Consider the following 57,671-nt stretch of genomic DNA (forward strand, 5'->3'; position numbering starts at 1 on the left):
CCGTGTGGTCCGCTGCGGTGAGAGGCCCTCTAAGTGCCACCCGTGATTCGGTCAAACACTAATTTCAAAAAAACGACATACTCGCCAAAAACCACGGCCCGCCGCCGCTTTCCAATAGCCGCCGCCTTCCTGCTGCCTGAAGAGGTGCAGCCGGAGGCGAATCCTGGACCGGGGTGCCCAAGCTATATCCAACCCTTGCCGAAAGGCCTTAGAACGGCCCCTCAGGAAGGAGGTCTGCGGAAGTGGCTATCGACGATGAGGACATCAGCGGCGAGGACATCGTGCCGCTGCTCCATAGGCCAAACAGCCAGGCCCTGATCGAGGCACTGCTCCATGGCACTTTCTACCTGGACGACCCGGATGACACGGCCACGATCCTCCGCGTGGATCCCCATACACGCGCGGTGCAGCTTCGCCTTGCCTCGGGCCGAACACGCAGCGTGCCCCTCGCCTCCGGATATGTGCTGATCACGCCCGCGCTGGCCGCTACGATCGCGGAGCTGCGCACGCCCGCCGACGCGGCGCGCGACAAGGCCGAGCGCGCGCTCATCGCATTCGGCTTTCGCGCCCGTGTCGAGGAAGACGATCGCCTGCCCCTGCTGGCGGCGGTAGAGGCCGCGCAGGCCTACCGCTTGCCCTGGCGAGAGGACCGCTTCGAAGGCCTTCGCCTGGCGCGCAAGTACGGTACCCCGCGTGAGGAGGCCAGACTTGCCGCCGCTTGGCTGGAAGGGGCGGGCGATCCACCTCCCGGCGACCTGGTTATCGCGCTGGTATCGGCCTTGCGGGAGTCGGGCCGGTCGGTGGAGGCTATCCCCCATACCGAGTTGGTGACGCGCAAGGCGAGCGGCCTCGACAAGGACGAGATGCGCATCCTCCTGATCCAGCGCGGCAACCTCTGGCTCGACCGCTACGAACTGGGCCGCGACGCGGAACTGCTCGAACGCGCCCGGCAATGCGCGAGGCGAAGCTGGGCCATCGAGCCGAGCGAACAGGGCAGCGCGCTTTACAACCGCATTCGCAAGCTGGAGGACTGACACGCCCCAGCGCTCCCGGAACCGGCCGCCTTCAGATCGGCAGTTCCGTCGTGGCCTTGATCTCCGAGAGCGCGACGATCGAGTTGAGTTCCTGCACCCCCGGCAACTGGGAGAGCTTCTCGAAAAAGAACTTCTCGTAAGCCTCGATGTCGGCAGCGACGACGCGGATCAGGAAGTCGATCGAGCCCATCAGCACATAACAGTCCAGCACCTCGGGAAATTCGCGAATCTTGGCCGAGAATTCGTCCAGGTTCGCGCGGCCATGGGCATTGAGCTTCACTTGCGCAAAGACATGCGCGTCCAGCCCCACTTTCTTGCGATCTACCAGGGCGACCCGGCGCTTGATGAAGCCTTCGCGTTCCAGCCGGTCGATGCGGCGCCAGCACGGAGAGGATGACAGACCCACCCGTTCCGCGATCTGGGCCGTGGTCTGACTCGCGTCGCGCTGGAGTTCGCGGAGAATCTTCCGCTCGTAGGGATCAAGATCGGTCATTTCTTCCCCATATCAGCATTTATGAGGTCAGTCTTGCTCTCAATCAGCCCGATCGGCCCGGAATGAGGAGAGAATGCCCTCGGCGGAACTGTCATAAGGCAGGCGGCAATCACGCCATCCTGACTGGAGTTCGAAAATGGTCGCCCGCGCCAGCCGCATGACGCCGCCGATGGAATATGTCCGTCTCTACGACGAAGCAGCCGGTCTCGACGGGGTGATCGCCATTCACTCGACCGCACGCGGCCCGGCCGCCGGCGGATGCCGCTTCTGGACTTACCCCGACGAAAGCGCCGCCATGGCCGATGCCGTGCGTCTGGCCGAAGGGATGAGCTACAAGAACGCCATGGCCGAACTGCCCTTCGGCGGCGGCAAGGCGGTATTGCGCCGCCCGGCCGGCGATTTCGATCGCGCCGCTCTGTTCGAGGCTTTCGGCCAGGCCGTCGCGCGGCTTGAAGGTCGTTACGTGACGGCCGAGGACGTGGGCACTTCCGTGGCCGACATGGAAGCGGTCGCCCGTTATACCGACCATGTCGCGGGCCGCACCGCCCTGCCCGGCCGCGCCGGCGGCGATCCCTCGCCCTGGACGGCGCTGGGCGTGTTCGAAGCGATGCGGGCGGCCGTCGCGCTTCGGTCCGGCAGCGGGCTTTCGAGCATGACCGTCTCGGTGCTGGGCGTCGGCAATGTCGGCGCGCACTTGTGCGATCTGCTGGCCGAGGCCGGTGCCGAACTGATCGTGGCCGACATCGACCCCGCGCGCTGCGCACGCATGGCGGAACGCCATGGCGCCCGCGTGGTCCCCCTCCACGAGATCGCCGGGGTTGCGGCCGACGTTTTCGCCCCTTGCGCGCTCGGCGGCGCGCTCGATGAGGCCACGGTGGACGCGCTCAAGGCCCAGCTGGTCTGCGGCGCGGCCAACAACCAACTCGCCAGCGAGGACATGGCCGCGCGCCTGCTCGAACGCGGCGTGACTTACGTGCCCGACTATGTCGCCAATGCCGGCGGGATCATCAACGTGGCGGCCGAATACTTGCGCGAGAGCGCGGACGAAGTGCGCGAGCGCGTCCTCCAGATCGGCCCGCGCGTCGCCGCCGTTTTGGACGATGCCGCAAGGCAGGGCCTCGCCCCTTCGACCGTGGCCGATCGCACGGCGGAACGCCTGATGCAGGAACGCGTCGCCGAACCGGCCTGACAGCTTCCGGAAAATCCGTCGTCCCGGGTCTGACCCGGGACGACGTTCTCCCTATACGCTGTCGTCCGGGCCGATTTCAGCCAAACCCCCTTTAGCCCAGGCCCCCTTCAGCCCAAACAGGGCACTTCGAATTCGGTGGCGACGATCCGGTCCCGCCCGCTCACTTTGCTGAGGTAGAGCTGCTTGTCGGCCTCGGCGATCCAGCGTTCAGGTGAAGTGTCGCCCGTGCAGCGCGCGCTGGCGACGCCGACGCTGACCGTGACGCAAGGGCTGACGTTCGACGTTTCATGCGGGATCTGCAGGGCATTGATCTGCCGCCGGATCTCCTCCGCCACCTGCATCGCCGTAACCGGATCGGCGCCCGGCAGGATGCAGACGAATTCTTCACCGCCATAGCGCGCCGTCACCGCCGTCATCCGCCGCAGGGCGCGGTTGAGCGAAGCGGCAATCATGACGATGCAGCGATCCCCCGCGACATGGCCATATGTGTCGTTGAACTGCTTGAAGAAATCGATGTCCAGCATGATGACCGAGAGCCAGTCCCCGGTCCGGCACAACCGCACCCACTCGCCTTCCAGCGTCCGTTCCAGCTGGCGGCGGTTGCTGAGGCCGGTGAGCGCGTCGGTTACCGCCAGTTCGGCCAGCTTGTCGCGCAGGCGCTTCAGCTCGACATGGTTGCTTACCCGTGCGCGCAGGACGGCGGGCTGGATCGGCTTGGCCACATAGTCGATCGCGCCCAGCGACAGCCCGCGCATCTCGTCCTCGGCATCGCCGAGGCCGGTCATGAAGATCACCGGCACGTCCGCCATGACGGGATCCGTCTTGAGCTGGCGGCAGACCTCGAAACCGTCGAGGCCCGGCAGCATCACGTCGAGCAGGATCAGGTCGGGATCGACCGACCGCGCCGTCTCGATCGCTTCTTCGCCGGTGGTGGCGAAGCAGACGTCGTAGTCGTCTTCGAGCACGGCGTTCATGATCTCGATATTCGCCACATCGTCATCGACGACGAGAATGGTCGCTTTGGTCACGAAGGGATTCCTTGAGAGACGGGGCCTTCAGGGGCCGGGTTACCTTGCGGAGCGCCCGGCAATTCGTCCAGCAGAGCCAGGGCAGTGGCATAGTCCAGCCGCTGCAAAGCCTCGTGCAGAGGGTGAGCGGCGCGTTCGGCTTCAGTGAGGCCCATATCGCGCGCCAGCCGGTCGAAGGCGCCGCGTGCGCTCAGGCTGCGGCGCCGCAGCAGGGCGCGCAGATCCTCGCGCCCGTCGGCCAGGTTGCCGGTGCGCGCGGCACCGGGATCGACATCGGCGGTCGGTACGACGGGATTGATCGCGGGCGTTTCTGCCAGCGAGCGCGCCGCGGCGACGGCCCTGGCCAGTTCCGGTTCGAGCGCCGCCAGCGCGGCAGTGGCCGGTGCCAGATCGTGGCGCGCCAGCCAGTGTTCGACATCGGCGGCACAGGCCTGGAGCTCGCGCAGTTCCAGCGATCCCGCCACGCCCTTGAGGCTATGGGCCACGCGCCGGGCATCGGCAACTTGCCCCGCCGCGATCCGTTGCCGGATGTCCTGCGCGGCATGGGCGTAAGTTCCCGCGAAACTGACGATCAGCTTGCGGAGCAGAGACGCCTTGCCGTTCACGCGCTTCAGCGCCTCGGCAATGCCGAAGGGGCCGAGCCGGTCGGGCAGGTCGGTCATGGCCGCGCACGCTTTCGCGGTTTCTGCCGCGTCCGTTCCCACCGGCTTCTCCGCCACCACGCTCGCCGCAGGCGCGATGCCTTCGCGCGCGGGCTTCAGCCAGCGATTGAGCGTGCGGATCAGCTGAGCCGGATCGACCGGTTTTGCGACATGGTCGTTCATGCCCACGTCCAGGCAGCGTTGCCGCTCGGCATCGAAAGCATGGGCAGTGATGGCGATGACCGGCAGTTCCTCTGCGGGCCAGGTGCGGCGGATGACCGCCGTGGCCTCGATCCCGTCCATTTCCGGCATCTGCACGTCCATGAGCACGCCGGCATAGGCCCTGCCGTTCTGGGCCACCTTGTCGCAGGCAACCCGCCCGTTCTCGGCGCAATCCACGACAAGACCGGCATGAGTCAGCAGTTCGGTCGCGATTTCGCGGTTGATCTCGTTATCCTCGACCAGCAGCACCCGCAGGCCGCGCAGGCGGGGATCGACTTTGCCTTCCACTTCGGCGCCCACCGTCTCGACCGGGGGCGGCGCCAGGCTGGGACTGCCGCGGCGCCGATGCGGCGCGGTGCGGCCCGGGCCATGCTCGATGGCGGCTTCGGCATGGCCCGGGCCATGCTCGATGGCGGCTTCGGCAAAGAGCGAGGTGATGGTCTCCAGCAGGGCATGGGGCTCGATCGGCTTGGTCAGGAAGGCGGAGACTCCCGCCTCGCCCGCTTCGGCGGCCATTTCGTCCACGGAATACGCCGTGACGATCAGCGTCACCGGAGACGGCGCGCCGTGCTGCATGCGGCGAAGCTCGCGCACGGCCTCCATGCCGTCCATGCCGGGCATCTTCCAGTCGAGCAGGACGAGGTCGTAGGCCTGATCGCGCCCGGCTGCACTGCCGAAGGCGGAAACGGCTTCCTCGCCCGAAGCGACAAGGTCCACGCCCATGTCCCAGCCTTCGAAGATCTCCTCCACCAGATGCCGCGCCGCCGCGTTGTCATCGGCTGCGAGCACCCGCAGCCCGCGGATATGCGGCGCGGGAACGGCACCCTCCCCCAGCGCCTTGCGCGCGGCGAAGCGCATGCGGCAGGTGAAAGTGCTGCCCTGCCCGGGAGCGCTGTCCACGCGGATGTCGCCGCCCATCTGCTCCACGATCTGGCGGCAGATGGCCAGGCCCAGCCCGGTGCCGCCGAAGCGGCGGGTGGTGGAGTTGTCCCCTTGCGAGAAGGAGCGGAACAGGCTGGCCTGCTGCTCCGCGCTCATGCCGATGCCGTGGTCGCGCACCGAAAGCGTCACTTCCAGCGCCTGGTCCCCGGCTGAGAGCAAGTCGAGGCCGATGGTCACCGCGCCCCGGTCGGAGAACTTGACCGCATTGCTCAGCAGGTTGAGCACGACTTGCGAAAAGCGAAGTTCGTCTCCCACCACGCTGACAGGCAGGCGGTGATCGATCTGCGGCACGATCTGCACGCCCTTCGCCGCCGCCTCCACCGAGAGCAGCTGCACTTGCCCGGCAATCGCGGCGCGAAGGTCGAAAGGCCGTGCTTCCAGAGTGAGCTTGCCGGCCTCGTTCTTCGAATAGTCCAGAATGTCGTTGATCAGGCGCAGCAGGGATGCACCGGCACTGCTGATCCGCTCGACATAACCGCGCTGGCGCTCGTCCAGTTCGGTGCGCGATACCAGATGGCAGAAGCCCAGGATCGCGTTCATCGGCGTGCGGATCTCGTGGCTCATATTGGCCAGGAACATCGACTTGGCGCGGGTCGCCTCTTCGGCCTCGCGCGTGCGTTCCTCCAGCGCGGCGTTCTTGGCGACGATTTCCTCGCTCATGCGCGCGCTGCGATCGAAACTGGCGTGGAGCATGTTGTTCAGCCAGACCAGCACGCCGGTCTGGAAAGCGACGATCGTGGCATGGAGCGCCACCCGCTCAAGGTTGCCCGCGCCCGGGAACACCGCATAGGGCAGGAGATAGAGCAATACGACGTGATGCGCGGCGATGGCGGCCGCGGCCACCAGGATCGCTTCCCGGTCCAGCCAGGCGATCGTCAGCGCCAGCATCGCGAAGAAGTACATGTGCATGTCCATCTGCCACGGGTGCCCGCGCAGCAGGAACAACAGCATGGCCGGCTCCGCCATGAGCGCCACGGCCGAGAGATAGCGCGTGGCCGGCGCCGTGCCGAACCGCCGCCAGGTGACATGATAGGCGGCGGCGACGATCGCTGCCGCGATCCCGGCCCGCAGCGCCGACCAGCTCCCCGAAGTGCTCAGCGTCTGGGCGACAGCAGCCTGGATGAGGACATGACCCCAGAGCAGCGGGACCAGGATATGGCCGAACTGGTTGCGCAGCCGGTCTACGGCGGCGTTCACAGCACGGGCTCCAGGCTGGAATCGGTGCATCCGGCCGCGAGCGGCGCAGGCGCCACCAGCCAGGCGCCGGCCGCGCGGGCCCTGGCGGCAAAGGCAGGATCGGCCGAAGCGGCGAAGACCACGTTGGCGAAGTTTCCGGTGCGGACCAGCGTGCCGTCCATGCCGCGAACCAGTGCCACGGTCCGTCCCTGCGACCAGCCGGGCGGCGTTATCACCACGAACTTGTCGTCAGTGGCGTCGCTCCAGATCGAGGCCACGAGCAAGGCCAGCAGCCCCGCGCCCAGCAGAGAGAGGGCGGGCAACAGATCGCGGACTCGAAAAGCCTCGCCTTCCAACTTGAACGGCCGCGCCGTGTCATGGACATCCTGACTTCGCACTTCAACGTAGCTCGATCGCAAGTTTGTCCCCCCCGGGTCAAAGCGATAGCTTAAGCGCATCAGGTATTGTTTTCGTAAATGTTTCTCAAGTCGCCTTTGCCTATTCGCGATCAACCGAATGCTGCATTCGATTGTCGCACTCAAAGGAAACGATACTTTACCGTGTAGGAACGATTTCTCGGGGCCGGGGCGCGTCGACCGGAAGCGTCACAAGGGGGATGGCACTGCGAAAGGCGCGGTCGCGCGGCGCCGGGGGCGCAACCGATTCGGCGCCGACCTCGCGGTGGCTGGGCCGGTTTCGGCCCTGACGTTTGGCATCGTAGAGCGCGCGGTCCGCCACCCCGAACAGCGTCTCAAGGTCGATCGCGCCGGCCGACTGGGTCGCGCAGCCGATGCTGAGCGTACCGCCGTTCCCGCGTCCACCGCCGACGCTGGCAAAGCCGCGGCAGAGCGCCTTGGCCAAGCTCTGCGCCGCAAAGGAATCGGTGCGGGGCAGCAGGATGGCGAATTCATCGCCGCCCAGTCGCGCCCAGATCGCGTGCCCCGGCAAGGTGGAATTGAGGAAAACGCCCAAGGCCACCAGCAAGCGGTCGCCTTCGGGGTGGCCGTAACCATCGTTGATCGACTTGAAGTGATCGATATCCAGCAGGAGCAGCGCTGCCGGAGCGCCCTCCTCCTCCAGTGCCGCGCGGGCGCGCACGTCGAACCCGCGGCGGTTTAGCAGGCCGGTCAGCGGGTCGTGCTCGGCCAGGCGGACGATGCTGCGCTCGCGCCGACGCCGCAGCGCGCCGACGATCGACAGCGCCAGCGCCACTTCCATCATGATCCCCTCGAACAGCGAGACCGAGATCATCAGGCCGGTGTAGTGGAAGAGGTTGACGAAAGCGCCGGGGACGAAGGCCGTCAGCGTCTTGAACAAGTAGAACCCGCCGTGGGCCAGGAACGCGAACGCCAGAAGCGCGGAATCGGGATTGCGGTGCTGGCGCAGGCCGCCCAGCATGTGCCCCGATTTCAGCGAAAGCACGGCCACCAGCAAGGCGTTCATCATCGACAGCACTTGGGTGCGCGAGGCATCGTCGGGGATTGCCAGCATCAGCCCCCAGACCGGCAGCGTCAGGCACCAGCCCGGCGACACCCGGCGGCCGAGAAACGCGGCCGTGCCGTAGAGAAACGCCAGATGCGCCGTCACCAGCAGGCCGTTGGCCAGCCAGACCCCGGCGATGAAGAAGCCCGCTTCGCGCAGGGGGGTGATCGCGCAGCCCAGGACGATCGCGGCGAATCCGGCACTCCAGTAAGCCAGCGACCGTTCGCGCAGCAGGTGCCATTCGAACAGCAGGAACGCCGAAGCCACGAAGGCCACGGCATTCGTCATGAACAGCATTGTGCGCGGATCTATGGTCATGGGAACTTCGCGTCGGGAAGGATGGCGCTTGGTTAACGGTTGTTCGTAAACAAACCGTTCCACCGGCCGCATGAATCGTTTGCGGTGGTCGCTCCCTGGGCTCCGGCTCCGAAGATCTGCTTTTTCTCGACTTGCGCGGAGCGGCCGTGCGCAGCCGCTCCCTTCAACCTCGCATGCGGGCGCTTCGATCCTCAGGCCGTCACTTCACGCCCGATTTTGCGCGCTGGCGCAATTGCTCGGTCAGGTACTCCAGCAAGGGGCCTTCGAACTTCGGGTTGATGATCAGGAAGTGCCGGCGCCGGTCGTGTTCGTCGGGCAGGCGGCAAAGCACGCTTTCGCCGACCAGCCGGCGCACCAGCCGCAGCGCCGTGCTCATCGGCGCGCCGGAGGCGATGCAGGCGCTGGAAACGGAAACGCGCCGCCCCTCGATCTTGGCGAGCAGCAGGTCGAGCAGCATTTCCCAGGCCGGATCGCCGAACAATTCTCCGCCGCCGATCTCGCGGCGTTTCATTTCCTTGCGCAGGAGTTCGCGGATGAAGTCGGTAAGCTGTCCGGCCTCGGGGATTGCCGGGATTTCGGAAAGCGGAACCCTGACGACAGGCTCCGGCTCGCGCACCAGGTCTCCCGCACGGATCTGCGGCTGCGCGCCGGGATCGTCCATCAGCATCGCCAGCCGCTGCAGTTCCGTGCTGAGGCTGGACATCTTGCCGAGCAGCGATTCGCGCGCGTCGGGCGTCTGGCGCAGGCCCTTGATGCGCTGCAGGGCCTGGCGCAAGTCCGACTGGTTGATCGGCTTTTCCAGGAAATCCACCGCCGATGCCCGCATGGCGTCGATGGCGACATCCTTGCTGGCATAGCCCGTGGCCATAATGAACTGAAGGCGCAGGCCCCGCGCCTCGGCATTCTGGCCCAGGGCGTGAATCAGCGCGATGCCGTCCTGCCCGGGCATGTTGTAGTCGACGATGGCGATCGAGATCTCGTTGCTCTCGAACAGGGCCATGGCCTCTTCCGCGCTCGTGGCGACGATCGGGTCATAGCCCATGAGCCGCAGGCTGAAGGCGCATTCGCTGCCGAAATCCTCATCGTCGTCGACGATGAGAACCGGCTCGGGCCGCATCGTTTCATCGCCGACGGCATCCTCGTCCGCCGCCCCGTGGGGCTGGGCCGGGTTGAGCATGGCTCCTAGGCGGGACCGCCAGCTGGGATTCATTACGTTCATCGGCACATCCAACCTCGCCTGAGCGACGGTTGCCCCTTTCAGATTGACGGCAGAACCTGCTGAAGGCCCACGCAGAAGATGGCGACAGCCACGATCGCCCCCGAGTCGGGACGGCGCGCGGCGGTGCGGAATTGCTGTGCGCTTGCCAGTACGAGCAGCGTCATGGCTGTGATCGCGATCATGGTCAGTGCGCCGACCAGACCGAGCCAGGTAGCCCCGGCGGCAAGAAGCTTGATCTGGCTGCCCGTGAGCACCCTCAGCCCCATGCCCGCGCGCAGGGCGGCGACACTGCCGGCTACCAGTATCAGACACCCGGCGCCCGCCGCCATCGCCCAGGCAAGCGCGGGCGCGCCGCCTTTCAGCGCAGCGAAGCTGAGGCCGCCGATAGCGATAACAACATAGAGAAGATCAGGTGGCCTTCGCCCCTCCCAAGGCAAAATCACCGCCGGGAGAAGCAAGATTATCAGCAAGGCCAGATTGAAATAACTCAGACCAGCCATTCAATATCCCCCATTTGTCACGACGACGCTTGCTTCTACGTTCGACGATGGCAAGGGAACGAAGTTCCCGTATTTCATTATTGGACTGCCGCTCATGTCATAGCTGACTTTGACCTTGAACGCACCCACTCCATCCGATGAAGCGGTTATTACAGCGGACGTGCCGCTGCCGAGAATGCGGCCATAGCCATCGACAACCTGCTTCGCCCGCTTCTGCGCCAGATCGACGCGCTCGCTGGTGGAAAGCCCGGCAACGGCAGCCCGCGCCCCTTCGGCCGCAGCCTGCCGCACGCCGATCAGCGCACTGAAGTAGATCGAGTAGATGATGATCCCGAAGACCAGGGCCAGCAGCGCCGGAGCGAGAAAGACAAACTCCAGCGCCGCCATTCCGCGGTTGCATTTCAACAGATACAAAGCTGATCTGCGGAACTTCATCCGGCAACCTCAGAAGTTATTGATCATGTCCTGAAACGCGCCTGTAAGTCCGCTGCCAAATGCCGTGCCGATGCTGCTTATAGCGCCCACAACAATCGCTCCCAATACTGCATATTCTACGGCCGTCAGACCACGTTCGTCAGTCATCAGACGCGCGAAAAGCTTACGAATGGTATTCATGGCTCAATACTCCCCAATTCCTCCGATTAAATTTCCGCAACCGGTTGGAGGACTCCGGTGGCAGTCTTCATGAAAACTAAATCAAAACAGGCACTCCGCACCGCGCACCGGTCACCCAGACGGTCGCGTGTCCGAGCTGGATGCCCAGCACCGAAAGCAGGTTGTTCAGCAGGGGATCGACCACACCGCTGACAAGCCCGGCAACGGGCTGGACCACCCCATTGACCAGCGAGAGGCGAAGCTGCGTGTTGCAAGTGCCGAGGCACGTTCCCAGGGGCTTCACTTCCAGCCCCCCCTGATCGAGAAGACTGGTGGTCAGCGAGGTGACCGTGGCGCCCAGCGAGACATCGTTGCCGATCGTCACCGCCTTGCCCTGGAGCGATGGGCTGCCGACCGTGCCGGTCCCTCCCGGCCCGAATACGAGCGACGAGCTGGCGCCGGTCACCGGCTGCACCGCGGCGCGCGCCGTCACCTCCAGCAGGGGGATGAACAGTAGCTTCGAACTGATGATCGTCGCCGGGGTGATGTCACTGGCGGTCAGCGGCGGCATGACCTTTGTGAGTGCATTGGCCGGGGCGCTGCCGAGATAGACGTTCACCAGCCCGCTGTTGGCCTGGACGGTCACCTGGGTGTCGCGGCCCTGTTCGGTGCTGCCGGTACAGTCGATGGCCGAGACCTTGGCGCTGCTGGCGGCGACATCGACGATCAGGGGGACGTTGGCCTTGGCCAGGTCTCCGAGAACGGGGATCGGAATGTCGATGATCTTCAGGTTCACGCCCAGCCGGATCAGCGAAGTGCCCACGCTGGTCTCTCCGGCGGGGCCAAACGAAAAGCGCGGCATGGCATCGAAGCCGGAGACGCCCAGTTTGATGCTCGCCACGCTGTCCGGCAGTACCAGTCCGGTCAGGGTGGAAAGGTCGATCACGGCAGGGTTCGCCTGCGACGCGAAGGAGACGAGCTGGTAGGCGTTCATGCCGGCCCGCAGCGCGGGCTGCGCATCGGCCCCGCCCACCGGCATGTTCTTCCACACGCCCACCGAAAAGAGGCCGGAGAGCGGCACCCGGTAGCTGTTGGTCACCTGCCCGGCAAAGGCGGTCAGGCCGGCTCTGGTCTTCGCATCGGTGGTGGCGGCGGCCGCGGCGGTAGCGATGTCGCGAAGGCCGTAGCTGCCCTTTATCAGGTCTCCATAAGTCCCGGTGAAGCCCGTCCTGCCGGCCAACGCGTCGAAGAACAGGCCGGCATCGACATTGCCGTTCATCAAACCTTCGATGTCGGTGCTTGTCAGGCGCAACTGGATCCCCAGCAGCGCGCCGAGCAGGTTGTTGACGAGGGTGACGAGCGGGTTCGAGATCGTCAGCAGCCCCGAAGTCACACTCACCCCCGCCTCATCGATGCGGGCGGCGGAGGCGGTGGCGGTGAGGTCGGGGATCGGGCCGGCTTCGCCCAGGACGCCGGTGAGGAAACGGCGGCTTGCCTTGCTCGTGACCACCCGGACCGCATTGGCGAGGCCGTTGCCGGGGCAGCGCGCCATCGTCGGGTCGAAGCGCTGGTCGGTGGCCTGGCCGATGTCGGCGCAGTAGCGGCCGATCTGGACCGACTTGAGCACGGCGGGATCGTAGCCGTTGCGGGTCAGGTAGTCGCGCGCGCGGGCTTCGGCGCGGTAGGGGTCCATGGCGGCCGCCAGAGCCGCCGCCTCGGTGGCCGCGCGCAAGTCGCGGTTGCCCTGGTAGTAGAGCCCGACATCCAGAGCGAGCCCCGCCGCGCCCAGCAGCGAGACGCCCAGCACCGCCACCATCGGCCCGATCACGCCGCCCTCGTCGCCTTTCAGTTCGCGCAGGGGCCGCAGTCTGGGGAAGGGGCGGAGGCGGGCCACGGTCAGTTCTCCCGCGCCGCGATAGTGGGCGCTGCGACCGGGGCCGCCGGGATTGCGGAGGGTGAAGCCGAGGTGAGCAGAAGCGCGGCCTGTTCCGCGATCTGCGCGCGCAGCGTGGACCGGGCGGCGGCATCGCGGACGGTGGCGAGCAGCGCCTCGGCCTCGGCCCGGCGCCCGGCGACGGTCAGCGCCAGCGCGAGATTGTTGCGCACCACTTCGTTGCCCGGCGCCAGGTCCCGTGCGGCCTTGAGCGCTTCCACCGCCTGCCCCGCCTCTCCGCCGCGCAGAAGCGCGTAGCCGAGGGCATTGCTCGCCAGCGGATCGGCCGGGCTGACGCGCAGCGCGGTGCGATATTGCTCCGCCGCCGCCGGCCAGCGTCCTTGCGCGGCCAGGACATGGCCGCGCACGGCCTCGGCCTCGGCGCTGTGGTCCGAAGCGGCGATCTGCGCCAGGGCGGCCTGCGCCTGGTCGTTCTGGCCGAGGTCCAGCAGGCAATTGATCCGCAGGATGCGCGATTCCCGGTCACCGGGATATTGCCGGTCGAAATCATCGAGGAACGCGAGCGCGGCCCGCTGGCGGCCGTCCTTGCGGGCCTGCTGGATCAGCACGAGGTAGAGCTGGCGGGTCGAGCCGGACGCTTCCGCGCCAAGGGCTTCGGCGGCAAAGGCGCGGCCCGCCAGCGGGCGGGAAAGCAGGGCGGGAACGGGCGACAGGACCGCAGCGGCGAGCGCAAGCCCTGCCGGGGCCACGGGAAAGAGGCGGCGACGGATCATCACTTGACGCTCCCCAAAGTGTCGAGAATGGCGGCTACCGGCGGGCCTGCGAGAACGATGAACAGCGCCGGCATGAAGAACACGAGCATCAGGATCACCATACGCACGGTGATCGTGCCGATCGCCTCGCGGGCGCGGGCGACGCGGCGCTGGGAGAACTCGCGGATGAATTCGCGCAGCGCCGGGACCAGCTCCATGCCCTGGAACAGGGACTGCCGGAACACCGTGGCCAGTTCGCGCGCGCCGGTCACGGCCACGCGGGCGGCCCAGCGGTCGAACGCGAGCTGGTAGTCCTGCCCCCGGTCCAGATCCTCGACCAGCATGGCCACCAGCCGCGCGTGATGCGGCACGGCGACGCGCTCTTCGCGGGCGATGGCGCGGAAGCACTGGTCCAGCGAGACGCCGCTCTCCAGCATCATCAGCATGAGATCGAGCAGGAAGGGAAACTCGGCGGTGAGAATACGCTCGCGCGAGGCGGCCCGCATGCGCAGGGCGTACTTGGCGCCGATGTAGGTCAGGCCGGACAAGGCCAGCGTGGGGAACAGGGGGCGCAGCGGATTGCCGCTGGTGGCCAGGCAGGCGAGCATCGAGGCGAGCGCCACGGCGGCCGTCGCGGCCAGGCGGAGCCAGGCGAAGGCCTCCAGCGCGCCGGGCTCGAAATAGCCGGCCTTGCGCAGCTTCTGCTCCACTTCCTCGCGGTCCCGCCCGCGCACCACGAACACGCGGGGCAGCGGGAAGCGGGCAGCAGTGGAGGCGCCGCCGGCGCGGCCGGACTGCCCGTCTATGCGCTGGCGCAGGCGGGCGTCGGCATCGAGCATCCGCACGCCGAAAACCACCAGCACGAGGCTGCCCGCCGCCAGGGCGAAGAGGAGCATGGGGCCGAGCGCCGGCATCAGAACTCAAGCCTCAGCATGCGGCGGATGATGAGGATGCCCGCCACTTCGAGACCGATCGCCAGGAAGGAAAGCGACCGTCCGCGCGAATCCGAGATGAAGAAGTCGAGATAGGCCGGGTTCATCAGCACGAGGCCGATCATGGCCAGGAGCGGCATGGCGATCAGCACGCGCGAGCTGACTTTGGCCTCCGACGTGGCGGCGACAAGTTCGCGGCGGATGCGCAGGCGCTCGCGCAGGATGTGCGCCAGGTTGGTGAAGACCGCGCCGATCGAGCCGCCGTAGCGCAAGTTGGTGCGAATGGCAGCGGCGATCATCGACACTTCGGGAACCTGTATGCGGTCAGCCAGTTGCTGCATCGTCTCGGCCACGGGCGCGCCCATTTCCAGTCGCCGCGCGGCCGTGTCGAAGAAAGAGCGCACCACCGGAGAGGCATCCGCCAGCGCGCGGGCCAGGGCCTGCGAGAGCGAGTTGCCCACGGCCTGGAGCTGGCGCACGCCGTCGAGATAGAGCGGCAGGGCCTCGGTCAGGGCGTCCACCCGCTTGCGGGCGCGGCCGCGCAGCCAGGACAGCGCCGCCATCGGCAGCCCGAGCAGCACCCCCAGCGCGAAAGCCGGGCCGGCAAGCACCAGCACCAGGAAGACCAGGCCCAGGCCGACCAGCGCCAGCAGCCGCACGGTCTGCACCGTGATCTCCAGCTGGGCCTGCGCCAGCAGCGGCGCGATGCGTTCCGGCACCGAAATCGCCACCGAGGAGCGCACCGGCGCGGAGCCGGGCGTGGTCAGCCCGGCCAGGCGCCGGTCGATGGCCGCCAGGCTGCGCGCCCGCTCGCCCAGGAGGGCGAAGAGCACCCCGCCCAGGATCAGCAGGGCCAGGATCAGATAGGCGGCGCCCTTCACCATGCGGTCGAAGCTCCCCGGCCGCTGGCAAGGCCCGAACCCGTGGAGCCTTGCGCCAGCCCGGGCATCGGATAGTCCTTGAGGCGCGCCGCATGATAAGGCCGCGGCGAGAGCGTCTGGAACGTGCCCTCCCCCGACATCGGCGGCTGCTCCTCGAAGCGGAAAAGCTCGTTCAGGGTGAAGGCGTCGCCTTCGGTGCCGGTCACTTCGCTGATCGAGGTGACGCGGCGCATGCCGCTGGCCAGGCGCTGGATGTTGACGATCACATGGATGCTGTTGGCCACGAAGCGCCGCACCGCGCGCACGTCGTTCTGCTGCCCCGCGAAGCCGAGCAGCATTTCCAGCCTAGACAGCGCATCGCGCGGGGAATTGCCGTGAAGCGTCGCCATCGACCCGTCGTGGCCGGTGGACATGGCCTGGAGCATCTCCACCGCCTCCACGCCGCGCACTTCGCCCAGGATGATCCGGTCCGGCCGCATGCGCAGGGCGTTGCGCACGAGGTCTCGCGCGCTCACCTCACGGCTGCCGTCCACGCTGGGCGGGCGGGTTTCCAGCCGCACGACGTGGTCCTGGCAGAGTTGCAGCTCGGCCGCGTCCTCGATGGTGACGAGGCGTTCGTGGTTGCTGATGCAGCCCGACAGCACGTTGAGCAGGGTGGACTTGCCCGCCCCGGTCCCGCCGCAGATCAGGACGTTGAGCCGCGAGCGCACGGCAGCGGCGAGATAAGTCGCCATCGGGCCGCTCATCACGCCGCCAGCGACGCAGTCGTCCAGCGTCAGGGCCTGAAGGCGGAACTTGCGGATCGAGACCAGCGGGCCGTCGAGCGCGATCGGCGGGATGACGATGTTGACGCGCGATCCGTCCGCCAGGCGGGCGTCGCAGAAGGGCGTCGCCTCGTCCACGCGGCGGCCGATGGGGCCGACGATGCGCTGGATGATGTTCATGAGATGGGCATCGTCACGGAAGCGCGTTTCCACGCGCTGCAGCAGGCCGCCGCGCTCGGCGTAGATGGCGTGAGCGCCGTTGACGATGATGTCGTCTATCGAACCGTCGCGCAGCAGCGGCGCCAGTGGGCCGAGGCCGACCACTTCGTCCTCCACGTCCTCGATCAGCAGGAGGCGCTCGGCACTGTTGAGGGCAAGCTGGCCGCGGCGGCTGCGGCTGTTGATGACTTGTTCGATCTCGTGGCGGAGCGTGCGCTGGTCCAGCGATTCCGCGGTTATCCCCTGGGTCTCCAGCTGTTCTATGACCTGCTGGCAGGTGATCGCCTTGACCGCCTGGTAGCTGTCGCTCATGCGCTGGGCCGAAGGCTGCGCCACCGCGGACTTGCGGCGACCCGCGGCCAGGCCCTCCTGCAGTTCCTCGGTGGTCAGGAGGCTCATGCGCTGCGCTCCACGGAGCGCAGGATGGCCCGGCGCATGCGATCGATGCTGCCGCCGGACTTGGTCGGAGCGGCGATGTTGCAGGCGCGGCGCACGGCCTGGCCATAAGCGCCGCTCTCCCGGTCGTAGATCAGCGGGCGGCCGGCATTGAGGGCATTGGCGGTGCGCACGCGGTCCGTCGGCACGCCCATCACGGCCTCCACGCCCAGCACGTCGGCCATGCGCCGGCCGTCGAGCAGGATGCGCGGATCGTAGTCCCAGACCAGCAGGCGCATGCGATTGCCGCTGGCAGTGTCGAGCGCGATCTTGTCGAGCAGGCGGCGGCAGGCTTCGAGTTCGCGGATCGACTGGCTGCAGACGATCTCGATGGCCTGCGCCTGGGAGGCCAGTTCGCGCAGCAGGCCGCCATGGCGCAGGCTGCCTGCCGAAACCACCACTTGCGCGAAGTTGGCGCGCAGCAGCTGGATCAGGCCGACCACGTCGTTGGGGCCGACACCGGCCGGCTCCGCGCCGGTGCCGCCGTCGAACGTCAGCAGGGACAGGCCGCTGGCCTCGTGCCGCGCCAGGGCGTCCGAAAGCAGGCTGGTGTCCATGCGGTCGAGATCGGCGACGGCAGAGGCCACGCCGTAGTCCACCTTGAGGTCGAGATAGGCCTCGGCCGTGCTGGTGGGCAAAGTGAAGTCCACCAGCAGCGTCGGCATCTGGGCCAGGCTGCAGGCCAGCGCCATGTCGGTCGCCAGCATCGGCAGCGCCTCGCGGTCGTTGCCGAGCACGATGGTCAGGCGGCCCAGCCGGCCCTGCGTGGTGAGCGCGGTGTTCATCACCCGCGTCAGGATTTCGGATATTTCGGCGCCCGCCGCCGCGCGCGGCAGCACGTCCGCCGCGCCGGCGCGGATCGCCTGCAGCACTTGCCCGGCGTACATGTCCTCGGTGGCGACCACCACCGCCCGGCCCGGCGCCATCTGCGCCACTTCGCCGATCGAGGACGAGAGCGAGCGCTCCGCCGGAACCGAGGCATGGTCGATCACGACGATGCCGGGGCCATCGAGATCGCTGTGCTCCAGCGATTGCACCATTTCGACGGCGACATGCTCGCCCATGGCGTCCGTCAGGCGTTGGGCCAGCGTGCGGTCTACGGAGAGGAGGTGGATCTTGGGCATGTCAGGGCCTCACGACGCCGAAGGTTTTCACGGACTGCTCGACGCCGTCGTTGCCGACGATCATCTGGCCGAGGCTGGGATCGGGATTGCCGGGCGCCGAGGGCAGCGCCACCGGCGCAGTGCCGGGCTCGACCAGTCGCGGCGTCGCCACGATGATCAGCTCCTGCCGTTCCTTCTGGGTCTGCTGGCGCTTGAAGAAGGCGCCCAGCACCGGCAGGTCGCCCAGGAACGGCACTTTGTCCTTGGTGATCGCGCTGTTGGTATAGTTGAGCCCGGCGATCACGAAGCTCTGGCCGCTGCCCAGTTCTACGGTGGTTTCCGCGGAGCGGCGGCGGATGCCGGGCACCACGTAGCCCTGAAGCTGCACGCCGTTGCTGTAGTCCAGTTCGCTCACTTCGGGCGCCAGTTTCAGCACGATGTGGTCGGAGGAGAGCACATAAGGCGTCACCGTCAGGCGCACGCCGAATTCCTTGTACTCGATCGACAGGGTATTGCCGTTGCCGCCGCTGTTCTGCGGCACCGGCACCGGGAATTCGCCGCCGGCCAGGAAGCTGGCCTGCTCGCCGGAACGCACCAGCAGGGTGGGCTGCGCCAGGAGCTGGGACAGTCCGTTGGACGAGAGCGCGCTCAGCACGGCGCCGATCCCGTGGTTGCGGGCCGAGAGGAACAGGTTGAAGGCGCTCTGGATCGGCACCGAAGCGTCGATCGACAGGCCGGTCCGGTCGTTGCTGTAGCTGTTGACCCCGCTGGGCGAGATCACGGCGCCCTGAAGGTCTCCGGCCAGCTTGGCGAAGCTGAAGCCCAGCGCCTTGAGCGTGGAACTGGAGACGGCCGCGAACTGCACGTCCACCGCCACGACTTTCTCACCGGGGCGGTAGCCCGCGGCCTGGCCGGTAAAGCCCGCGCCGCCGATGCGGACGTTGCGTTCGCCCATGACGGTGCCGTCCTGCGCGAAGACGGTCAGCACGGCATCGCCCACCGCCAGCGCCTTGATGCGGATCGACTGCGCGGTCGGGGCCGAGACGCCGATCACGTTCTCGCGGCTCACTTCCACCCGGCCGATCGCCTTGGGGAAGGACAGGGTGCGCTGGTCGTCCACTTGCAGGAGTTCCTGCTGCTCCTCGCCCCGCGCCTGGGCATGGGCGGGAGCGGCCAGGGAGGCGCCGGCAAGGCCGGCTCCGGCCAGGACGCAGGAGGCGATCAGGGCTTTCACTGCGATGCACTCCCGGAATAGATGACCTGGCGATTGCCGCCGACGACGAGTTCGATGGCCTGCGCGCCGCCGGACTGGCTACCCGGCCTTGGCGCAGGGCGCGCTGCGGGCGTGGGGCGGGGCGCTGGGGCGGGGCGGGGGGCCGCATAAGCGGGCGCCGGCACCGGATAGGGCATGGCCGGGCGCGGCAGCGGCGCGGAGGCCACTTGCGAAACCGCCACTTCGACGCTGTCGCCCGGGTTGCGCAGCGAAAGCGTGAGCGCGCCCGTGCTCTTGGCCAGCGAGAGCTGCGAAACCTGCTCGGGCGAAAGGGCCAGCGTCACCGTGCGGGCGGGCGGCGGCTCGGCCGCGACCGTGCCCGTCACGCCAGTTGCAGGCTGGGTGCCGACCACCGCCTCGCCCACGGCCAGAACCGGAACCATCTGCAGCAGCGTGCGCGCGCGGCTGACGCCGCTGGCCCGCGCGCCGCTGAGGGCGTCTTCGCCGGGATAGACGACTTGCACGTCCACCCGGTCTCCCGGCCGGACGAGACCGGCCACGGCGATTTCCGCCGTCGTGTCGATGCTGATCGCGCGCATGCCCATCGGCACGCGGATCGCCAGCTTCGTTTCCTGTCCCACCGCCGTGCGGGGGATCAGCGCGTTGGCGCGAATGTCCTGCGTGGCCACTTTGCCGACGATCTCTGCCGGGGTCACGGCGGTGGGGAAGCGTGCGGGATCGGACTGGGCATTGCGGATCATGTCGGCGGTGATGGTTTCGCCCACCTTGATGTCGCGCGTGGTGGCGGCAAGCACGGTGTAGGAAGGCTCCGACTTGCCCAGCGGGATGCGGGCGGCGGCATCGGCCACCGGCCTGGCAGCCCGTCCCAGTTCGCGAACCCCCAGAAAGGCAAAGCAGCAGGCCGCAACCAGCCCGACGCCGATTGTCAGCTTCGCCTTCGAACCGAGCCGCATGCCCATTCCCCCTGGTCCCTTGCGTCTACGCAAATCGGATCGACTGCCCCGAAGATCCGAATTGGAGATTTTCAATCATTCGACGGCTGAAATCGCCGTCTTGCGTATGAATGATAGCGGCTCTCGGATATGATCCGAGATGGAGAAATAGCCGATACGACCGCAATCAGCGGGAGTCTTTCTCAAGCGTTAAAGCCCCGGAAAGTATACCTTTGCTCATTTCGTCCAAATCAGGCGTCAATCCTGATCTTTGGCCATTTAGGGGTATGCCAAGACTATCGCCAAACATGTTCGGATCGGTTCTTTCCGATCCACGCAAAAGCCGGTTATGCGTTAGCAGGGAAAGCATAAGGCAAGAGCAGAACAGAATGGATCGCCTGCTTTGCGCATTCTCGTCTGACGCTTCTCTTCGGCTTCCGCCGACATTTGCGAAGATTATCGCCGGATTAACATTCTGAAAGCGGCTTGCGGATCCAGCTGAACGGCGCTTTGTTAGTCTATTTACTTACGACCGCATAAAACCTTCTATCAGGTTTATTTCGCGGTTGCGAAAACCCGTCGGGCTGGCAATCATCGATCCGTCCGGACTCGCAGACGCAGGGCGTCCGATCCGGGCTCGGGGGCAAGACTGCAATGATAGTGCCGAACAACAACGTCGTGGAATTTCCGCCGGCTGCTCCGGCGGGGACCAACTCTTCCGGGGCCGGGTCGTCGGGAGCACCGGGGGCCAACGACGACGGCCTGCCGGGGGGCAAGAGCGCCTCCCGCGGCGCAGGCTTCGCACCGCAACTGGCCATGCGGCTGCGCGCCTGGGAAGACGGCACGCGTTTCTATCCCGGCGCCATCGCGCTCTGCGCGCTTTGCCTCGGCCTCGTTTCCAGCCATGCCCCCGCCGCCGGTGTGATCGGTTCGGCCGCAGCGGGCGCTCTCTTCGTCCTGCACAAGACGATCAAGGCCGCGCTGGTCACCGCCGCCCTCAGCGCGGGCTTCTACCTCATTCCCGAGGCCCGGATCGCGCCCGCCTACTGGACCACCCTGGGCATGGTCGCCGCGGCCGGGTTCTTCCCGCGCAGCCTCGTCACCGTGCTGCTGCGCGCGCCGCGCTGGACCTGGGTGCTGGCACTGCTGGTCGCCATGGCCAGTTTCTGCGCCACGCTGATCGCCCCCGGCCTGCCGGCGACCGTTGCGGTCTTCACCGGATCGCTGAGCGCCGCGTTCCTGGGTGCCGGCCTCGCGCGGCACCTGGCCATGGTCGACGCCCGGCTGCTGGCCTGGGGCGAGGACGGCCTGGTGCCCGTCACCCGCGACCTGCTGCTCGGGCGCGTAACCGCGGGCATGCTGCACGACCTGGCGCAGCCGCTGAACGTGATCTCCATGGCCAACGGCAACATGCGCTATATCGTCGAGCAGCTCGACATCGGCGAAGAGAGCCGCAAGCAATTGCTGGACCGGGTCGCGCGCATTTCCACGCATACCGAGGCCGCGGCCTTCATCCTCAGCCTGTTCCGGTGGTTCGGCCGCGATGGCGACAAGGAGCGCAGCGCGCTCAGCGTGCGTAGCGCGCTGGAGCGGGCCGTGGCCGCCACCAAGTCCAACGTGCGGCACCACGGCGTCTCGGTGGAACTGGACGGCAATGCCCTGGACCATCTCCTGCCCGAACATCACGGCGCGCTGGAGATGATGGCGGTGGCCGCGCTGCTCAGTGCCTTCGGCAGCTTCATCGGGCCGGGCAGCGAGAAGCGAAAGGGCAAAGTCCTGCTGCGCGCCGCCATGACGCCGGTTCACGTCGTGGTGACGGTGCAGTGCATCGACGAGAACGAGGCGCCTGCCCCCGGCTGCAAGCTGGACCATGCCACGCTCTGGCTGGTCGAACAGGTCGCGATCGAGGCGGGCGGGGACTTCCGCTCCATGCTGCGATCCAGTCAGCCCACGCGTTTCGTGATCCGCCTAGGCCGCGACGACATCTGAGGTTGCCGGCCTGCCCGACGCGGAAGGCAGGCAGATTTCCACCCGGGCGCCCACGCCCTGATTGGACACCAGCCGGATGCCGCCCTTGGCCTTTTCCATGATTTGACGGCAGATGTGCAGGCCCAGGCCGGTGCCGTCCTGCGCTTTGGTGGTGAAGAACGGTTCGAAGGCCAGCCGTTCGAGATCGGCGGAAAGGCCCGCGCCATTGTCGGTCACCACGCAGCGCATCTGGCCGGGCTTGCCTTCCAGGGCGATGGCGATCCGCCCCTCCCCGTCCCAGCCTGCCGCGCGGCGCGACTGGATGCTGTCGGCGGCGTTGCGCAGGACGTTGACGAAGACCTGCTCCAGCTCCACCCGCCCCAACGCGACACAGGCGGAAAGGCCCGTGGGTTCCAGCTCGACGGCGATCTCCGCCCGCTCGAACAGCGCTTCCAGGAACTCCACCGCGCTGGCGGCCGCTTCCATCACGTCGGTATGGCGGGCGACGATCTTTTCGTCCGCGGCCTGACCCAGCGTGCGCTTGATGATGACCTGGGCGCGCAGGACCTGCTCGGCAATGCGCGAGGCGCTGGTCTGAAGGCGCGAGCGCGTGGTGTCGGGCCGGTCCAGCATGAGGCGCAGGCTCTCGTTCGCCATCGAGATCGTGAAGAGGGGCTGGCGCAGTTCATGGGCCAGGGTCAGCGCCCTTTCGCCCAGATCCGCCATGCGGGCGCGCTCGGCCATGGCCTCGTGCCCCATTTCCTCGTGGGACACGCGCGGCTCGGGCGCGTTCAAGAACACCGCGCTGGCCCAATGCATGCCGCCCAGGTTGCCGCGCAGGATCACGGTCAAAGTGCTGCGCGGGCCGGTGCGAAGATCGGTCGTCACGTCCGAGCGGCCGCTCAGTGCGGCAAGGCGCAGGACATCCTCGGAATGGATCGCCAGGGCCTCGGGCTGCTCGCCCTCCCCGGCATTCTCGCGGCGGAACAGGATCGTCTTCGCGGCCGCATCCAGGCGCAGGTCGCTGACGACCCGCAGGCCGACATGCTCGCGCAAAGCCTCTATCAGGCCGCTCGCGGCGGCCGCATCATCGCCGATCCCCGTCACGCACCGACACCGTTGGCCAGCATCTTGCGGATCGTGCCGATCAGCGCCTGCGGCTGCACCGGCTTGGTCAGGAACGTGTAATGCGACGTGCCGGCCACCAGATCCTCGCGCATCTGGTCTCCGGTGATGAAGACATATTCGAATTCCCGCGCGCCCAGCTTCGGGTGCTTGCGGACGCGGGATACGATGTCGAGCCCCGATTCGCGGTCCAGCCGCAAGTCGCAGGCGACCACGCTGACGGCGGGATGGCGCTCCAGCATGTCCACGGCTTCGGTGAGATTGGCGGCACCGACGCCGGGAATGCCGTGAAGCGACATCAGGGTCAGCAACTCTTCGACGATGGCCGAAAAATCATCGAGAACAAGTACCCTGGCCTGGTCGTCCCGCATCCGATCCCGTTCCTCCGTGTGACGTCCGCCACCAGCAGCCACTGGTGGATCGCCACTGGACATCGTTACTCCTATAAGCGCGGGACATTATCAATAAATGAAAGCGGGATGCACGAACTTTCACGTCAAGCCGTTCGAACGGCTTAAAAAAATGCCTGCAATCGAATTCAGAACTCGATTACGATTTTCACTTTCGCCGGTGCGACATTGAAGTGGGTCGCGATCTGATCGCGATATTGGGCCATGAGAAAGGCCAGGTTATCGGTGCGCGGCAGGCCGTCCAGTTCGTCGACCGTGGTGCCCAGCGCTTCGGCTATTCCCTTCAGGCGGGCATCCTGCGGACGGGCGCGACCGTGCTCCCAGGCCCAGACCGTCGGCTTGCTGACGCCGATCCGCTCAGCCAGTTCGCCCTGGCTGAAGCCGTTCTGCTTGCGCAGCCGCCGCAGGCGCCGGGCCAGCGATTCCTGCGCATCGTCATCGGTATCGGACGCGGCATCGGCAGCGTCCTCCTCTTCCGCTTCCTCGGCCGCGAGCGGCGCCGCGCGCAGCCGGGCCGCGCCCAGCACCGCCGCGGAGATCGGCGTCTCGAAACGGCAGCCGTAGAAGCTCTCGCTGTGCCACATCACCCGGGCGCGCACGCGTTCGTGCTCCGACAGGTCGATCTCGATCACATCGTCGACCGTCAGCTCGACGTCGCTTTCGACCAGCAGGCCGCCCTGCGAGAGGTTGTGCACCACCACGTCCGCCTCCTGCCCGTCGGCCCGTACCTGCGCATCGAGCAGGAGGCTGAAGCGCGGCAGGTTCGACCGCGCATCGCGCTCGAAACGGGCGGGCAGGCTCTGGTTGCCCCAGTTCATCGGGCCTCCTTCATCGGCATGCTCTCCTTGATCGGAATAGAGGGGCCGGGTCATGCGCAGCTGCGGATGCTGGAGTAGGCGGGACGGCCGCGCTGGATCGCCAGGGCCATGGCCTCGATCGGCGGGGCGCCGGCCGGCAGATCATCCAGCGACTCCGCATGCGACCCGCCCAGCGCATCGAGCGCGCCGGCCACGAGAGCACCGCTCACGCGCGCTTCGCATTCGTCGAGCATGTCCAGCGCGATGCGCAGGAGTTCGCGGGCGTGCTGGACTTTGTCGTTCGTCATCTCGGCTTCCTTTCCAGTCTTTTCGTTTGATTATGGGTGATCAGAAAACGGGGCTCTGTGCCGCGAGCGGCCAGGACAGCGGCCTGAAACGGGCAGGTTCGGGCGCGGCGGTTTCGAGGGCGGAAGGGGCGCTGGCCGTTCGCGCGCGCGGGATCCGGTCCTGAGCCGCCCGATCCGGCGCCGACCACACCCGCCGTGTGCCGACGCGGCCGAGCCGCGCACCGGCAATCCATTCCGCGCCCTCCTCCGCTGCCAGCCGGATCTGCGCCGGGGTTTCGGCCCCGGTGAGGATCACGGTGCGGCACAGCGTGCGCGCTTCCAGCGCCAGCCGGCCGACGCGCGCGCGGTTGCGCTCCGAAAGGAAGGCGGTGCGCAGAAAGGCGCTGTCCAGCTTGACCTGGTCGGGCCGCAGCACGGCAAGTTGCCGCACCGAAGCATGGCCCGAACCGAACCCGTATAGCCCCAGGCCCACCCCCAGTTCGCGCAGGGTGTTGAGAAAAGTCAGCGTCCCCGGCCAGAACCGGCAGGCAGCGGACTCGTGGAATTCGAGCACGAGCCGCTCCGCCAGCTCGGGCCGGCGCTCCAGCCGCGCCAGAACGTCGGTCCAGGCCGCATCCGCGCCGCCAAGGTCGAAGGAGAGGCTCTGCGGCGAGATCGCGATGGACAAATGCGCGTGCGGATCGGCTTCGAGGGCGTCCAGCACCCGGAGCACCAGACTGCGATCCAGCAGGTGAGCCATGCCCAGCCGCTCCAGCGCCGCATAGGCAGCGGTGCAGTCGAACTGCTCGCCCCGCTCCCCGGCATAGCGCAGCAGCGCCTCGTGCTGGAACAGGCGGTCCGGATGGCGCGGATCGAAGATCGGCCGCCACGCGAAGAAAGTTTCGCCCCGCGCGATCTGGCCGAGCAGCCGCTCCGCCCGCGCCATGTCGTCACGGTAGCGGGCGAGCATCTGGGCACTGGCCTCGTTCGCCAGGTGAAGGCTGGCCGTATGGCCGGGCGCGGCCAGTCGCTCCAACCGGGCGCAGGCCGCGGCGAGCGCTGCCGAGAGGTCTTCGCCCAGCACGCCGGGCACGGGGTCGCTATGGCCGATCGAGACCGAGAGCAGGATGCGGCCCGCGCCATGGACCAGGGGGTCCAGGCAAAGCTGCATGCCAAGCGCCTCGATCTGGGCGCAGACGAAGTCCGGTTCGAGCATCGCCGCATGGGCCAGCAGGGTCATCCGGTCCCGCTCGGCCTTCTGGAAGCGGACCGGGTTGAGGTTCCGCTCGATCGCGCCGGCCAGGTGCGCCATCGCGGCGCGGAGTCCGTCCTCGCCGTGGATCGCGGCAATGGCCTCGGCATTGTCGAGACGTGCGACAAGCAGGGTGTTGCAGCAGCGGTTGGGCGGGCTGATCCTGGCGAGGTCGATCATCGGTCGGGTCCAAGAGCTTCGAGAGGGAAAGGCGGCCGGGGGAAAAGGACCGCCGGGGAGGGGGAAAGCGGTTGGGCCCAGCCGGCGCGGGCGGGGGAGATCCCGCGCCGGGGGCCGGATCGGGTCAGCTACCCGACGCGCCGCCAAGCAGGCCGCCGAGCAGCGCGCCGCCTGCCGATGCCCCACCGGAAGCGCTGCCCGAGGCGCCCCCCGTGAGGCCGCCACCAAGGCCGCCGGTCAGCCCGCCGACCAGCGAGGACACCGCGCCCGTCACCGGCGCCAGCACCGAACCTGCCGCGCCGCTGCCCGTCGATCCCGGCGCCAGGCCGCCGACGATGCCTTCGACAAGACCGGTCACCGGCGCCAGCGGCGAACCGCTTCCGCCTGCTCCGGCATTGCCGAGACTGCCGACCACGCCTTCGACAAGACCCGTGACCGGCGCCAGCACCGATCCGGCGCCCGTGCCGGCGCCAAGGCCGCCCGTCACTTGCCCCAGCGTACCGCCCAGCGCGCCGTTCACCGTATCGAGGACCGGCGCGGTCACCGTGGCGACCGTGGCCGTAACCGGCGCGACGACCGGCGAGACACCGCCCGTCACCTGGTCCACCAGTCCGCCGACCTGCTCGCCCAGCAGGGCGCCGGCCAGGTTGCCGACCGGCGCCAGCCCGGCGGCCACGCCCTCGGTCGTCGTCGGCAGCGCCACGTCGACCACCTTGCCGTCGGAGAGCACATTGGCCGTCACCAGCTGGCCGGTGGTCAGGCCGGGATTTTCGGCCAGGACGTTCAGGCCCACCAGGGTATCGCCGTTGCTCGGCCCGGTGACGGGATTGTTGCCGAGGTCGACGCCGAGCAGCGGGCCGTCGAATGTCCGTGCCGGGCCGGAGCCATCGGCCCCCCCTGCACCGGCCAGGCTGCCGGTGACGCCGTCGACCAGCCCGCCGAGCTGCCCGGTGACGGGCGCCAGCACGCCGTTCTCACCGGTGATCGGCGCGAGCACGCCATTGACCGTGTCGAGTAGCGGCGAAGTGACGCTGCTCACCGCCGAAGTGACCGTGGCCACCGTTGGCGCGAGACCGTCGGTCACTTGCGTCACCGTGCCGCCCACCTGGTCGCCCAGCAAGGCGCCGGCCAGCGTGCCCACCGGGGCGAGCGCCTGCTTGGTATCGTCCGCGGTGGTGGGAAGCGTGACCTGCACCACTTTGCCGTCGCCGGTGAGGACATCGACGGTCACGCCGCTCGTGTCGGTGGTCGCCTTGTCCGGGTTCACGTTCACATTGACCAGCGTGCCCGATCCGCTCTGGCCGAGCAGATCGGTGCCGCCCACCGACACACCGGCGGCCGGGCCGGTGAAGCTGGTGGTAGAGCCGCTGGGATCGGTCGGACCCGTGGGGCCGGTCGGGCCGGTGGGAACGCTGGGGTCGGTCGGACCCGTCGGGCCCGTCGGGCCGGAGGGGGTGCTCGGGCCGGAAGGCGTGCTGGGACCGCTGGGCGTGCTGGGGCTGGTCGGCCCGGAAGGGGTGCCGGCCTGGAAGTCCATTCCGCTCGTGCAGGCCGCTACCAGCAGCAGCGGGATCGTGGCCGTGCCCAGGAGGGCGTGTCGCTTGAACGAGGGGTAATGACGGGTCGGCATGGGTCTTCTCCAACGTGATCTCAGCCGCGATCGGCCTGTTGAAGAGATGATAGGTCGGCCCCGCCGAAGCACCGCGCCCAGAAGCAGCCGCCTCGGACCTGACCGCATCCGGGCGGGCCGGCAGAACGGAAAGTCGTTCGGGAATAAGCCGGAAAATTCGCGGAAGAGGCCTGCGCAAACACGCAAAGCACCGGAAATCCGCGCAAAACGAAGGAAAATCGGCGGCTTTGGAAGGGAGAGGCAGGAAACCGGGCCGCGGAAGTTGCCCTATGGTTAAGCACTCAGTCCGGTTCATTTTCGTTACGTTTCGATAGCCCCCGATAGGCCTGATCACGGTTTGCAGCGGCGGCCGTAGCGGGGATCGAGCGGCGGCTTGGGCGGCGGCTTGGGCGGCGGCTTGGGCGGCGGCTTGGGCGGCGGCTTGGGCGGCGGCTTGGGCGGCGGCTTGGGCGGCGGCTTGGGCGGCGGCTTGGGCGGCGGCTTGGGCGGCGGCTTGGGCGGCGGCTTGGGCGGCGGCTTGGGCGGCGGCTTGGGCGGCGGCTTGGGCGGCGGCTTGGGCGGCGGCTTGGGCGGCCAGAATCGAAGAGGCAGCCCCGTCGCCGGGACTGCCTCTTCTCCCCCACCCCCCTTCGGTCAGAAGGCAGGGGTCGTTCGCGTGCCCGGCCATGGGGTTGTGGGGCGCCGGGCACGCATGACGATCAGTTCGTGCGGCCGCCAAGCCCCCCGAGCAGCGAGCCTACGAGACCGGTGACCGGTGCGAGTGCGGAGCCCAGACCATTGGACGCCCCGGTCCCGGCTCCGGTACCGGCACCCGTTGCCGCACCGGTGACACCGCCCACCAGCGCGTTGACCGCGCCTGTCACCGGAGCGAGCGGCGCCGTGCTTTCGGCCGCGCCGCCGGTCAGGCCGCCGACCACGCCTTGCACCACGCCGGTGACGGCGCCTGTTACCGGGGCCAGGGCGCCGCCCTGATTCGTGCCGCTCAGCAACGTGTCGACCGCGCCTGTCACGGGCGCGAGGGCGGCGCCTGCCCCCGTTCCGCTGCCCGTCAAGCCGCCGACAACGCCGCCAAGTGCGCTGTTGACGGTGCCGAGCAGAGGCGATGTCACACTGTCCACGACGGCCGTCACCGGCGCCACCACTGGCGCAAGGCCGCTGGTCAACTGGTCGACCGCGCCGCCGGCCTGCTCGCCCAGCAGGGCCCCGGCCAGGTTGCCGACAGGTGCAAGTCCGGCAGCCACGCCTTCGGCCGTAGTCGGCAGGCCCAGTTCCGCGATGTTGCCATTGGACAACACACTGGCCGTCACGAGCTGCCCCGTGGTCTGGCCCGCCCCTTCGGCGAGGACATTGAGGCCCACCAGAGTGTCGCCGGTGCTCGCCCCGGTCAGGGCCGTGTTGCCCAGGTCGACACCCAGCAGCGGACCGTCATATGTCCGTGCCGGGCCGCCCGCACCGCCCAGCGAGCCGGTCAGTCCCTCGACGAGACCGCCGACCTGGCCAGTGACAGGGGCCAGCAATCCGGTCTCACCCAGCACGGGCGAGAGCACGCCGTTCACGGTATCGAGCAGCGGCGAGGCGACGCCGTCCACCGTGGAGGTCAGCGTGGCCACCGTCGGCGCCAGTCCGTTGGTGAGCTGCGTCACCGTGGTTCCGGCCTGATCGCCGAGCAGGGCCCCGGCCAACGCACCGACCGGCGCGAGCGCCTGCTGGGTCTGCGCCGCGGTGGTCGGCAGCGTTACCTGCACGGCCTTGCCGTCTCCAGTGAGCAAGTCGACGGCCAGACCGGTGCTGCTGGTGGCGGCGGTATCCGGCGCGACATTGACGTCGATCAGCGTGCTCGAACCGCTCTGGCCGAGCAGGCTGCCACCGCCAACGTTCACGCCCGCAATCGGTCCGGTGAAGCTGGTGCTGCCGCTGGGATCCGTGGGCCCGGTCGGGCTCGTGGGTCCGGTGGGACCAGTCGGGCCGGTCGGTCCCGTCGGGCCTGCGGGGCCGGTAGGACCAGTTGGACCGGTCGGACCTGCCGGGCCGGTGGGGCCTGCTGGACCAGTCGGGCTGGTGGGGCCGGTGGGGCCGGTTGGTCCAGTCGGACCGCTAGGGCCGTCGGGACCGGTGGGGCCAGCGGGACCGGTGGGGCCGCTGGGGTCGGTTGGCCCGGTGGGTCCTGTGGGACCGGTCGGACCGGTCGGACCGGCCGGACCCGTCGGGCCGCTCGGATCCGTCGGACCGGTAGGGCCGCTCGGATTGGTAGGGCCTGTGGGGCCACTGGGATCGGAAGGGCCGCTGGGGCCGGATGGGCCAGTCGGGCCTGTGGGGCTGGTCGGGCCTGTGGGGCTGGTCGGGCCTGTGGGTCCGGTTGGACCGCTTGGGCCCGAGGGCGAGCCACCGCCACCCGCGCCGACGCGGAAGCCGACGCCATCGGCACAGGCGCCCAGGAGAAGAAGCGGGATAGCCGTCGCACAAAGCAGAAGGTGCCTGGCGGATCGGCGCGATTGTTGACGCGGCATCGTGTTAACCTCCATGAAAATGCCCACTGCGTCGGAGCCTAGGCACAGTTCGGGGGCGCTTCGCGGCCAGATGGAACCGGCCTGAAACTGCCGATCCCGGACTTGCGACAGTCCCGCATCGGGAATGAGCAAAGGTGCTGTCGCGCACGGAAAATCGGGCCATTGCGGGGCTGGCGCCACGCAAAGGCCATGCTCATCGTCGGATCGGAGGGGAAGGAAGCACGCAAGGCGCGCAAGTCGGCCAAACCGCTTGCCGAGCGGTTAGAACCGAACAGACTATTGTTTGGAACAGTCTGCCGAAGACGGCGCCCGTCATGGCTGGAGAAAATCTGTCAGCCACGAATTCAACCGCTGCCACCTTCGCAGACCCGCCGGTCAGCCGGCGAATCGGCCCAGCCAGAGGCTGAAAGATTGGGGAGAAATCCCGCACCGCCTGAGGGGTGACGAGATACCTGATCTCCCCCCGTCAGCGCCAACGAGTTGCCCTTCACCGCCGCGAACGGCCAGGGAAGCCTCTATGGCCGGCTCGGTCAGGCGGCCGGCTCTGGCTCTACCGAGAGAAGGCGGCGGCTGTCGATCAGGGCGTCCCGCAAGGTAACGAGCAAGGCGTCGATGTCGGTTTCTTCGGAAACGAGCAGGTCCACGGCCAGCCCTTCCCTTCCGGCCCGGATGCGGCCCACGCGAGCATCGCCGAGAACCAGGGGCCGATCATTGCCGCGCCGGATGTCGCCTTCCTTGGCGGCGTCCTTCAGACGGGCAAGAACGGTGGCGGCCGGGATCATTCGCTCTCCCCCGGCGGCGAGGCGTTGCTGCTCTTCCCCGATCAGGCGTGCGCTGACCAGCAGGCGTTCCCGCTGTTCGGCACGGCGCAGGAGCGGCGTCAGCACTTCGGAATGGCGCACCCGCAGTTCGTCACGCGTGGCGAAGGCATTGACGACTTCGTCCGGCATCTGCGCGAGGGACAGCAGGCGGCTCAACTGGCTGTTCGACAGGTTCAGCGCTTCGGCCATGCGCGATTGCACCCCGCCGTAGAACCTGTCGACCGCATTCTGATAGCTGCGGGCGCGGTCAAGCTCGGTGATGTCTTCCCGCTCGCGATTTTCGATATCCGCGAGGCGAAACGCTTCTTCATCAGTGAGATCGACGATGAGCGCTGTCAGCCGAATCTCCGGCCGGCCATTGTGATTCAGCCAGTCCACCGAGAAGCGACGGCGGCTGCCGACCAGCAATTGATAGGGATGATCGGCGCCGGGTGCATTGTGGCGAACGAGCACGGGAATGCGATTTCCGTCTTCCTGCGCGATCGATTCGATCAGCGAGCGGCAGCTTTCCGCCGAGAGGCCGGGCACATCGCGCGGGTTGCCATCCCAGACGCTGCAATCGGAAGGGCGGATGGAAATCGCCGTGCGGGCCCTGCCGCTGCCCTGCGCAAATCCGGCAAGGCGCTGATCGAGCCGCGACAGCGCTTCACCGTCCACGCCCGCCGCTTCGGCCGGATGAGGTTCGTAGGACAAGGTCGTCAAAATGTCCCGTACAAACCCGCCCATGTCACTCTCCACAACCTCTGACCAAGCCCTTTTCATATCCGCGCTTTTCGCAAAGCGGGTGTTAAACAATGTTCGTATCGGCGGAGTTATGGCACCACTTCGGTGCGGTTACGGTCCCCTGCGCGGCTGCAGGCACTCTCGACGCCCGCCCCGCTGCCTTCGCCGCCCCGGATCAACGCCAGTTGGGGCCTTCGACCCAGGTAACAAGGCTGCGCCGCGTCCCTTCGATGACGGGCAATACGCGGTGCTGAAGGAAGGACGGAAAGATCAGCAGACTGCCACGCGGCGCGAATTGCTCGGCCGGGTTGGCGATCCCGAAGAACTCGAACGCACCGCCGTTGTAGTCGCTGGCGTTGGATAGCTGGACGACGACTGACAGCTTGCGCGCAAAGGGCCGGGTGGATTCGAGCCACACGTCCTGATGCCAATCGTAATGCCCTTTGTTCGTCGCGCGGTATTCCGTGAACTGAAGTTCGTAAGGCGCTTCGATCTCCACGCCGAAGTTCGTGCGGTTGGAGGGGCGGACGAAATCCATGACGCGCGAAACGATGTCCTTCTCGCGCCCGGCGTCCAACCAGCGGACTGTCGAAGTGCGATGCCCAAGATCGCTGCGCAAGTTGCCGGAGAACCCGATCGTTGCGTCCTGTTCCGAATATCCCTCGGCTCGCTTGATGATGGCGTCGCACTCGGCATCGGTGAACGCACTGGTCCAGACTTCCCAAACATTCTTCATCGTCCGTCCCATTCCTTCGACGCGTGAATTTCATGATCCAGTGAAAAGGCTCGTACGGAGAGCGCCGGGCGTTTTGCGTACACGCAAAAGCGCAAATCAGACCGTCCGATTGACGCTGAAGAAGAACCGCGCCTTTTTACTGTAGAACTCTGATGGAGACTTGACAGGTACTGCAATTTGTGCAGTCGCAGTCCAACCCTTGACCGGCGTTACCCGTACCCCGGCACCTGCGGTCGCCAGCGAAAAGTCCTGAGCCGCCAGTCGGTAGGCTGGTCGCTCGTAGCTGTGCGCCAGCGCTCCATCGGTATAGGCAAAGACGGTCAGGCCGCGCGTGGCACCCGCTGGCTTGCCCGCGACGCGCCAGGACAGTTCCAGACTGCCCGCGGCTGCCTTGTCCGAGGTGATGATGCCGATGCGGTAAGCCATGCCCGCGCCCTCGCCGCCCAAGGGGAAGCGCTCGGTGGTCGGCAACCGGTCACCGCTATATTGTCCGCGCAGCGTGGCCTTGACGGAGACGGCCTTGGTCAATTCCTTGATCGCCGTGAGCTGCACGTTGGCCTTGCGGAACGAGGCATCGGAATAGCCCTCGATCGGCCGCGCGCCCAAGGCGTCCAGGCCCTGGCTCAGACTGGTGGAGATGGCATAGCCGCCGGTCTTGTCGATCGACGACCATACCGTGCCGAGCCGCAAAGCCCGCGTCTTGAAACCACCGAACGCCGTATCGAGGAAGTAATTGGTGCTGTTCGTCCCGTCGAGCGAAAGGCTCAGGGAGAGATTGCGGCGATAGGAGCGGATCAGCGGATGCGAGATGGCGATGCCGCCCTGCTTCGCTTCGCCGATGATGTTCAGGTCGCGCGTCTTGGTGCGGACATAGGCGCCGCTGACGCCCAGCGTGGTGCCGTTGGAGCCGATCGGCGTGGCGTGGCTCAGCGAATAGAACTGGTAGCGATCCGGGTTGAACGGCAGGTTCCCCGAGAAGCGCGTGGTATCGCCTTCGCGCAGCACGCCGTTCACCGCGACCGAAAGCTGGGTCTGCACGCCCGTGGTGACATTGACGATGCCGTTGTTGTTGACGTTCAGCGTGACGTCCACTTGCTTGCGGTCCACCTTGAGGTCGAGCGCCAGCTCGCCGGGGGTCGGCGTCTGCTTCAGGCTGGCCTGCACGGTCTGGCCGGGAATGTCGCGCAGCAGGGAAATGGTGCGCTCGATGGTGGACTTGTGAGTCGGCGTCTCGCGCAGGAGGCGCTTCACTTGCGCGTCGATCAGGCGCGTCGGCGTGCTGCGCGTCTTGCCGTCCAGCGTGTAGCGGGTGATGCGCCCCTCCAGCACGCGGACCGTGAGCACGCCGCCGGTGGGCACTTGCTGCGGGATCGACACCGCGAAGAAGGCGATGTCGCTCTGCCCATAAGTAGTGCTGATGGCGTTGGCGATCTTCTGCAGGTTGTCCCGGTTCAACGGGGCGCCGATGAAAGCGGCGACGGCCTTGTCGAGCAGCGGCTTGGGCAGGGTGGAGCCTTCGTATCGCAGGCCGGTCAGCGCGACGCCGGCTCCGCCCGAAGGTGCCGCCGGCGTGGCGACCACCGGGGTTTGCGCCTGGGGCACTTGCGCCGGCGCCGGCGCCCGCGGCACGTCGGGATCCTGGCGGTCGACACGGTCGCGGTCGATGATCGGGGCCTGCGGAGACGGCGCGGCGATCTGCGCCTGCGCGGCCTGGAACGGCATCGACGGAAGCAAGAGGCCCGCCATCAGCAGGCCCAGCTTTCGCGCCAGCCTCCGGGACCGGCTTGGGGGTGAGGGAATTGCCGAAGCCGTCATGGTTCGTGATCGCCTGATGGTGTTTGCGGGGGTGAAGTGTCGGAAGAGCTTTCCCCGCAAGATGAAGAACCTAGACTCGCCCGGCATCCCGAACTGGAGCCGGAGCGGCTGCTTCGAGGCGGTTATGCGGGTTTGCCGGCTGACGGCCGGGGCAGCCCCGTCGCCGGCGCTACGCAAAGCCGGCTTCAGGGCGCGAAAAACGGCGGGGCCGGCAGGAAATCGGTAACCATATCCGGGTTTTCGCCAGGATTGGTCGCGACGATGGCGATCATCGGGATGGATTCATTAACTTTCTGATTTATAGCTATTATCTAAGATTATGAGGGCCGAAGGGACCCCCAAAGACGACCTTGGACAAGTTACGCAAATCGCCGCCAAGTCGGCTCCAACCGGCTGTCCGGCGGGGAAAGGCCCGCAAGGCGCCGGAAAGCGGATATAGGTCGTTTCGGCTACAAATTAGCCCTTGGACGCAGGCGTTGCCCTGCCCGTTCGGCGCCGATCACCGCTCCGGCGGACATGCAAAGTCCATCGCCCGCCCCGGAAATGATAAGCGATCCGTTCATCCCGCGGCGCTATAAGTATAGCAGCCAGTCGCCTCGCCGTCGGCGCTCCCCGGGCAACTACCGAGGGGCTCGACGATTTCAACGAGGTGAAGAGAGAATATCCGCAAAGCGGAATTGGGAGAGAGCCATGACCCCGTCACCGGGCGAAACGTCATCCGCGGAGACGGTGCCTGTCGAAAGCCTGGCGGAGCGGGCCTATGTCGAACTCGTGCGCAGTCTCTACGAGACGATCGCGCAGGCGCTCTACATGCTGGTGATCTTTCTCGTCTGTTTCGTTCTCGTCTACCATTCCAGCGAGGACCGCACGGTTCTGCTGGTCGGCTCGGCCGCGCTGCTCACCTGGATCGCCCGCATCGAGGTGGCCCGGCGCTTCCGGCAACGCGCCTTGACCGGGGTGATCGCCAAGGCCGAGGCGCGGCGGCTCGAAGTGGCTTTTGCCGTTCCCTATGTCGGCTTCGCGATCCTGCTGGGGACTTTCGGCGCGCGGGTCTTCGTCCTGCCGGACCCGCAGGCACACATGCTGGTGATCTGCACCGTCATGGGTTTCTGCGCGGGCGTGGTCACGGGCGTCGGGCGAAGGCCGGCCATCGCCAATCTCTCGATGCTGGCAGCGGCGGGACCGATCGTCGTCACGGCGGCCCTGCACGGCACACCTTTATATATAGGGACGGCCCTGATCACCGCGGCCTATCTGGTCGGCGGGATGCAGGCGCTGAAAATGCGCTTCGAGATCGTCAAGGCGGAGATCGGCAAGCGCCTGCTCTCGGTCTCGCTGGCCCGCAGCGACAGCCTGACCGCCCTGCCCAATCGCCTCGCCTTGCGTGAATACTTCGACGAGAACACGCGCCTCATCTCGTCTTCCGGGCTGATCGCGGTGCATTATCTGGACCTCAACGGCTTCAAGCCGGTGAACGACGATTACGGCCACAGCATAGGCGACATGTTGCTCGCCCTCGTGGCGGACCGGCTGCGCGGGGCGATCCGCAGCGGAGATATCGTCGCCCGCCTCGGCGGAGACGAATTCGCCGTGCTCCAATATGGCCTTCATCGCGGCGAGGAAGCCGAGTTCCTGGCGCAAAGGCTGGTGGCGGCGATCGCCCAGCCCTTCCTGGTGGGCGATCTGACGCTGGCGATCACCGCTTCCATCGGCACCGTCGTGACCAGCAACGGCAGGGAGGATCTGACCGTCTTGCTCGACGAGGCGGACGCCCGGCTCTACCTCGCCAAGCGGGGGCGATTGGAAAGAGTCGCAGGCAAGACCATCAACGGCGCGGACTGGTAGCGGCGTGCGAATCACCTTGTGACATCGCGCGGTAGGTCACTGCGGGCGGCAATTGAATCCTTCCGCCGCTTCGCGGTTTATTGTCGAGACCTTTGCCGCATGGCCGCACTGATCGGACGCAACGCCCCAGAAACCCACAGATAGTCATGCTTTCCCGGATTTTTGCGCTCGACTGAACATCGCCTCAGGCATATACCTGCAAACTCGTTCAAAAGTATTTTGCAGGCGGGACATGCATTCACAAGTCGACCGTATCTCGGAAATGGCGCAAGCCGGAGAGAAGATGATCGAACGGCTGCGGCGCAAGGCCTTCTTGCCCGAAAGCCGCAAGGGCCTCAATGTTCGTTTCGGCATTGCCGAAGCCGCGACACTGCTCGGCTGCTCCACCAACCGAATTCGCATGGCCGAGGACGACGGGCGCCTGCCGCCGCCGCCCGCCGCCGGCAATGGTCGCCGCCTGGGCTATACGGTGGAGGAAATGCTCCACATGCGCGAAGTTCTGGGCGCCTCCCCTGCCCGCGCGCCGCTCGATGTTCCGGCGATGATCGCCGTGCAGAACTTCAAGGGCGGCGTCGGCAAGTCGACGGTCACAACGCACCTCGCGCACTATTTCGCGGTGCAGGGCTACCGCGTGCTCGTCGTCGATTGCGACAGCCAGGCCACCACGACCACGCTGTTCGGCTTCAACCCGCACTTCAACATCACGCGGGAAGAGACGCTCTACCCCTACCTCTCGATCGACCCCACCCAGGCCGACCTGCTCTACGCGGTCAAGCGGACGCCTTGGCCCAATGTCGACCTGATCCCTTCGAACCTCGAACTCTTCGACGTCGAATACGAACTCGCCGCGGCGGGTGCGGATGGTCAGTCGGTGTTGGCTGCACGCTTCCGCAAGCTGAAGCAGGGCCTGATGGATCTGGCGCGCGAATATGACGTGGTGATCCTCGATCCGCCGCCGGCGCTGGGCACGATCTCGCTCGCAGTGATGCAGGCGGCCAATGCGCTGCTCGTGCCGCTGGCCGCCACCACGCCCGACTTCTGTTCGACGGTGCAGTTCCTCTCGATGATGGACCAGGTGCTCGAACAGCTGGTGGGCGCGGGCATCTCGGTGGACTATTCCTTCGTGCGCCTGATCTGCTCGAAGTTCGACGGCAACGATCCCAGCCACGAGATGGTCCGCTCCATCATGGAGCAGACGTTCGGCCCGGCCCTGCTGCCGGTGCCGATCCTGGAAAGTGCCGAGATCAGCCATGCCGCCTTGCGCATGATGACCGTCTACGAGCTGGAAAAGGCCATCGGCACACCGCGGACGCACAAGCGCTGCAAGGCCAATCTCGACGAGGCCCTGGGCCAGATCGAACAACTGGTACGCACCGGATGGGGCCGCTCGCAGCGGGTGGACGAGGACTTGCTGGTCAATGGCTAAGCTCCTCGCAACGGACGAAAAAACGTTTTCCTACAAGGAATTTGTTCGTCATATGTTCCGGCGCGATTCTCGCCCTTCTTCTCGCCAGCTATCTTTGAGGTAAGCCATGGCCCGCAAGCAATCCGACTATCTCGCCGCCCTGCTTTCCGACGACGACCTGAACCTGGATGACGACATGGCGCCCGCCGCCAATGTCGCGGCCGAGGACGGCTCGTCCCCTGCGCAATCGGCCCTGTCCGCATCCGGGCAGGTATCCGGGCACACAGGTGGCCTGGAAGGCAGGCCCCGCACCGAAAGGACGCGCGGCACCACGCTGCTGGGGCGCGAGAGTGCCCTCGCCCGTGTCGCCACCGGCGAAGTGCGGCAGGTCACTCAGCTCCTGCTCGATCCGGCACGCGTGCGGATCTGGCCGGGCAATGCCCGTTCCTATGCCCACCTCTCGGAAGAGTCCTGCCAGGAACTGATCGATTCGATCATCGCCGAAGGGGGACAGAAAGTCCCTGCCGTCGTGCGCCGGGTCGAAGGCGATGCCGATCACGACTACGAAGTGATCGCCGGCACCCGCCGCCACTGGTCGATCTCCTGGCTGCGCGGCCATTCCTATCCGGACATGCAGTTCGTGGCGCAAGTCGCCCAACTGGATGACGAAGCCGCGTTCCGTCTGGCCGACCTCGAAAACCGCGCACGCAAGGACGTCTCCGACCTCGAACGGGCCCGCAATTACGCCCAGGCCTTGCGCGACCACTACGGCAACCACATGACCCGCATGGCCGAACGGCTGAAGCTCTCCAAGGGCTGGCTGTCGAAGATGCTCAAGGTCGCCGCCATTCCCGACGCGGTGCTCTCGGCTTTCGCTTCGCCGGCCGACGTGCAGCTCAAGCCCGCCTATCCGCTGGCCCAGTTGCTCGACGATAAGGACAAGGCCGCCGCCGTGCGCAAGGAAGCGGCGCGCCTCGCGCGTGACCAAGCCGGTCGCCGCGCCGATGGACGCCCTACCCTTCCCGCCGCGGACGTCCTCAAAGCCCTGCTCTCGGCGCCCGACGCCGAGCGGGTGAAGCCGGATCCGATGGTCGTCGTATCGCGCCACGGCCGTACGATGGCCTCGGTCCAGACCAGCAACCGCCAGGGCGTGACGCTCCGCCTCCACGCGGGTTCGGGCGCAAGCCGCGACGAAGTGGTCAATGCCGTGCGCAACCTGCTCATCCAGCTCGATGGCGAGGGACGCGGGCTGCAGACATGACACCGGGAGGGAAGACGGCGGCCTGGCTTTTCGAGAACGTCGAAACGGCCCCCCTCTTCCCTCCATTGCCGGAAGACGGATCGAAAAGCAGGGGCGCCACCCCTGCTTTTTTCATGTCCGCACCCGCTGCGCTTTCGGTGTTTCCCCGGGGAAACACCCCCTGCCCTCGCCGCCGGTTCGGAGCCGAGGAGCCATTGCGGGTCCGGACTCGCTCACAGGCCGCCGCACAAGCGCCCGAAACCACGCACAAGTTCTGCACAAGCAAGCGTTCCGGCCATTTGCCCAGCCCCGCGCGCGCCGCCATTATGCCGGGAATCACCCGAATCCGCCGATTCTTGTTTCCCCGGGGAAACAGGGAAACGCCGTGTCCGGGTCAACCTGTGTCCACCGTCCTGACTTCGGAATGAGATAATGAGTCGCCCACGCAAAGAGACGGCCTCTGAACAGTTCGACCTGTTCCTTCCGTATATCGCGGACCTGCCGATGCGCGACCAGCGCGAGATGATGGAGCGTCCCTTCTTCAGCCTCGCCAAGTCCAAGCGCGTCAAGCCGATCGATTACACCAGCCCCGACAGCAAGCTCTGGGTCCACGTCTCGGCCAACCCGGACTACGGCATGGCCACGATCTGGGATGCCGACATCCTGATCTACTGCGCCAGCATGCTCGCCGACATGGCGCGCCGCGGCGTCAACGATGTGCCGCGCAAGCTGCACCTCATGCCTTATGACCTGCTGCGCGCCATTGGCCGGCCGACCACGGGCCGCGCCTACGAATTGCTCAGCCAGGCGCTCGATCGGCTCGTGGCCACGACGATCAAGACCAACATCCGTGCCGAGAACCGCCGCGAAGCGACCTTCTCCTGGCTCGATGGCTGGACCCAGCTGGTGGACGAGCGCACCGAACGCTCGCGCGGCATGACCATCGAACTGTCGAACTGGTTCTGGGAAGGCGTGATGATGAAGGGCGGCGTGCTCTCCATCGATCGGGCTTATTTCGACATCACCGGCGGCCGCGAACGCTGGCTCTACAAAGTCGCACGCAAGCACGCCGGCGGCGCGGGCGAGGGCGGCTTTGCGATTTCCATGCCGGTGCTCTTCGAGAAATCCGGCGCGGAAGGACAATACCGCCGCTTCAAGTTCGAGATGCTGAAACTGGTCGAGAAGGACGACCTTCCCGGCTACGCGCTGTCGCTGGAAACCGCGCGCGACGGTGAGCCGATGATCCGCATGCGCCGCGTCGACGGCAAGGGCGGCGCGGAAAAAGGACTGCCTGCCAGTCCCGCTGCGAACGAAGACGAGATGGAACAGGCCATCGATCGCGCCTTCGCCACCCCTCGCGCGCCCCTGCCAACCGAGGCGGCGACGCCTCCCAAGGCCCCTGCCCGTCCCCGCAAGGTCACCACGACAGCCGCCGCCCGCACCGCCGTTTCCCCGGGGAAACCGGCCGCATCCCAAGCTGTCTCGGCAACGTCTCCGGCCGCCCGCCCGGGCGCGCCGAATGAACCCGTCGTCGACGCCAGCCAGCTCATCCGCCGCACCGTCATCGGCCTGTCCGAAGCCGCAACGCGCGGTTTCATGACCGACGAGACCATCGACCACTTGCGCCGCACGTGCCCGGGCTGGGACCTCCACGCCCTGCATGCGGAGTTCGAACGCTGGATCGCCGCCTCTCCCGACCGCACCCCCGCCGACTGGCAGCGCGCCTTCGTGGGCTGGGTCAAGCGCCACCACGAAAAGCACGGTCGCAACTTGCGGGGCTGACCGCTCCCCGATCCTGCCGAAGACCTCAGACCGAAGGCCCCGAAGCGACAACCGCTTCGGGGCCTTTCTCTTTGCCCATTCCGGCACCAGCTCTGGCCCAGCATCGCTGCGCGCTCCCCGTCTCTGCGTCCTGGACACGCCCTATTCGGCAAAGCGCGGATGTGGCGGCAGGCGCCCCTCCTTCATTTCAACGCCAACCGCGATTGCACCCAAGTAGAGGGAGGGCGATGAAGCGGCCCGAGGACCTCTCTCGGTGGAGAAAGGAAACTCGCAATTCCCAGTCGCCATAGGCCCGTTTGCGCAGGTCATCCTGGCGCCCGCAAGCGCCCGTTCTCAACGCGTCCCCTCTTCTCGCGTCTGTCTCTGGTCGTTCGCCGATCGGGCCGTTCCCGAAGTGTCGCGTCTGGAGGTGAAGCGAAGCGGCAACGCGACGAAGGCTGGTGCGAGAGCGGCGCGATTGAACCTTTCCACACCGACCCCTTTGGAAAGTGATTCAAATATCCGGCGGAAATTCAGGCCTTCGACACACCGGGAACGCCCAAACCGCATGTTTCGACCCTTCGGGAACAGCACGTCGACCTTTCAGGAACACGCGTTCGACCTTTCGGGAACAGGTCCTACGACACTTCAGGAACGAAGCAACGACACTTCGGGAATGGCCCGAAAATGCGAATCGCGGGACTCGCGGCGCTACAGCGCAGATCCCGGCGGTCTAACTTCTTCTAACAGAATCCCTCTAAACACCTTTCTAACCGCTCCGCACGAAGTTTGCCTTTGGAGGGAAATGGGGGAGGGGGCTGCGCCGGGTTGAAAAGGGGTGCCAAGAGTGCGGGCCTTTTCCGCCGCCGCCTCGCGTCCAGAGCCACTTCGCATGAAACCGCGAGGCAGCCGCATTTGCCGGCCGCGGAAACCCGAGTTGAATCAATTTCCGGACCTTGAGGCGGATATTGATTCAAACCGCAGCGCCCGAGGTCCCGTTACGCGTCTGGCATGTCAAATTTTTGCCCTGAGAAGCCCGTAGAGCGCTTTCAGGTCCTTGGTGGACCCTTACCCTACCCCGGGCCTGTTTCAGCGCTCTACGAAGGCCGCTCTCAGGGCGCTGGAAAACCGCGATTTTCCGCGAAAATTCGTGCGAAGGCCGCTGAAATCGGTCCGGAGGGCTGTTTTTCGCCCCGGTCCTCCAGAATTCGGCCGAGGTCAGGTGAACCTGCAACCCCGCCGACAAATTCGTCACCGTCGCGCGGAGAGGCGAGGAGACGAACAACCCGGGTCATCTCTTCTGGGCGGTGACCGTTTGCCTTGCGCCGCGTCTGGATCGACAGAGGCCGTTAAGCCGGGCGCCCTCCAGGCCATAGGTGGCGATTGCAATGAGCGCCGCAGTCGACCGAGGGCATGATCACTCGTCGGCGTCAGTCGTTAGCATCTCTGGAGGCGGTGCGGTTCAGCAGGTCCTCGATGGCGCGCATGGAGGCTTCGTAGTCGTCGATGGCCTCGCGCGAGGGGGTGAACTTCTCCTGCGCCGGTGGCGGTGCGGGCGCTTCGGGTTCCCAAGGCAGGTAGGTGTGGACGCGCGCGGCGTTGCGCGAAACATGGGTCTCGATGAGGCCGGCTTCGCTCAAGGTGGTGGTGAGGACGCGGACGCCGGGGCGCGAGACGCCGATCAGGGCTTCGATCTGCACGCCGCGCAGCGGGCCGAACCCGGCGAGATAGCCGGCCAGTTCCCGCGCGCGGCCGGAACTGCGACGGTCGTGCAAGCCTGCCGAGATGCGCGCGCCGTCGCGTTCGGCTTCGGTCAGCCAGCGATCGATCCGCGAGAAGGCGCCGTGCAGGGCGGCAATTGCCTCCTGGGCAACGTCAGGGTCATCGCTATCGGGAAGTCCCGCGGGCAGCACCACGAGGCCCGGTAGAGGCAGCGCGGCAGGTAGCCCGTGCCGCGGCGAGAGGTAGCGCCCGGCGAGGATGTCTAACGCCCAGCCTGCATGGCCGGTAGGGCGCTGTTCCATGGCCATGCCGCGAACCAGAGCGAGGCTTGGTATCTGGCGGGCGAAGTGCGGCGAGCGGGCCGCAGCGGCGAACAGGCGGGCGGCGGCGTGAAAGGGGAGGGCGTCCTCCGGGCTGTCGATGGCGGCGATCAGCGCGTGTGCCGCCTGGACCGCGGTATGGGCGTCCTCGTGCTCGGTTCCGAGGTGGACGTCGCTGGGGGCGAGGAAGCCCCGCAGAAGGGCTTCGGCGGCCAGGGCGAGGGGAGGCCAGGGATTGTGCCGGAATTCGGTTAGAATGGCTTGGCAGAGGGCCTTGGGAGGGCGTAAACTGGCGGGCGAGCCCTCCGAAAGCGTGTCCAGCCCGGCAAACCAGGTGAAGAAACGGCTTTCGGTGAATTCGTGGCCTTCCTGTCGAAGCGCGGTCAGGAGGCTTTCGCGGATCGACCGGGCGGCCAGAACCGGCAGGGCGGCGTCACTGGCCCGCGAAATGCCGATCTGGATGCGGCCCAGAAGCAGGGCGCAGAGCGTGATCGGGGCGGGTTCTAGGGGGTCTGATGGATCCGGCTGCATAAAACGCCCTTGAAACAACGGACTGCACCAAGTGAAACTTAAATCAAGTTAGCTTTTCACCTGCAGGTGTCAACAATCGCCTCACTATCGATAATCGAAATGTGTGGTACAGTCGAGGCGCGTAAGGCAGGCGCGATCCTCGGGCGCGCAGCGGTCGGACGCGCCGTTAACTGCGGTAAGGAAGCGGCGCTCGATGCCGCTCGCCACCTTGCCGACAGGGTCGCTGGCGGCGGAATTCCGCCCTTTTTTGGGGGGACGCATAGAAGGAGTGTGGGTGCCATTACAGCGCACGGGCGAGGTGAGCAGGTTGTAGCGATGGAAGAGGGCGGGCTGAATTCGGGCGCTCGGCCGCCGGAGAAGCATGACTTGCATCAGGCCGGCAAAGGCGATCGCGCCGCCATTCGTGCCGCCGGAATGTCGGCGGCGGGCAGCGGGGAGGACGATGCGATCGTCACCGTCCATGCGGCCGGAAGGCAGTCTCTACCCCAGCGCCGGGCTGGTGGCGCCATCGATCGCAATGCTCAGCTCCTGGCGCTTGTCGGCAGTCTGTTGGCATCGGACCACGCCCTGGATGCTGCGGCCTTCCGCGCTGCCATCGCTCACCGGGCCGCGGCGAGCGTGAAGGCGCTGGCGAGCGATCTTGACGATTACGCCACCTTTTGCCGGGAACGGCGCCTGACCGGGCTTCCGGCCGGTGAGGTGCGTCTGGTGCGCTATATCGAGGACTGCGAAGCACGGGGGCTCAAGCCCGCCACGGCAGCGCGGCGGTTGGCCTCGCTGGGGGCGGTTCACGAGATGCTGGGATGCGCCAATCCCGCGCTGGCCGACAGGGTGCGGGGTACCTTGCTGGCGATGAAAGGGCGCGCCAAGGCCGGGCAGCGGCAGCTGGCGGCGCTCCGTTCCGGCGACGGGGGTGAGGGGGCGGGGCAGGGCAGGGCGATCACGCTGGCGGTGCTCTTGGCGGCCTGCGAGGCCGATCCGCCGGGCCTGAGGGATGCAGCGCTGTTGTCTCTGGGCAGCGATTGCGGACTGCGGGTTTGCCAACTCGTCGCCTTGACGCTGAGCGATCTTGCGCTGGAGGCGGAGGAATTGCGCATTCCCCCTCGGAAAGGCGGCGAGACGGTGCGCGTGGTTCCCCTGTCGGCCGATACCTTGCGGCGGCTCCGTGCCTGGATCGCGGCAGCGGATCTGCGCGATGGCCCGCTGTTTCGCCGGGTGGCGGTGCGGCGGGTCAAGGCGCGCAGCGGCGCCGATGCCGTGCCGCTGCGCAAGCTGGCGTGGAACCACCGGCAGGGCGAGGGCCGTCTTGGCGCCCGCACGGCGCGGCCCGCGCGCGTCGATTATGCCATCGGCGAGCAGGCGCTGACGGCAGCGGCGGTGCGCGCGATCGTCAAGGGCAGGGCCCGCCGCGCGGCGGAGCGGGGGCTGGTGGCATTGGACGGTGCAGCACTGGAAGCGGCGATAGCGGGCCTGAGCGGCGGATCGATGCGGCTCGGCTTTCGCGAGGACCGCTCGGCCGAAGAGGAGCCGACGCGATGAGCGATCCTGCGTCCTGAAGCTTGAGCTCTCCGTGACTCCGCCGCGTGTTGGAAGGCTCCAACCGGGCTGGCGATGATCCCGAGGATACCGGGCTGGCGAAACTCGGACGCCGGCATGGGCGCGATCCGCGAATTCGCGTCATCCACTCCGCTGTTCCGCGGCCCGTCACCCCCGCCAAGAGGCGGCGCGGCGCGCGGAAGAGGCCAATTCCAGCGGTTACAGGCACGGTGAATTGATCCGCTTCTCCGACATTTACCCCAACCAATAGGGGGAATCCCCGATGTCCTGCGGGGCGGGCGGATCGTACCAAGCGAGTCGGGTGGGCAGCGAGGTTTTATGCACCGATCTGCACGCATTCGTTCGAACATGCTCCGGACCACGTCGCTGGGGCGGCTCCCCGCGGCAGGGCTTCGGCCGGTCCTGGGGCCGGTCCTGGGGCCCGTCCTGCGGCCCATGCTCCTGCCGCTGCTGGCTCCGGCGCTGCTGCTCTCCGCACCGGCCCTGGCCGAGGCGCCGGGGCTGCCGACGGGCGGGGTGTTCACGGGCGGATCGGGCACGATCTCCGTCGCCGGCACGACGATGACGATCACTCAGGGCTCCAACCGGGCGGTGATCGACTGGGGCGACTTTTCCATCGGCACCGACCGCAAGGTCCGCATCGACAATGCCGCGGGCGCCACGCTCAACCGGGTGATGGGCGGGCAACTCTCGCGCATAGACGGCACACTTTCGGCCAGCGGCTCGGTCTACCTGATGAACCCGGCCGGGATGATCGTGGGACCGGGCGGCAAAGTGCTGACGGGCGGCAGTTTCGTCGGCTCCACGCGGGCGATCGATCCGGCGGCCTTCATGGCGGGCGGAGCGCTGCGCGCGCGCGGGACTTCGGCAGGGGGGATCGAGAACCAGGGCACTATTACCGCGGGCGTCGGTCAGGGCGAGGGCAGCGTGGTCCTCATCGCCCGCTCGGTGACCAACAGCGGCCTTATCACCGCGGCGAACGGGCGCGTGACGCTGGCTGCGGCCGATGACGTGCTGCTGGCGACCACCGATGGCAAGGCGGACGGGATTTACGTCTCCTACGCAGCCGGGACCGGCACGGGCGGCGACGTGACCCAGACCGGCCGGATCGAGGCGGCTGCGGCCGCGCTCAAGGCGGCGAACGGCAATGTCTTCGCGCTGGCGGGCAACCGCGAGGGCCTGGTCCAGGCCACCGGCACGGCCACGATCGACGGCGAGCTGTGGCTGACGGCGCCTTCAGGCACGGTGGTGGTGGACGGGACGCTGGCGGCCAGGGCGGCCGACGGCAGCGGCGGCACGATCGGCGTCAATGGACAGCAGGTGCAGATCGCGGCGGGCGCGCTTATCGACGCCTCGGGAACGCGCGGCGGCGAAGTGCTGGTGGGCACGGCCGCCTTCGCGAGCGGGAAGGATATCGCCCAGGTCACCCGGATCGAAAGCGGCGCGGAGATCCGCGCAGACGGCACCGAAGGCGGGCGCGCGGGCGGGGGCAGGGTGGAGACATCCGGGCGCGCATTCACGCTTGGCGCGGCGACGATCCTGGCGGGTCGCGGCGGGCAATGGCTGCTCGATCCCGACGACATCGTGATCGATACGGCGGCGGCGACCACGATCGTCACCTCGCTCAATGCCGGAAGCGACGTCACGCAGCAGACGACGGCGGGCGGCACCGGGGGCAGCGGCAACATCACCGTGGCCGCTCCGGTGATCTGGACCGGCACGGGCGGCCTGACGCTCGACGCGCTCAATGACATCGCGGTCGACCAGCCCATTTCCGGCGGCGGCTCGGTCACGCTCACCGCCGGCAATGCGCTTGGCGTCAACGCTGCCGTCACCGCCACTGCCGTGACGGCCAGCGCGGCCGGAGCCACCACTCTTTCGGCCGCAGGGCAGCTTGCCGCGACAACCGGGAACGTGACGCTGACCACGGGCAGCTTCATCAACCAGGCCGGTGCGGGCGCGCTTTCGGCGGGGGGGAACTGGCTGGTCTATTCGGGCGACCCGGCCGCCGACAGCACGGGCGGCCTGATACCGGACTTCTATCAATATGCCGCGCCCGCCGGCACGGCTCCGGCAGCAGGCGGCAATGGGCTGCTTTATACCGCCGCGCCGAGCGTGAGCTTCACGCTGGGGCCGGTAGTGAAGGATTACGACGGCACCACCACTGCCTTCCTCGACGATGGCAACGTCACCGTCACCGGCCTCATCAATAGCGACGACTGGACGTTGGACGGTACGTATGCGGACAAGAACGCCGCCACCGGCATTGCCGTTACCGCCACCAATTTCGAAGCGACCCACGGCGGCATTCCCGTCTTCGGCTATGCCGTGGCGACGCCCAGCGTCACGGCCGCAACGGGCACGATCAACCGCATGGCGCTGACCGCGGCGATCATCGGCAATCCCACCAAGACCTACAACGCCACGACGGCGGTTTCTCTCACTTCGGCCAATTTCCAGCTGACCGGGGTGGCGGCCGGAGAGTCCATCGCCGTCGGCGCCGCCGCCACGGCGGCCTACGATGCGCCCGATGCCGGTGCTCGCACCGTGAATGCCACCTTCGCGGCGCCCAACTTCACCGCCGGGGCAGGGACCAGCCTGTCGAACTACATCCTGCCCACCATCGGCACCGGCGCGGGGCAGATCGACCCGGCCTCGCTGATCGTCAGCGGGATCGTGGCGGACGACAAGGTCTACGACAGCACCACGGCGGCCGTGCTGAACACCGGCTCCGCCACGATCTTCGGCGTGGTGGGCAGCGATGACGTGACGCTGGACTTCTCCGGTTCGAGCGGGGTCTTTGCGAGCAAGAACGTGGGCAATGCGATCGCAGTGACGGCCACCGGCGTCGTACTGAGCGGCGCGGACGCGGGGAACTACGTGGTGGCGCAGCCGAGCGGGCTGGCTGCCAACATCACCCGCGCCGCGCTGGTGGTGTCCGGGCTCACCGCCAACGACAAAGTCTACGACGGTACGCTGTTCGGCAGCGTCAACACGGGCGGCCTCCAGGTTTCCGGCCTCTTCGCGGGGGACGACATCATTCCCGTCGCCGGTCCGGGCGCGCAGATCACTTTCGCCACCAAGAACGTCGGCACGGGCATTCCGGTGACGATCGACGGCCTCAGCCTGAGCGGGGCCGATGCGGGCAATTACGACCTCAGCTTCTCGTCCACGCTGAGCGCCGCGATCACGCCGCGTCCGCTGTCGGTAACCGGCAGCGGCATGCCGACCAAGGTTTACGACGGGTCGACCTCCGCCGTCGTGACATCCTCGCAAGTGGCGCTGGGCAATCTCGTTTCCGGCGAGTCCATCACGCTGAATCAGGCCTCCGCGCTGGACTATGCCTCCAAGAACGTCGGCATCTGGGACATCGCCGTCTCGCTCAGCCCGTCGGACTACGTGGCAGGGCCGAATACCCTGCTGTCGAACTACAGCCTGCCCACGGTGGGTGCGATCCAGGGCGAGATCACCCCCGCGCCCTTGAACATCACCATCATCGGCAATCCCACCAAGACCTACGACGGCAATGCCAATGCCTCTCTGGGGCCATCGAACTTCCAGGTGGACGGCTGGGTCACCGGGGAAGGCGGGACAGTCACGCAGAGCCAGGGCACCTATTCCTCGTCCAACGCCGGGATCTGGACGGTTTCGGCCAATCTCGACGCCAGCAATTTCACCACCGATCCCGGCACATTGCTGTCGAACTACATCATCCCTTCGCCGGTCACCGGCCTTGGCACCATCGTGCGGCGCAACCTTGGCCCGGGCGTGATCGTCGTCGACATCACCGGCAATCCCACCAAGGTCTACGACGGCAATACCATCGCCATGCTGACCCCCGCCGACTACACGCTGAGCGGCTTCATCGCCGGCGAAGGGGCCACGATCACCCAGACGGTGGGCGAATATGGCAGTGCCAATGCCGGGCCGCAGGCGGTGACCGTGCAGCTTGCGCCGACCGACTTCGATCCCTTCGCCAACACCAACCTCGCCAACTATACCCTGCCCACCGAGGCCACCGGCATCGGCACGATCCTGCGTGCGCCGCTGACGGCCAGCGTGATCGGCAACCCCACGCGCGTCTACAACGGCACCACGCGGATCGGGCTTACCTCCGGCAACTTCGCGATTTCCGGTCTGGTCAGCGGCGAGAGCATTTCCGTGCTGTCCCGCGTGGGTAATTATGACAGCCGCAATGCCGGTGCGCGCTCGATCCTGGTTGCACTGGCTTCGGCATCGGAGTTCGTGGCCGGGGCGAACACGCTGCTGACCAACTATGCCCTGCCCACCGAGGCGGTGGGCCCCGGCACGATCACGCCCGCGCCGCTGAACGTGCTGGGCATCAGCGCCCAGAACAAGGTCTACGACCAGACGACGCTGGCGCAGCTGGCCGGGACGGCGACGCTGTACGGGCTGGTTACCGGCGATGACGTCACGCTGGACCCATCGGCCTCCACCGGCACGTTCGCCACGGCCAATGTCGGCAACGGCATCGCGGTGACGGCCTCGGGCTACACGGTGGCCGGGGCGGACGTGGGTAATTACACCCTGTTCCAGCCCAGCGGCCTGGTGGCCAATATCACCCCGCGCGGGCTGACCATTGCCAACCTCACCGCGCTCGACAAGTTCTACGACGGCACCACCGCCGCCACGCTCTCGGGCGCGGCGACGCTCTCGGGCGTGTTGGCGGGGGACGACGTGGCGCTGGACGGCGGCAGTTCCTCGGCGGCCTTCCTCCAGTCCAACGTCGGCACGGACTTGCGCGTCAACGTGGGCGGATACGGCATCTCGGGCGCGCAGGCGGGGAACTACACGCTTTCGCAGCCCTCGGGGCTCACGGCGGACATCAATCCGCTGGCGCTGACCGGGAGCATCGTCGGCAATCCGACCAAGACTTACGACGGCACCACCCAGGTCTCGCTGACCGCCGCCAACTATGCGCTTTCGGGCTTCATCACCGGAGAGGGCGGCACGATCGCGCAGTCCGCGGGGGCCGCTTACGACAGTGCCAACGCGGGCGCGCGCACCGTCACCGCCACGCTGGTGGTGTCGGACTTCAGGGCCAACGCCGGTACGCTGCTGTCCAACTATGTCCTGCCCACCAGCATTTCCGGGCCCGGCACGATCACCCAGGCGGCGCTGAGCGCGATCATCATCGGCAATCCCACCAAGGTCTACGACGCCACCACGGCCGCCACGCTGACCACCGCCAATTACAGCCTCAGCGGCTTCGTGGCGGGCGAGAGCGCGGACGTGACGCAGGCCCTGGGCTCCTACGACAGCAAGAACGTCGGCGCGCGGGTGGTCACGGCCACGCTGGGCGCGGGCGACTTCACCGCCGGGGCAGGCACCCAGCTTGCCAACTACATCCTGCCGGTTTCCGCCTCCGGTGCGGGGACGATCACGCCGGCCAGCCTGCAGGTGGTGGGCATTTCCGCGCTGGACAAAGTCTATGACGGCACCACGCTGGCCGGGCTGGACAGTTCGCTGGGCTCGCTGACGGGCATTCTCGGCAGCGATGTCGTCACGCTGGTTTCCAGCGGCGCAAGCGGGCAGTTCGCCACCAAGAACGTGGGCATCGACATTCCGGTCACGGCCACCGGCTACACCGCCGCCGGGACCGATGCGGCGAACTACATCGTGCTGCAGCCTGTAGGCCTTGCGGCGGACATCACCGAAGCGACGATCCAGCTTGCCTCCGTCACGCGGGTCTACGATGCCACGACCGGCCTTCCCACCGTGGGCAGCGCCTACACGCTTTCGGGTGTCATCGCGGGAGATACGGTGAGCGTCGATGCCGCCGGCATCTCGGGCAATTACGATAACAAGAACGTGGGCACCGGCAAGCTGGTGACGCTGTCCGGCCTTGCCATCACCGGCACCGATGCGCTGAACTACACGATCGCATCCAGCGTGACCAATGCCGCCATCGGCACGATCACGCCCGCAACCCTCAACGTGATCGGCGCGACCGCGCTGGACAAGACGTACAACCAGAGCGCGCTCGCCACGCTGGACAACAACGGCACCGGCCTCAGCGGCGTGCTCGGCAGCGACGTGGTCGTCCTGGACACCGCCGCCAGCACCGGCACTTTCGTGGACGGCGCGGGCAATCCCACCGCCAACGCCGGCTTCTGGAACGTGACGACTAGCGGCTACACGGTTTCCGGGGCCGATGCGGGCAATTACAACCTGGTGCAGGCCCAGGGCCTCACCGCCCGGATCAATCCGCTGCAGATCATCCTGGCTTCCGTGACCAAGGTCTATGACGGCACCACGGCGCTGCCCTCTGCTTCCACCGGCTACAGCTTCACCGGGGTCCTGACCGGCGACACCGTCAATGCCGACACCTCGGGCGTCTCGGGCCAATATAATGCCGGTGCCAATGTCGGCTCGGGCATGTCGGTGACGGTCCGCAATCTCGCCCTGTCAGGTGCCAGCGCGGGCAATTATGTCGTCAGCAACGATGTGACCGGCCCCATCGGCACGATCACGCAGGCCCAGCTGACGGCGGCGATCATCGGCAATCCCACCAAGACCTATGACGGCAACAACCTGGCCACCCTGACTTCCGCGAACTACCAGCTCAACGGCTTCGTCGCGGGCGAGGGCGCGACGGTGACGCAGACCGGCGGCCTCTACGACAGCGCCAATGCGGGCGCACGCACGGTCACCGCTGTGCTCGGCAGCGGGGACTTCTCGGCCACCGGCGCCACGCTGCTGTCCAACTACGTCCTGCCTGTCTCCGCCAGCGGCGCGGGCACGATCGATCAGCGCGTACTGACGATCAGCGGGGTCGTGGCGAACGACAAGGTCTACGACGGCACCACCGCCGCCACGCTGAACAGCACGAATGCCGCGCTGGTCAATGTCGTGAGCGGAGACACCGTCTCACTGGTCTCCACGGGGGCGGCGGGCACGTTCGACAGCCGCAACGTCGGCACCGACATTCCGGTGACCGCCTTCGGCTATGCTCTCGCCGATGACTTCGGAAACTACGTGCTGGTGCAGCCTACCGGCCTTTCGGCGGACATCACCCAGGCACAGATCCAGCTGGTCGGGGTGACCAAGACCTATGACGGCAACGTGACGCTGCCGACGCTGTCTTCCGCCTACACCCTGACCGGCGTGGTCTCGGGCGATGACGTGACCGTCAATACGGCCGGGATCACCGGCGAATACGCCGACAGGAACGTGGCGAGCGGCATCAGCGTCTCGCTGATGGGGCTGGGGCTCGCAGGCGGCGACGCTGCCAACTACAGCATTTCCGGCACGGTCCTGGCCCAGCCCATCGGCACGATCACCCCGGCCACACTGAACGTCTCGATCATCGGCAATCCCACCAAGACTTATGACGGCACGATCGCCGCGACACTGGCCGCGGGCAATTACCAGATCACCGGCTTCGTCACCGGAGAGGGCGCGACGATCAACCAGACCCAGGGCGCCTATGCCAGCGCCAATGCCGGGATCAGCACGATTACCGCTGCGCTGCTCGCCGGCAATTACGACGCCAACAGCGGGACGCTGCTCTCCAACTACGTGCTGGCGACAAGCGCGAGCGGCGACGGCACGATCAACCCGGCCTTGCTGGGCATCTCGATCGTCGGCAATCCCACCAAGACGTACGACGGTACCATTGCCGCCATCCTGGGCACGGCCAACTACCAGCTCACCGGCTTCATGGGCAGCGAAAGCGCCACGGTAACGCAGGCATCGGGGCGGTACGACAGCGCCAATGCCGGCGCGCGCACCGTCACCGCAGACCTCGCCAACAGTGACTTCGTCGCCGGTTCGGGCACGCTTCTCGCCAACTACATCCTGCCGACCACCGCGAGCGGCGCGGGCACCATCAACCAGGCCGTGCTCTCGGCGGCGATCGTCGGCAATCCCACCAAGACCTATGACGGCAACACGGTGGCGGCCCTCACCGGTGCCAATTACCAGCTCACCGGGTTCGTCACCGGCGAAGGCGCCAGCGTCACGCAGGCCATCGGCGCTTACGACAGCGCCAATGCCGGCGCACGCACCGTCACCGCCGTGCTGGGCAGCGGGGACTTCACGGCCAATTCCGGCACCCTGCTGTCGAACTACGTCCTGCCGCTCGGCGCCAGCGGCGCGGGCACCATCGGGCAGGCCACGCTTTCCGCCGTGATCGTCGGCAATCCCACCAAGACATACGACGGCACCACCCTGGCCACGCTGGCCTCCGGCAACTACCAGCTGACCGGCTTCGTCTCGGGTGAAAGCGCCAGCATCACGCAGGCGCTGGGCACCTATGGCAGCGCCAATGCGGGCACCCGACTGGTCACCGCCCTGCTCGGCAGCGGGGACTTTGTCGCCGGGGCCGGCACGGACCTTGCCAACTACGTCCTGCCGGTGGAGGCCGCCGGCCTCGGCACCATCGACCGCGCCGTGCTTTCGGCCGCCATCGTCGGCACGCCCACCAAAGTCTATGACGGCAACGCCGCCGCCCGGCTGACCAGCGGCAACTACGCACTCACCGGCTTCGTCACCGGAGAGAGCGCCAGCGTGACGCGCAGCATCGGTGTCTACGACAGCCCCAACGCCGGTGCGCGCACCGTCACGGCCAGCCTGGCGGCGGGAGACTTCGTTGCCGGCGCCGGTACGCTGCTGGACAACTACGTCCTGCCGGCCAGCGCTACGGGCGCGGGGCTGATAGGGAAGGCCACGCTGGCGGCTTCCATCGTCGGCATTCCGGTCAAGACCTATGACGGCACGACGCTGATCACGCTGGTTCCGGGCAATTACCAGATGACGGGCTTCGCCGTGGGCGAGGGCGCCGCGGTGACGCAGGCCAGCGGCACGTTCGCTGCGCCCGATGCCGGGTTCCGCCAGATCACCGCCACGCTCGGCGCGGGGGACTTCGCGCCCCAGTCGAACACTTTGCTCGACAACTACATCCTGCCCACCCAGGCCACCGGCATCGGCCTGATCGAACGCGCCGTGCTGACCGCCACCATCCTCGGCAATCCCACCAAGGTCTACGACGCGACCACGGCTGCCAGCCTGACGAGCGCCAACTATGCGCTCACCGGCTTCATCGCCGGGCAGGGCGCCACGGTGACCGAGACGGTCGGCACTTACGACAGCGCCAATGCCGGCGCGCGCACCGTCACCGCCGCGCTCGGCAGCGCCGACTTCGTGGCGAACAGCGGCACGTCGTTGCTGAACTACGTGCTGCCCGCCAGCGCGAGCGGGGCGGGCACCATCAACCAGGCCGTGCTCTCGGCGGCGATCGTCGGCAATCCCACCAAGACCTATGACGGTTCCACGGCGGCCCTGCTCACGCCGGGCAACTTCCTGCTCACCGGCTTCATCGGCAGCGAAAGCGCCACGGTCACCGCGACTTCGGGCACATACGCCGATGCCAATGCCGGCATCCACCTGGTGACGGCGATGCTAGGCAGCGGGGACTTCGCGGCAGGGGCGGGCACGGTCCTTTCGAACTACCTGCTGCCGACCACGGCAGCGGGGCTGGGCACTATCGAGCGGGCGGTGCTCTCGGCCGCCATCGTGGGCAATCCCACCAAGCCCTACGATGGCACCAATGCCGCCACACTGACCGGGGCAAACTATGCCCTGGCCGGTTTCGCACCGGGAGAGGGCGCCGCGGTGACGCAGACCGTGGGCACTTATGCAGGCGTGAACGCGGGCCTCTGGACCGTGACTGCCGGTCTGGGCACGGCGGACTTCACCGCCCAGTCCGGCACGCTGCTGTCCAACTACATCCTGCCGACCAGCGCCAGCGGGCCGGGCACGATCGCGCGGGCCGTGCTGACGGCCGCGATCATCGGCAATCCCACCCGCACTTACGACGGCACCACCGGCATCGGCCTCACCCCCGGCAACTACCTGCTCACCGGCTTCGTCGGCAGCGACGGGGCCAGCGTAACCCAGGCGCAGGGCCGCTACGACAGTGCCAATGCCGGGGCGCGGATCGTGACCGCACTGCTTTCCGAAACCGACTTCACCGCCCAGTCCGGCACGCTGCTGTCCAACTATGCCTTGCCGACCAGCGCCAGCGGTGCGGGCAACATCGAACGCGCGGTGCTGACCGCCGCCATCGTCGGCAACCCCAGCCGCGCCTACGACGGCACCACCGTCGCCCGCCTGACGAGCGCCAACTATGCCCTCACCGGCTTCGTCGCGGGCGAGGGCGCCAGCATCACGCAGGGCCAGGGGCTCTACGACGGTCCCAATGCCGGGCCGCACACCGTCACCGCCGCGCTGGCACAGGGTGATTTCAGCCCGAACAGCGGCACCCTGCTGGCGAACTATGTCCTGCCGACCCTGGCCTCGGGCACGGGCACCATCTCCCGCGCGGACCTGACGGTGGCGATCACCGGCAATCCCACCAAGGCCTGGGACGGCACCACCGATGCCCAGCTCGTACCCAGCTATTACACGATCACCGGCTTCGCGGCCGGGGAAGGGGCGACGATCACCCAGGCTTCCGGCACTTATGCGGAGGCTTCGCCCGGCCGCCACCAGGTGACCGCGCTGCTCTCCCCGTCGGACTACCTGGCCGATAGCGGTACGCTGCTGTCGAACTACAACCTGCCGGACAGCGCCGAAGGGCCGGGCACGATCCGCCCGCCGTTCAACTGCACCTCGCTCGCATCCTGCCTGCCCGAACCGCCTGACCTGGCCCGCTTCGCGGCGGGAGCGTTCCCGCGCTTCTACGTGGTCTATCCCAGCGTCTTCCCGCGCTACCAGGCCCATACCCAGGCCTTCGCGGCGATGCCCAGCATCCTCGATCCGGGCGGCGTGGTCCTGACGGCGGACGGCTGGCTGGTGGCCAAGCGCAGCACGGTGCTCAATTCCAGCGAGCAGATCCTGGCGCGCGGCGGCGGCAGCATGGAAGTGCGTATCCGCTACGAAGCGCCGCCTGCGGCGATAGAACTGGGCGAACCGGGCGGCATGGGGGGACAATGATGCGATCCACGATATTGCGAAGCCGGTCCGCGCGGGCCGTGACGGCGCCTGCCGCCCTTCTGGCCGGGGTGGCCTTGCTGACCGGAGCCGCCCTGCTGCCCGCCACGGCCGCGGCGCAGGACTTCGAGCGGCGCCTGCCCAAGGCCCCGCCGCTCCCCGCCACGCCCGAAGTGCCCGTGCCGCCCGAAACCCCGCCGCCCCCTGCGGACGCCACGCCGATCCTGCCGCTGTTGCGCGGGCTGGTCTTCGTCGATGGACCGGGCGCGCTGCAACCTGCCGGGATCGCCCCGGAGGGTGCGGAAAGCGGCATTTCCGTGCGCGGCCTGCCGCTGCTGGCCGGTCCGGCCTTCGATGCGGCAGTGCGCCCCTACCTCGGCCGACCGCTGACCCGCGCCGATCTCGACGCCGTGGTCCGCATCGTCCAGGACACCTACCGCGCCACCGAGCATCCTTTCGTGGACGTCAGCGTGCCGCCGCAGAACGTGCAGAGCGGCGTGGTGCAGGTGGTCGTCACCGAATACCGCGTCGGCGCCATCGAAGTGACCGGCAACCGCCATTTCTCCACCCGGCTGATCCGCGGCATGAGCGACCTCGATCCCGGGGAAGTGCTCACCCTGCCGCGCCTGCGCGAGGCGCTGGACGATTACAACCAGAACTCCTTCCTCACCGTGGACGGGGTGCTGCGGCCCGGACGGGGCACGGGCACGACCGACCTGGTGCTGGAAGCGCATGACCGGCTGCCGCTGCGCGTCTATGGCGGCTATGACAACCAGGGCGTCGCCACGCTCGGCAGGGACGAATGGTTCGTCGGTTTCAACTGGGGCAACGTGCTGGGCACCGGGCAGATCCTGTCCTACCAGTTCACCCGCAGCTTCGAAGGCCGCTATACCTCGCATTCGGCCAGCGACGTCATTCCGCTCTCCCCGAACGACAAGCTGCTGGTGTTCGGCGCTTATGCCACCCAGAAGCCGAAGATCGCCGACCTGTTCGACAGCAAGGGCCATTCCGGGCAGGTCAGCGCCCGCTTCGTCCACGACCTGCCGCGCAGCGGCGCGCTCAGGAGCAGCATGCAGCTGGGCATCGACTACAAGCGGGCGGACAATAACCTGGAGTTCCTGGGCTTCCGCGTGCTCGATACGGCGGTGGAGGTTTTCCAGCTCCCGGTGGTCTTCACCGGCACCGTGGACGACCGGCTGGGCCAGACGGTGATCGAGAACCAGATGGTGTTCTCGCCCGGCGGGGTGACCCGCTACAACCACGATGCCGATCTCCAGCAACTGGTGCCTTATGCCAAGGCGACTTATGCCTATGACCGCATTTCCGTTACCCGCACCACCTGGCTGCCCTACCGCATGAGCTGGGTGCTGCGCGGCATGGCGCAGTTCGCCACCAGCAACCTGCCCTATAGCGAGCAACTGGCGGCCGGCGGCCTCGGCAGCGTGCGCGGCTACGATCCCAATACGGCGCTGGGCAGCGAGGGCTTCCTGCTCAAGACCGAACTCAATGCGCCGGCCTTCTCGGTGATTTCCGGCAGCGGTTCGCTGACCGACCAGATGCAGCTTGGCCTCTTCGTCGATTACGGCAAGGTCTGGCAGCAGCGCCGCCTGCCGGATTCGCCCAAGAATGCCGAACTGGTGAGCGTGGGCGGCAAGGTCCACTACACGCTCGGCCGCTACCTCGACCTGGAAGTGGACCTGGGCCACCAGCTGCAGAAGGCGCCCTTCGCGCGGGACCGCGATACCCGGCTGGCAGTGATGGCCACCGTGGGGTTCTAACTTCAGGCGCGTTTCTACAGGCTTCTACCGATGGCCGGCGGCAGTGGTTCTGCCGATGATCCTGCAGGATTTTATGGTCCGACAGGGAGTCATGCGCCTATGAGACTGAGCCCCCGCGCGTTCTCGATCGCCGCCCTGGCGGCCCTTGCCCTGCCCGCGCCCGGCGCCCTGGCGCAGGAGGCGGGCGATCCCGCTCCAGCGCCTCCAGCGCCCGTCCCCGCGCCGCCTGCGCCTTCCGCCGAGCCCGTCGGTCCCCCCGACCCTTCGCAAGCACCGCCGGTGAAGAAGGAATCGAAGTTTCACCGCAACTTCTTCGACGAG

Annotated in this window: 40 protein-coding genes (1 of these 40 running past the window's edge); 12 read left to right on the plus strand and 28 right to left on the minus strand. The window is 67.4% G+C overall.

The features are described from left to right. The first annotated feature begins 242 nt into the window (after positions 1 to 242). Positions 243 to 1,034: a hypothetical protein gene (locus tag EDF57_RS04590; RefSeq protein WP_134093281.1), complete on the plus strand. Its 792-nt coding sequence runs from the start codon at positions 243 to 245 to the stop codon at positions 1,032 to 1,034. Positions 1,035 to 1,065: 31 nt separating this feature from the next. Here EDF57_RS04590 and EDF57_RS04595 read toward each other — a convergent pair whose 3' ends face one another. Next, positions 1,066 to 1,527 carry an Lrp/AsnC family transcriptional regulator gene (locus EDF57_RS04595; RefSeq protein WP_132267842.1) on the minus strand — a complete coding sequence of 154 codons (462 nt, stop codon included), beginning with the start codon at positions 1,525 to 1,527 and terminating at the stop codon, positions 1,066 to 1,068. A gap of 136 nt (positions 1,528 to 1,663) precedes the next feature. On the opposite strand from EDF57_RS04595, the gene EDF57_RS04600 reads away from it, so the two are divergent. Continuing rightward, on the plus strand, positions 1,664 to 2,716 hold the full coding sequence (locus EDF57_RS04600; RefSeq protein WP_134093282.1) for a Glu/Leu/Phe/Val dehydrogenase dimerization domain-containing protein: 1,053 nt from the start codon (positions 1,664 to 1,666) through the stop codon (positions 2,714 to 2,716). 107 nt (positions 2,717 to 2,823) lie between these two features. Here the strand turns inward: EDF57_RS04600 and EDF57_RS04605 are convergent, their stop codons facing one another. From EDF57_RS04605 to cpaB, 16 genes are all read right to left on the minus strand, one after another. Next, the gene (locus EDF57_RS04605) at positions 2,824 to 3,744 is read right to left on the minus strand and encodes a diguanylate cyclase (RefSeq protein WP_132267839.1); all 921 of its coding nucleotides are present in this window, start codon (positions 3,742 to 3,744) and stop codon (positions 2,824 to 2,826) included. Then, the gene (locus tag EDF57_RS04610) at positions 3,741 to 6,746 is read right to left on the minus strand and encodes a hybrid sensor histidine kinase/response regulator (protein ID WP_134093283.1); all 3,006 of its coding nucleotides are present in this window, start codon (positions 6,744 to 6,746) and stop codon (positions 3,741 to 3,743) included. The genes EDF57_RS04605 and EDF57_RS04610 overlap by 4 nt, the downstream gene beginning before the upstream one ends. Further along, positions 6,743 to 7,048, minus strand: coding sequence for a hypothetical protein (locus EDF57_RS04615; RefSeq protein WP_132267835.1), 306 nt, complete (start codon positions 7,046 to 7,048; stop codon positions 6,743 to 6,745). The genes EDF57_RS04610 and EDF57_RS04615 overlap by 4 nt, the downstream gene beginning before the upstream one ends. Before the next feature lie 232 nt (positions 7,049 to 7,280). After that, a complete protein-coding gene (locus EDF57_RS04620) occupies positions 7,281 to 8,504 on the minus strand; it encodes a GGDEF domain-containing protein (RefSeq protein WP_243840875.1) in 1,224 nt (407 codons plus the stop codon). 220 nt (positions 8,505 to 8,724) lie between these two features. Beyond that, positions 8,725 to 9,744: a response regulator gene (locus tag EDF57_RS04625; protein ID WP_243840876.1), complete on the minus strand. Its 1,020-nt coding sequence runs from the start codon at positions 9,742 to 9,744 to the stop codon at positions 8,725 to 8,727. 38 nt (positions 9,745 to 9,782) lie between these two features. Then, a complete protein-coding gene (locus tag EDF57_RS04630) occupies positions 9,783 to 10,244 on the minus strand; it encodes a hypothetical protein (RefSeq protein WP_132267832.1) in 462 nt (153 codons plus the stop codon). Beyond that, positions 10,245 to 10,679: a TadE/TadG family type IV pilus assembly protein gene (locus tag EDF57_RS04635; protein ID WP_132267830.1), complete on the minus strand. Its 435-nt coding sequence runs from the start codon at positions 10,677 to 10,679 to the stop codon at positions 10,245 to 10,247. 9 nt (positions 10,680 to 10,688) lie between these two features. Beyond that, the gene (locus EDF57_RS04640; protein WP_132267828.1) at positions 10,689 to 10,859 is read right to left on the minus strand and encodes a Flp family type IVb pilin; all 171 of its coding nucleotides are present in this window, start codon (positions 10,857 to 10,859) and stop codon (positions 10,689 to 10,691) included. Positions 10,860 to 10,935: 76 nt separating this feature from the next. Next, a complete protein-coding gene (locus EDF57_RS04645) occupies positions 10,936 to 12,732 on the minus strand; it encodes a pilus assembly protein TadG-related protein (RefSeq protein ID WP_243840877.1) in 1,797 nt (598 codons plus the stop codon). 2 nt (positions 12,733 to 12,734) lie between these two features. After that, positions 12,735 to 13,505, minus strand: coding sequence for a tetratricopeptide repeat protein (locus tag EDF57_RS04650; protein ID WP_134093286.1), 771 nt, complete (start codon positions 13,503 to 13,505; stop codon positions 12,735 to 12,737). Beyond that, entirely contained in the window at positions 13,505 to 14,380 is an 876-nt protein-coding gene (locus tag EDF57_RS04655) for a type II secretion system F family protein (RefSeq protein ID WP_134093692.1), read from the minus strand. Before EDF57_RS04655 ends, EDF57_RS04650 begins: the two co-directional genes overlap by 1 nt. A 17-nt stretch (positions 14,381 to 14,397) precedes the next feature. Further along, positions 14,398 to 15,300, minus strand: a complete 903-nt coding sequence (locus tag EDF57_RS04660; RefSeq protein WP_134093287.1) for a type II secretion system F family protein — start codon at positions 15,298 to 15,300, stop codon at positions 14,398 to 14,400. Continuing rightward, on the minus strand, positions 15,294 to 16,679 hold the full coding sequence (locus EDF57_RS04665) for a CpaF family protein (protein WP_134093288.1): 1,386 nt from the start codon (positions 16,677 to 16,679) through the stop codon (positions 15,294 to 15,296). The genes EDF57_RS04660 and EDF57_RS04665 overlap by 7 nt, the downstream gene beginning before the upstream one ends. After that, positions 16,676 to 17,839, minus strand: a complete 1,164-nt coding sequence (locus EDF57_RS04670) for a histidine kinase (RefSeq protein ID WP_132267819.1) — start codon at positions 17,837 to 17,839, stop codon at positions 16,676 to 16,678. Before EDF57_RS04670 ends, EDF57_RS04665 begins: the two co-directional genes overlap by 4 nt. A gap of 1 nt (position 17,840) precedes the next feature. Continuing rightward, the gene (locus EDF57_RS04675) at positions 17,841 to 19,052 is read right to left on the minus strand and encodes a pilus assembly protein N-terminal domain-containing protein (RefSeq protein WP_132267818.1); all 1,212 of its coding nucleotides are present in this window, start codon (positions 19,050 to 19,052) and stop codon (positions 17,841 to 17,843) included. Then, positions 19,049 to 20,005 carry a Flp pilus assembly protein CpaB gene (gene cpaB, locus EDF57_RS04680; RefSeq protein WP_134093289.1) on the minus strand — a complete coding sequence of 319 codons (957 nt, stop codon included), beginning with the start codon at positions 20,003 to 20,005 and terminating at the stop codon, positions 19,049 to 19,051. Before cpaB ends, EDF57_RS04675 begins: the two co-directional genes overlap by 4 nt. Positions 20,006 to 20,638: 633 nt before the next feature. On the opposite strand from cpaB, the gene EDF57_RS04685 reads away from it, so the two are divergent. Next, the gene (locus EDF57_RS04685; protein ID WP_243840878.1) at positions 20,639 to 21,973 is read left to right on the plus strand and encodes a hypothetical protein; all 1,335 of its coding nucleotides are present in this window, start codon (positions 20,639 to 20,641) and stop codon (positions 21,971 to 21,973) included. On the opposite strand, the gene EDF57_RS04690 is transcribed toward EDF57_RS04685, so the two are convergent. The 10 genes from EDF57_RS04690 to EDF57_RS04750 all read right to left on the minus strand — a co-directional run bounded on the left by EDF57_RS04690 (position 21,953) and on the right by EDF57_RS04750 (position 34,235). Next, positions 21,953 to 23,059 carry a HAMP domain-containing sensor histidine kinase gene (locus EDF57_RS04690; RefSeq protein ID WP_134093290.1) on the minus strand — a complete coding sequence of 369 codons (1,107 nt, stop codon included), beginning with the start codon at positions 23,057 to 23,059 and terminating at the stop codon, positions 21,953 to 21,955. The genes EDF57_RS04685 and EDF57_RS04690 overlap by 21 nt on opposite strands. Further along, positions 23,056 to 23,448 carry a response regulator gene (locus EDF57_RS04695; RefSeq protein WP_132267811.1) on the minus strand — a complete coding sequence of 131 codons (393 nt, stop codon included), beginning with the start codon at positions 23,446 to 23,448 and terminating at the stop codon, positions 23,056 to 23,058. Before EDF57_RS04695 ends, EDF57_RS04690 begins: the two co-directional genes overlap by 4 nt. A 167-nt stretch (positions 23,449 to 23,615) precedes the next feature. Then, positions 23,616 to 24,305, minus strand: a complete 690-nt coding sequence (locus EDF57_RS04700; protein WP_165921469.1) for a helix-turn-helix domain-containing protein — start codon at positions 24,303 to 24,305, stop codon at positions 23,616 to 23,618. A 50-nt stretch (positions 24,306 to 24,355) separates the two neighbouring features. Then, positions 24,356 to 24,592, minus strand: coding sequence for a hypothetical protein (locus EDF57_RS04705; RefSeq protein WP_134093291.1), 237 nt, complete (start codon positions 24,590 to 24,592; stop codon positions 24,356 to 24,358). Positions 24,593 to 24,632: 40 nt separating this feature from the next. Beyond that, positions 24,633 to 26,003, minus strand: coding sequence for an EAL domain-containing protein (locus tag EDF57_RS04710; RefSeq protein WP_134093292.1), 1,371 nt, complete (start codon positions 26,001 to 26,003; stop codon positions 24,633 to 24,635). 124 nt (positions 26,004 to 26,127) lie between these two features. Then, positions 26,128 to 27,633 (minus strand): hypothetical protein, encoded by a 1,506-nt coding sequence (locus EDF57_RS04715; protein WP_243840879.1) that lies wholly within the window; start codon positions 27,631 to 27,633, stop codon positions 26,128 to 26,130. Positions 27,634 to 28,331: 698 nt separating this feature from the next. Then, positions 28,332 to 29,513 (minus strand): hypothetical protein, encoded by a 1,182-nt coding sequence (locus EDF57_RS04730; protein WP_134093293.1) that lies wholly within the window; start codon positions 29,511 to 29,513, stop codon positions 28,332 to 28,334. A 1,157-nt stretch (positions 29,514 to 30,670) separates the two neighbouring features. Further along, a complete protein-coding gene (locus EDF57_RS04740) occupies positions 30,671 to 31,687 on the minus strand; it encodes a ParB/RepB/Spo0J family partition protein (protein ID WP_132267803.1) in 1,017 nt (338 codons plus the stop codon). Positions 31,688 to 31,859: 172 nt separating this feature from the next. Beyond that, on the minus strand, positions 31,860 to 32,420 hold the full coding sequence (locus EDF57_RS04745) for a 2OG-Fe(II) oxygenase (RefSeq protein ID WP_134093294.1): 561 nt from the start codon (positions 32,418 to 32,420) through the stop codon (positions 31,860 to 31,862). Positions 32,421 to 32,516: 96 nt separating this feature from the next. Then, positions 32,517 to 34,235, minus strand: a complete 1,719-nt coding sequence (locus tag EDF57_RS04750) for a ShlB/FhaC/HecB family hemolysin secretion/activation protein (RefSeq protein WP_243840880.1) — start codon at positions 34,233 to 34,235, stop codon at positions 32,517 to 32,519. A 36-nt stretch (positions 34,236 to 34,271) separates the two neighbouring features. On the opposite strand from EDF57_RS04750, the gene EDF57_RS04755 reads away from it, so the two are divergent. From EDF57_RS04755 to EDF57_RS04775, 5 genes are all read left to right on the plus strand, one after another. Beyond that, positions 34,272 to 34,532, plus strand: coding sequence for a hypothetical protein (locus EDF57_RS04755; protein WP_134093295.1), 261 nt, complete (start codon positions 34,272 to 34,274; stop codon positions 34,530 to 34,532). Positions 34,533 to 34,925: 393 nt separating this feature from the next. Continuing rightward, complete coding sequence (locus EDF57_RS04760; protein ID WP_134093296.1) at positions 34,926 to 36,080, plus strand: diguanylate cyclase; 1,155 nt, start codon at positions 34,926 to 34,928, stop codon at positions 36,078 to 36,080. A gap of 232 nt (positions 36,081 to 36,312) precedes the next feature. Beyond that, complete coding sequence (locus EDF57_RS04765) at positions 36,313 to 37,506, plus strand: AAA family ATPase (protein ID WP_132267795.1); 1,194 nt, start codon at positions 36,313 to 36,315, stop codon at positions 37,504 to 37,506. A gap of 106 nt (positions 37,507 to 37,612) precedes the next feature. Then, positions 37,613 to 38,746, plus strand: coding sequence for a ParB/RepB/Spo0J family partition protein (locus tag EDF57_RS04770; protein WP_134093297.1), 1,134 nt, complete (start codon positions 37,613 to 37,615; stop codon positions 38,744 to 38,746). Between the two features lie 411 nt (positions 38,747 to 39,157). After that, positions 39,158 to 40,507, plus strand: a complete 1,350-nt coding sequence (locus tag EDF57_RS04775) for a replication initiator protein A (RefSeq protein WP_134093298.1) — start codon at positions 39,158 to 39,160, stop codon at positions 40,505 to 40,507. A gap of 1,409 nt (positions 40,508 to 41,916) precedes the next feature. On the opposite strand, the gene EDF57_RS04780 is transcribed toward EDF57_RS04775, so the two are convergent. Beyond that, a complete protein-coding gene (locus EDF57_RS04780) occupies positions 41,917 to 43,059 on the minus strand; it encodes a hypothetical protein (RefSeq protein WP_134093299.1) in 1,143 nt (380 codons plus the stop codon). Positions 43,060 to 43,329: 270 nt separating this feature from the next. Between EDF57_RS04780 and EDF57_RS04785 the strand changes: the two genes are divergently transcribed. The 4 genes from EDF57_RS04785 to EDF57_RS04800 form a co-directional block, all read left to right on the plus strand. Then, positions 43,330 to 44,598 carry a tyrosine-type recombinase/integrase gene (locus tag EDF57_RS04785; protein WP_166675178.1) on the plus strand — a complete coding sequence of 423 codons (1,269 nt, stop codon included), beginning with the start codon at positions 43,330 to 43,332 and terminating at the stop codon, positions 44,596 to 44,598. Between the two features lie 366 nt (positions 44,599 to 44,964). Next, a complete protein-coding gene (locus EDF57_RS04790; protein ID WP_134093301.1) occupies positions 44,965 to 55,575 on the plus strand; it encodes a YDG domain-containing protein in 10,611 nt (3,536 codons plus the stop codon). A 38-nt stretch (positions 55,576 to 55,613) separates the two neighbouring features. Next, positions 55,614 to 57,350, plus strand: coding sequence for a ShlB/FhaC/HecB family hemolysin secretion/activation protein (locus EDF57_RS04795; RefSeq protein WP_166675179.1), 1,737 nt, complete (start codon positions 55,614 to 55,616; stop codon positions 57,348 to 57,350). A 99-nt stretch (positions 57,351 to 57,449) separates the two neighbouring features. After that, positions 57,450 to 57,671: the 5' end (the start) of a BamA/TamA family outer membrane protein gene (locus tag EDF57_RS04800; protein ID WP_208324793.1), read on the plus strand. Its footprint extends 1,029 nt past the window's final position; the window shows 222 of its 1,251 coding nt (coding positions 1-222); it begins with the start codon at positions 57,450 to 57,452; the stop codon falls past the right edge of the window.

Origin of the sequence: Novosphingobium sp. PhB55 (assembly GCF_004368805.1) — a bacterium.
Classification (GTDB): domain Bacteria; phylum Pseudomonadota; class Alphaproteobacteria; order Sphingomonadales; family Sphingomonadaceae; genus Novosphingobium.

Excerpts from the sequence above, each read along its gene's own strand:
- EDF57_RS04710 (WP_134093292.1), bottom strand. The coding sequence starts at position 26,003 with ATGATCGACCTCGCCAGGATCAGCCCGCCCAACCGCTGCTGCAACACC.
- EDF57_RS04700 (WP_165921469.1), bottom strand. The coding sequence starts at position 24,305 with ATGAACTGGGGCAACCAGAGCCTGCCCGCCCGTTTCGAGCGCGATGCG.
- EDF57_RS04715 (WP_243840879.1), bottom strand. The coding sequence starts at position 27,633 with ATGCCGACCCGTCATTACCCCTCGTTCAAGCGACACGCCCTCCTGGGC.
- EDF57_RS04640 (WP_132267828.1), bottom strand. The coding sequence starts at position 10,859 with ATGAATACCATTCGTAAGCTTTTCGCGCGTCTGATGACTGACGAACGT.
- EDF57_RS04665 (WP_134093288.1), bottom strand. The coding sequence starts at position 16,679 with ATGAGCCTCCTGACCACCGAGGAACTGCAGGAGGGCCTGGCCGCGGGT.
- EDF57_RS04760 (WP_134093296.1), top strand. The coding sequence starts at position 34,926 with ATGACCCCGTCACCGGGCGAAACGTCATCCGCGGAGACGGTGCCTGTC.
- cpaB (WP_134093289.1), bottom strand. The coding sequence starts at position 20,005 with ATGCGGCTCGGTTCGAAGGCGAAGCTGACAATCGGCGTCGGGCTGGTT.
- EDF57_RS04660 (WP_134093287.1), bottom strand. The coding sequence starts at position 15,300 with ATGGTGAAGGGCGCCGCCTATCTGATCCTGGCCCTGCTGATCCTGGGC.
- EDF57_RS04780 (WP_134093299.1), bottom strand. The coding sequence starts at position 43,059 with ATGCAGCCGGATCCATCAGACCCCCTAGAACCCGCCCCGATCACGCTC.
- EDF57_RS04600 (WP_134093282.1), top strand. The coding sequence starts at position 1,664 with ATGGTCGCCCGCGCCAGCCGCATGACGCCGCCGATGGAATATGTCCGT.
- EDF57_RS04695 (WP_132267811.1), bottom strand. The coding sequence starts at position 23,448 with ATGCGGGACGACCAGGCCAGGGTACTTGTTCTCGATGATTTTTCGGCC.
- EDF57_RS04740 (WP_132267803.1), bottom strand. The coding sequence starts at position 31,687 with ATGGGCGGGTTTGTACGGGACATTTTGACGACCTTGTCCTACGAACCT.
- EDF57_RS04790 (WP_134093301.1), top strand. The coding sequence starts at position 44,965 with ATGCTCCGGACCACGTCGCTGGGGCGGCTCCCCGCGGCAGGGCTTCGG.
- EDF57_RS04775 (WP_134093298.1), top strand. The coding sequence starts at position 39,158 with ATGAGTCGCCCACGCAAAGAGACGGCCTCTGAACAGTTCGACCTGTTC.
- EDF57_RS04595 (WP_132267842.1), bottom strand. The coding sequence starts at position 1,527 with ATGACCGATCTTGATCCCTACGAGCGGAAGATTCTCCGCGAACTCCAG.
- EDF57_RS04670 (WP_132267819.1), bottom strand. The coding sequence starts at position 17,839 with ATGCCCAAGATCCACCTCCTCTCCGTAGACCGCACGCTGGCCCAACGC.
- EDF57_RS04625 (WP_243840876.1), bottom strand. The coding sequence starts at position 9,744 with ATGAACGTAATGAATCCCAGCTGGCGGTCCCGCCTAGGAGCCATGCTC.
- EDF57_RS04770 (WP_134093297.1), top strand. The coding sequence starts at position 37,613 with ATGGCCCGCAAGCAATCCGACTATCTCGCCGCCCTGCTTTCCGACGAC.
- EDF57_RS04765 (WP_132267795.1), top strand. The coding sequence starts at position 36,313 with ATGCATTCACAAGTCGACCGTATCTCGGAAATGGCGCAAGCCGGAGAG.
- EDF57_RS04655 (WP_134093692.1), bottom strand. The coding sequence starts at position 14,380 with ATGCTCCTCTTCGCCCTGGCGGCGGGCAGCCTCGTGCTGGTGGTTTTC.
- EDF57_RS04705 (WP_134093291.1), bottom strand. The coding sequence starts at position 24,592 with ATGACGAACGACAAAGTCCAGCACGCCCGCGAACTCCTGCGCATCGCG.
- EDF57_RS04650 (WP_134093286.1), bottom strand. The coding sequence starts at position 13,505 with ATGATCCGTCGCCGCCTCTTTCCCGTGGCCCCGGCAGGGCTTGCGCTC.
- EDF57_RS04635 (WP_132267830.1), bottom strand. The coding sequence starts at position 10,679 with ATGAAGTTCCGCAGATCAGCTTTGTATCTGTTGAAATGCAACCGCGGA.
- EDF57_RS04745 (WP_134093294.1), bottom strand. The coding sequence starts at position 32,420 with ATGAAGAATGTTTGGGAAGTCTGGACCAGTGCGTTCACCGATGCCGAG.
- EDF57_RS04750 (WP_243840880.1), bottom strand. The coding sequence starts at position 34,235 with ATGACGGCTTCGGCAATTCCCTCACCCCCAAGCCGGTCCCGGAGGCTG.
- EDF57_RS04630 (WP_132267832.1), bottom strand. The coding sequence starts at position 10,244 with ATGGCTGGTCTGAGTTATTTCAATCTGGCCTTGCTGATAATCTTGCTT.
- EDF57_RS04620 (WP_243840875.1), bottom strand. The coding sequence starts at position 8,504 with ATGCTGTTCATGACGAATGCCGTGGCCTTCGTGGCTTCGGCGTTCCTG.
- EDF57_RS04685 (WP_243840878.1), top strand. The coding sequence starts at position 20,639 with ATGATAGTGCCGAACAACAACGTCGTGGAATTTCCGCCGGCTGCTCCG.